General features: G+C 43.3%; 41 protein-coding genes (2 of these 41 cut by a window edge). 33 read left to right on the plus strand and 8 right to left on the minus strand.

Going from position 1 to position 57,671, the window contains the following annotated elements; genetic code table 11:
• The 4 genes from ACYQ0C_RS01850 to ACYQ0C_RS01865 form a co-directional block, all read left to right on the plus strand.
• On the plus strand, window positions 1–1,488 hold the 3' portion of the coding sequence (locus ACYQ0C_RS01850) for a glycoside hydrolase family 97 protein (RefSeq protein WP_016275346.1). Its footprint begins 540 nt before the window's first position; only the last 1,488 of its 2,028 coding nucleotides appear in the window; its start codon lies beyond the left edge, outside the window; its stop codon occupies window positions 1,486–1,488.
• An 89-nt stretch (window positions 1,489–1,577) separates the two neighbouring features.
• The gene (locus tag ACYQ0C_RS01855; protein ID WP_016275347.1) at window positions 1,578–2,876 is read left to right on the plus strand and encodes an MFS transporter; all 1,299 of its coding nucleotides are present in this window, start codon (window positions 1,578–1,580) and stop codon (window positions 2,874–2,876) included.
• 30 nt (window positions 2,877–2,906) lie between these two features.
• A complete protein-coding gene (locus tag ACYQ0C_RS01860; RefSeq protein WP_016275348.1) occupies window positions 2,907–3,908 on the plus strand; it encodes a glycoside hydrolase family 130 protein in 1,002 nt (333 codons plus the stop codon).
• A gap of 173 nt (window positions 3,909–4,081) precedes the next feature.
• Window positions 4,082–5,320, plus strand: a complete 1,239-nt coding sequence (locus tag ACYQ0C_RS01865; protein WP_016275349.1) for a Gfo/Idh/MocA family protein — start codon at window positions 4,082–4,084, stop codon at window positions 5,318–5,320.
• A 292-nt stretch (window positions 5,321–5,612) separates the two neighbouring features.
• On the opposite strand, the gene lacZ is transcribed toward ACYQ0C_RS01865, so the two are convergent.
• Window positions 5,613–8,708, minus strand: coding sequence for a beta-galactosidase, LacZ type (gene lacZ / locus ACYQ0C_RS01870; protein WP_016275350.1), 3,096 nt, complete (start codon window positions 8,706–8,708; stop codon window positions 5,613–5,615).
• A gap of 114 nt (window positions 8,709–8,822) precedes the next feature.
• Here lacZ and ACYQ0C_RS01875 point away from each other — a divergent pair, with 114 nt between their 5' ends.
• From ACYQ0C_RS01875 to ACYQ0C_RS01945, 15 genes are all read left to right on the plus strand, one after another.
• Entirely contained in the window at window positions 8,823–9,680 is an 858-nt protein-coding gene (locus ACYQ0C_RS01875; protein ID WP_025077045.1) for an ion transporter, read from the plus strand.
• 849 nt (window positions 9,681–10,529) lie between these two features.
• Window positions 10,530–11,066 (plus strand): UpxY family transcription antiterminator, encoded by a 537-nt coding sequence (locus ACYQ0C_RS01880; protein WP_016275352.1) that lies wholly within the window; start codon window positions 10,530–10,532, stop codon window positions 11,064–11,066.
• 7 nt (window positions 11,067–11,073) lie between these two features.
• Window positions 11,074–11,448 carry a hypothetical protein gene (locus ACYQ0C_RS01885; protein ID WP_016275353.1) on the plus strand — a complete coding sequence of 125 codons (375 nt, stop codon included), beginning with the start codon at window positions 11,074–11,076 and terminating at the stop codon, window positions 11,446–11,448.
• Between the two features lie 17 nt (window positions 11,449–11,465).
• Window positions 11,466–12,971, plus strand: coding sequence for a lipopolysaccharide biosynthesis protein (locus ACYQ0C_RS01890; protein WP_016275354.1), 1,506 nt, complete (start codon window positions 11,466–11,468; stop codon window positions 12,969–12,971).
• A gap of 1 nt (window position 12,972) precedes the next feature.
• A complete protein-coding gene (locus ACYQ0C_RS01895; protein ID WP_016275355.1) occupies window positions 12,973–14,019 on the plus strand; it encodes a glycosyltransferase family 2 protein in 1,047 nt (348 codons plus the stop codon).
• Window positions 14,016–15,329: an O-antigen polymerase gene (locus tag ACYQ0C_RS01900; protein WP_016275356.1), complete on the plus strand. Its 1,314-nt coding sequence runs from the start codon at window positions 14,016–14,018 to the stop codon at window positions 15,327–15,329. The genes ACYQ0C_RS01895 and ACYQ0C_RS01900 overlap by 4 nt, the downstream gene beginning before the upstream one ends.
• Window positions 15,322–16,551, plus strand: coding sequence for a CDP-glycerol glycerophosphotransferase family protein (locus tag ACYQ0C_RS01905; RefSeq protein ID WP_016275357.1), 1,230 nt, complete (start codon window positions 15,322–15,324; stop codon window positions 16,549–16,551). The genes ACYQ0C_RS01900 and ACYQ0C_RS01905 overlap by 8 nt, the downstream gene beginning before the upstream one ends.
• A gap of 12 nt (window positions 16,552–16,563) precedes the next feature.
• The gene (locus tag ACYQ0C_RS01910) at window positions 16,564–17,868 is read left to right on the plus strand and encodes a glycosyltransferase family protein (RefSeq protein WP_016275358.1); all 1,305 of its coding nucleotides are present in this window, start codon (window positions 16,564–16,566) and stop codon (window positions 17,866–17,868) included.
• A 2-nt stretch (window positions 17,869–17,870) separates the two neighbouring features.
• Entirely contained in the window at window positions 17,871–19,067 is a 1,197-nt protein-coding gene (locus tag ACYQ0C_RS01915) for a CDP-glycerol glycerophosphotransferase family protein (protein ID WP_016275359.1), read from the plus strand.
• Between the two features lie 68 nt (window positions 19,068–19,135).
• Window positions 19,136–19,858, plus strand: a complete 723-nt coding sequence (locus tag ACYQ0C_RS01920) for a phosphocholine cytidylyltransferase family protein (RefSeq protein ID WP_016275360.1) — start codon at window positions 19,136–19,138, stop codon at window positions 19,856–19,858.
• Window positions 19,858–20,658 (plus strand): HAD-IIA family hydrolase, encoded by an 801-nt coding sequence (locus ACYQ0C_RS01925; RefSeq protein WP_016275361.1) that lies wholly within the window; start codon window positions 19,858–19,860, stop codon window positions 20,656–20,658. The genes ACYQ0C_RS01920 and ACYQ0C_RS01925 overlap by 1 nt, the downstream gene beginning before the upstream one ends.
• A 1-nt stretch (window position 20,659) precedes the next feature.
• Entirely contained in the window at window positions 20,660–21,652 is a 993-nt protein-coding gene (locus ACYQ0C_RS01930; RefSeq protein ID WP_016275362.1) for an iron-containing alcohol dehydrogenase, read from the plus strand.
• Window positions 21,653–21,795: 143 nt separating this feature from the next.
• A complete protein-coding gene (locus ACYQ0C_RS01935) occupies window positions 21,796–22,344 on the plus strand; it encodes a glycosyltransferase (protein WP_016275363.1) in 549 nt (182 codons plus the stop codon).
• The gene (locus tag ACYQ0C_RS01940; protein WP_016275364.1) at window positions 22,334–22,891 is read left to right on the plus strand and encodes a glycosyltransferase; all 558 of its coding nucleotides are present in this window, start codon (window positions 22,334–22,336) and stop codon (window positions 22,889–22,891) included. The genes ACYQ0C_RS01935 and ACYQ0C_RS01940 overlap by 11 nt, the downstream gene beginning before the upstream one ends.
• Before the next feature lie 11 nt (window positions 22,892–22,902).
• A complete protein-coding gene (locus tag ACYQ0C_RS01945; protein WP_016275365.1) occupies window positions 22,903–23,775 on the plus strand; it encodes a YjbH domain-containing protein in 873 nt (290 codons plus the stop codon).
• A 144-nt stretch (window positions 23,776–23,919) separates the two neighbouring features.
• On the opposite strand, the gene ACYQ0C_RS01950 is transcribed toward ACYQ0C_RS01945, so the two are convergent.
• Window positions 23,920–24,918 carry a lytic transglycosylase domain-containing protein gene (locus tag ACYQ0C_RS01950; protein ID WP_016275366.1) on the minus strand — a complete coding sequence of 333 codons (999 nt, stop codon included), beginning with the start codon at window positions 24,916–24,918 and terminating at the stop codon, window positions 23,920–23,922.
• 7 nt (window positions 24,919–24,925) lie between these two features.
• Window positions 24,926–25,846, minus strand: coding sequence for an AraC family transcriptional regulator (locus ACYQ0C_RS01955; RefSeq protein ID WP_016275367.1), 921 nt, complete (start codon window positions 25,844–25,846; stop codon window positions 24,926–24,928).
• Window positions 25,847–25,994: 148 nt separating this feature from the next.
• On the opposite strand from ACYQ0C_RS01955, the gene ACYQ0C_RS01960 reads away from it, so the two are divergent.
• From ACYQ0C_RS01960 to ACYQ0C_RS01975, 4 genes are all read left to right on the plus strand, one after another.
• Window positions 25,995–30,155, plus strand: coding sequence for a two-component regulator propeller domain-containing protein (locus ACYQ0C_RS01960; RefSeq protein WP_025077050.1), 4,161 nt, complete (start codon window positions 25,995–25,997; stop codon window positions 30,153–30,155).
• A 141-nt stretch (window positions 30,156–30,296) separates the two neighbouring features.
• Window positions 30,297–33,368, plus strand: a complete 3,072-nt coding sequence (locus ACYQ0C_RS01965) for a SusC/RagA family TonB-linked outer membrane protein (protein WP_016275369.1) — start codon at window positions 30,297–30,299, stop codon at window positions 33,366–33,368.
• Between the two features lie 11 nt (window positions 33,369–33,379).
• Window positions 33,380–34,999: a RagB/SusD family nutrient uptake outer membrane protein gene (locus tag ACYQ0C_RS01970; RefSeq protein WP_016275370.1), complete on the plus strand. Its 1,620-nt coding sequence runs from the start codon at window positions 33,380–33,382 to the stop codon at window positions 34,997–34,999.
• A gap of 169 nt (window positions 35,000–35,168) precedes the next feature.
• Complete coding sequence (locus ACYQ0C_RS01975; protein ID WP_016275371.1) at window positions 35,169–36,683, plus strand: right-handed parallel beta-helix repeat-containing protein; 1,515 nt, start codon at window positions 35,169–35,171, stop codon at window positions 36,681–36,683.
• Between the two features lie 206 nt (window positions 36,684–36,889).
• Here ACYQ0C_RS01975 and rhaD read toward each other — a convergent pair whose 3' ends face one another.
• The 4 genes from rhaD to rhaB form a co-directional block, all read right to left on the minus strand.
• On the minus strand, window positions 36,890–37,699 hold the full coding sequence (rhaD, locus tag ACYQ0C_RS01980) for a rhamnulose-1-phosphate aldolase (RefSeq protein ID WP_016275372.1): 810 nt from the start codon (window positions 37,697–37,699) through the stop codon (window positions 36,890–36,892).
• 84 nt (window positions 37,700–37,783) lie between these two features.
• Window positions 37,784–38,803, minus strand: coding sequence for an L-rhamnose/proton symporter RhaT (gene rhaT / locus ACYQ0C_RS01985; RefSeq protein WP_016275373.1), 1,020 nt, complete (start codon window positions 38,801–38,803; stop codon window positions 37,784–37,786).
• A 92-nt stretch (window positions 38,804–38,895) separates the two neighbouring features.
• Window positions 38,896–40,152 carry an L-rhamnose isomerase gene (locus tag ACYQ0C_RS01990; RefSeq protein WP_089503691.1) on the minus strand — a complete coding sequence of 419 codons (1,257 nt, stop codon included), beginning with the start codon at window positions 40,150–40,152 and terminating at the stop codon, window positions 38,896–38,898.
• A 35-nt stretch (window positions 40,153–40,187) separates the two neighbouring features.
• On the minus strand, window positions 40,188–41,666 hold the full coding sequence (rhaB, locus tag ACYQ0C_RS01995) for a rhamnulokinase (protein WP_016275375.1): 1,479 nt from the start codon (window positions 41,664–41,666) through the stop codon (window positions 40,188–40,190).
• Between the two features lie 434 nt (window positions 41,667–42,100).
• Between rhaB and argR the strand changes: the two genes are divergently transcribed.
• From argR to ACYQ0C_RS02030, 7 genes are all read left to right on the plus strand, one after another.
• Window positions 42,101–42,577 carry an arginine repressor gene (argR, locus tag ACYQ0C_RS02000; RefSeq protein WP_016275376.1) on the plus strand — a complete coding sequence of 159 codons (477 nt, stop codon included), beginning with the start codon at window positions 42,101–42,103 and terminating at the stop codon, window positions 42,575–42,577.
• A gap of 23 nt (window positions 42,578–42,600) precedes the next feature.
• Window positions 42,601–43,158 (plus strand): GNAT family N-acetyltransferase, encoded by a 558-nt coding sequence (locus ACYQ0C_RS02005; protein ID WP_016275377.1) that lies wholly within the window; start codon window positions 42,601–42,603, stop codon window positions 43,156–43,158.
• A gap of 93 nt (window positions 43,159–43,251) precedes the next feature.
• A complete protein-coding gene (locus ACYQ0C_RS02010; protein ID WP_016275378.1) occupies window positions 43,252–44,460 on the plus strand; it encodes an argininosuccinate synthase in 1,209 nt (402 codons plus the stop codon).
• Between the two features lie 5 nt (window positions 44,461–44,465).
• The gene (gene argC, locus ACYQ0C_RS02015; RefSeq protein ID WP_016275379.1) at window positions 44,466–45,434 is read left to right on the plus strand and encodes an N-acetyl-gamma-glutamyl-phosphate reductase; all 969 of its coding nucleotides are present in this window, start codon (window positions 44,466–44,468) and stop codon (window positions 45,432–45,434) included.
• 13 nt (window positions 45,435–45,447) lie between these two features.
• Window positions 45,448–46,572: an aspartate aminotransferase family protein gene (locus tag ACYQ0C_RS02020; protein ID WP_016275380.1), complete on the plus strand. Its 1,125-nt coding sequence runs from the start codon at window positions 45,448–45,450 to the stop codon at window positions 46,570–46,572.
• Window positions 46,573–46,801: 229 nt separating this feature from the next.
• A complete protein-coding gene (gene proC, locus ACYQ0C_RS02025) occupies window positions 46,802–47,575 on the plus strand; it encodes a pyrroline-5-carboxylate reductase (RefSeq protein ID WP_016275381.1) in 774 nt (257 codons plus the stop codon).
• 184 nt (window positions 47,576–47,759) lie between these two features.
• Window positions 47,760–48,650 (plus strand): AraC family transcriptional regulator, encoded by an 891-nt coding sequence (locus tag ACYQ0C_RS02030; RefSeq protein WP_016275382.1) that lies wholly within the window; start codon window positions 47,760–47,762, stop codon window positions 48,648–48,650.
• 40 nt (window positions 48,651–48,690) lie between these two features.
• On the opposite strand, the gene ACYQ0C_RS02035 is transcribed toward ACYQ0C_RS02030, so the two are convergent.
• On the minus strand, window positions 48,691–50,319 hold the full coding sequence (locus ACYQ0C_RS02035; protein ID WP_459976804.1) for a VapE domain-containing protein: 1,629 nt from the start codon (window positions 50,317–50,319) through the stop codon (window positions 48,691–48,693).
• A 1,174-nt stretch (window positions 50,320–51,493) separates the two neighbouring features.
• Here ACYQ0C_RS02035 and ACYQ0C_RS02040 point away from each other — a divergent pair.
• The 3 genes from ACYQ0C_RS02040 to ACYQ0C_RS02050 form a co-directional block, all read left to right on the plus strand.
• Entirely contained in the window at window positions 51,494–52,990 is a 1,497-nt protein-coding gene (locus tag ACYQ0C_RS02040) for a glycoside hydrolase family 30 protein (RefSeq protein WP_016275384.1), read from the plus strand.
• Window positions 52,991–53,497: 507 nt separating this feature from the next.
• Window positions 53,498–56,518, plus strand: coding sequence for a SusC/RagA family TonB-linked outer membrane protein (locus ACYQ0C_RS02045; RefSeq protein ID WP_016275385.1), 3,021 nt, complete (start codon window positions 53,498–53,500; stop codon window positions 56,516–56,518).
• Window positions 56,519–56,537: 19 nt separating this feature from the next.
• Window positions 56,538–57,671: the 5' portion of a RagB/SusD family nutrient uptake outer membrane protein gene (locus tag ACYQ0C_RS02050; protein ID WP_016275386.1), read on the plus strand. The gene runs 648 nt beyond the window's last position; only the first 1,134 of its 1,782 coding nucleotides appear in the window; it begins with the start codon at window positions 56,538–56,540; the stop codon falls past the right edge of the window.

A 57,671-nucleotide genomic window follows, 5' to 3' on the forward strand; every position in this document is an offset into this window, starting at 1 on the left:
GTGGATAATGCCAACACCCCGATGACTTTCAAAACAGAGAACGGCATATATGCCAGCATTCACGAAGCGGCTTTGACCGACTTTCCTGAAATGACGTTGAAAAAGACCGAAGACTGTCACTTCAAATCGGAACTGGCCTCCTGGCCCGATGGGGTAAAAGCCCGCCTGGCAGGAGGTACTTTTGTTACCCCGTGGCGCAGTATTCAAATAGCCTCCCAAGCGGTAGGACTGATAAACTCCGGCTTGATATTGAATCTGAATGAACCTTGTGCGCTGGAAGGCGATTTGAGCTGGATACGCCCTATGAAATACGTGGGCATCTGGTGGGGAATGCATCTGGGAGTCGAGACGTGGACGATGGATGAACGTCATGGCGCCACCACCGCTAATGCCAAACGCTATATAGACTTTGCCGCTGCCAATAACATAGAAGCGGTGATGTTCGAGGGCTGGAATGAAGGCTGGGAAAGTTGGGGCGGCATGCAGACTTTTGACTATACCAAGCCCTATGCCGATTTCGATATGGCAGAGGTGGCGCGTTATGCCAAGGAGAAAGGGGTTGAGATAATCGGCCACCACGAAACGGGAGGCAATATCTTTAATTACGAACGCCAGCTGGACCATGCTTACCAATGGTATGCCGACCTGGAAGTGCACTGTGTGAAGACCGGTTATGCCGGAGGACTGCCGGGCGGACACAGCCATCATGGACAGTTCAATGTACGCCATTACCGCAAGGTGGTGCAGACGGCAGCCCGTTATCATACCACGGTCAATGCCCACGAACCCATCAAAGATACCGGCATCCGTCGTACTTACCCCAATATGATGACACGGGAAGGCGCCCGTGGCATGGAGTGGAACGGATGGAGTGAGGGAAATCCCCCCGAGCATCATGAATTATTGCCGTTTACCCGTTTGCTGGGCGGTCCGATGGATTATACACCGGGTACTTTCGATATTCTTTACGAGAAGACACGCAACTCTCCCCGCCGCAAGAAATGGAACGATTTGGATCAAGGAAACAGCCGGGTAAATACTACTCTGGCAAAGCAGATAGCCAACTGGGTCATCATTTATTCTCCGTTGCAGATGGCCTCGGATATGATTGAGAACTATGAAGGCCATCCCGCCTTCCGGTTCTTCCGTGATTTTGATGCGGACTGCGACTGGTCCGAAGCCTTGCAGGGCGAGCCGGGTGAATTTGTAGCCGTGGTACGGAAAGCGAAAGATAAATACTTCCTGGGAGCCACCACGAACGAAGAGCCGCGTACACTCACCATTCCGCTGGATTTTCTGGAGGAAGATAAAAAATACCGGGCCGTGATTTATGCTGACGGGGAAGATGCCGATTGGGAAACGAATCCTACTTCATACCAAATCAGTGAGAAAGAGGTGACAGATGCCGATACCTTGTCGGTAGTCATGGCAAAAGGCGGCGGACAAGCCGTGAGCTTCATTCCCTGTGGCATGCGGGAAGAGCCGTAACGGAGAAAATAAAAAAGAAACGCGAAGCACGTGCCGCTGTGGCTGTGTGAGTGAAAAGCAGCTAATAATAACCTTAAAAACCGATATAAATGAAAACAACCGAAATCTCGGCTCCGGCCAGGCGCCGTAGTCCTATTCTTTGGGTTCCCACCGCTTACTTCGGCATGGGGCTTCCTTTTGTAGTCCTCAATATGGTAGCCGTGCTGATGTATAAAGGCTTGGGAGTGAGTGATGCGAAGATAGCCTTTTGGACTTCCCTGATCATGCTTCCCTGGACACTGAAGCCCCTCTGGAGTCCGTTGCTGGAGATGTACCGTACCAAGAAATTCTTTGTCGTCCTCACCCAGATGGTGTCGGGAGTCACTTTCGGACTGATCGCCTTGTCACTTCATCTTCCTTCTTTCTTTGCCATCACCATCGCCTTGTTCGCCATTGTTGCCTTCAGCGGCGCCACGCACGATGTGGCCTGTGACGGGGTGTATATGGACGAGCTGAATGCACAGGACCAGGCTAAGTACATCGGTTGGCAAGGCGCTTTTTATAATGTGGCGAAGATTGTCGGCACAGGTTTGCTGGTCTATCTGGCGGGTTTCTTGAAAGATCGTTACGACGGTTCCGCCGAAGATGCGGTGCTCTACTCCTGGACGGTCATTATGATTGTTCTGGGGGCGGTGATGTTCGCTTTGGGACTTTATCACACCCGTATGCTTCCTTCGGGCAAGCACGCACGTTCGGTCACCTCGTTTTCGCAGAGTATGGCCGAGTTGTGGAATGTCATCCGGAACTTCTTTACCAAGAAGCATATCGTTTACTACATCTTCTTTATTATTTTATATCGTTTTGCCGAAGGGTTTGTGATGAAAATCGTACCTTTGTTCCTGAAAGCCGGTCGTGAGGTGGGCGGTTTGGGATTGACAGAACAGGAGATTGGTATTTATTACGGAACCTTCGGGGCGGCGGCTTTCGTGCTCGGTTCATTGCTGGGCGGGTATTATATTTCCGCACGTGGATTGAAGAAGACTTTGTTCTCCTTGTGTTGTGTGTTCAATCTGCCTTTTATGGCCTACACGCTGCTTGCCATTTTCCAGCCACAGAGCGCGCCCCTTATCGGCGGAGCCATCGTGCTGGAATATTTCGGATATGGCTTCGGCTTTGTGGGGCTTACCTTGTTCATGATGCAGCAAGTGGCTGCCGGCCCTCACCAGATGGCGCATTATGCTTTTGCGTCGGGCATCATGAACCTGGGTGTCATGCTGCCCGGTATGATGTCCGGATACGTCAGCGACTGGCTGGGCTATAAACTGTTTTTCATTTTTGTGCTGGTGGCTACCCTTCCGGCATTCCTGATGACCTGGTTTGTGCCCTTCACACACGAAGACAAGAGATAGAGAAAAACTATTAACCTAACAAAAGAGAATATGAGTGAATTGAAGATTGTGGGCAATCCGTTGCCCGGTATGCCGTGGGAGGAGCGTCCCGAAGGTTGTAAGAATGTGATGTGGAGATGTAGTGCGAATCCGGTCATTCCCCGTGATTTGCTGCCTACGTCCAATAGTATATTCAATAGTGCGGTAGTACCTTTCGGCGAAGGTTATGCCGGAGTGTTCCGTTGTGATGACACGAACCGCCGCATGGCACTTCATGTGGGATTCAGCAAGGATGCCGTTCATTGGGACATCCATCCGGAGAAGTTGCAGTTCCAATGTGATATTCCCGAGATAGGCGAGTGGGTGTATGGTTATGATCCGCGCGTCTGCTTCATTGACGGCCGTTACTATGTGACCTGGTGCAACGGATATAAGGGCCAGCCCACCATCGGCGTGGCATGGACCACGGATTTCAAGACGTTCCATCAGGTGGAGAACGCTTTCCTGCCTTTCAACCGCAATGGCGTGCTGTTTCCCCGCAAGATTAATGGTAAGTTTGCCATGCTGAGCCGTCCCAGTGACAACGGGCATACTCCTTTCGGAGATATTTATTATAGTGAGTCGCCCGACTTGGAGTTTTGGGGACACCATCGCCATGTCATGTCGCCCGCGCCTTTCGAGGTAAGTGCCTGGCAGTGCCTGAAGATTGGTGCCGGTCCTATCCCCATCGAGACCAGTGAGGGCTGGTTGCTGTTCTATCACGGTGTGCTTCGTTCCTGCAACGGTTATGTCTATGCCTTCGGTTCGGCATTGCTTGATCTGGACGAGCCTTGGAAGGTGAAATACCGTTCGGGACCTTATCTCATCTCTCCGCGTGAGCCTTACGAATGCATGGGCGATGTGCCTAATGTATGCTTCCCTTGTGCGGCTTTGCATGATCCGGCAACGGGACGGGTGGCTGTTTATTATGGTTGTGCCGATACGGTGACCGGTCTGGCATTCGGTTATATTCCCGAAATCATAGAATTTACCAAGAAGAATTCCATCGTTTAAGCACGGGTTGTGCTGGATTGGGAAAGAGAGGATGTGCCCTGTCGCTGTTATGTCAGTTCCGGCACATCCTCTTTGTTTTTCCGTTTTCTGTCCTTCGGCGGGGTCTTATTCGGCGAACCGTTCCCTGTCTTTCAATTTTTCTCTTTATATTTGTACGCTAAATACAGCAAGCTATGAAACGACCAAACGTACTTAATTTGACCTGTCCTCCTTTGCCGGTTGTCCGGATCGGTTTCATCGGATTAGGAAACAGGGGTATTCTTGCGCTCGAAAGATATATGCATCTGGAAGGCATTGAGGTGAAAGCGCTTTGTGATTTGCGGAAAGAGAATATAGAGCGTGCAGAGCGGATCTTGCGGGAGTCCGGCCGCCCCGAAGCCGAGAATTATTCGGAAGAGGGGATGTGGTGCAGGATGTGCGAATGTAAGGAGATAGACCTCATTTATATTTGTACGGACTGGTTGACTCATACCGAGATTGCGGTTTATGCCTTGCAGCAGGGCCGTCATGTGGCCTTGGAGGTTCCCGCCGCCATGAGTGTGGCCGATTGTTGGCGTTTGGTGGATACTGCCGAAGAGACCCGCCGTCATTGCATGATGCTGGAGAACTGTTGTTACGATGCTTTTGCCTTGACTACCTTGAACATGGTGCAGCAGGGGGTGCTGGGTGAAATCACCCATGCCGAGGGGGCATACATTCACGACTTGCGCAAGCATTATTTTGCAGATGAACAGGCGGGCGGGTATCACAATCACTGGATAAAGCTTTACAGCCAGCAGCATACGGGGAATCCTTATCCTACTCATGGCTTGGGCCCGGTCTGCCAATGGATGAACATTCACCGGGGAGACCGTATGGAATATTTGGTTTCCATGTCCTCGCGTCAGGCCGGTCTGTCTGCTTATGCCGGACAGGTGTTTGGCGCATCTTCCGAAGAAGCGGCGCAGCATTATGAGATGGGGGATGTGAATACCACGCTGATTCATACCGCAAAAGGAAGAACGATCTTGTTGCAATATGATGTGACCACTCCGCGTCCGTACAGCCGCCATCAGACGGTGTGCGGCACGAAGGGATTCATGCAGAAATATCCCGTTCCCTGCCTGATGCTGGACAAATACGGAAAAGAGCCTTTGTCCGGTGAGCGATTTGAGCAGATGATGGAGCAGTATAAACATCCTTTTACGGCTGTTATCGGAGAAGAGGCGCGGCGGAAGAATATGCCGAATGAGATGAATTATATCATGGACTATCGGCTTATTCATTGTCTGAGGAACGGTTTGCCGTTGGATCAGGATGTGTATGATGCTGCCGAATGGTCCTGCATTACGGAACTGAGCGAGCGTTCCGTGCGGCAGGGCAGTGTTCCGGTGGAGATTCCCGATTTCACACGGGGGGACTGGAAGGGATAGCCAGGCTGAGGTTATACCATGAACCTATTACCTTTATGAAGAATTTATGAAGGATTGGAATAAGAATGGTTCATTGTAATAGCTTGAGATACAATGGCTTGTTCGCGTATGAAGAATTTGAAGGAAAAAAGGAGGGAAATGTGTTTTGAAGAGATGATTAGGACAGATGTTTGTGTTATACTCGTTTTGTGAAATTTGTAAATGGCAGTAGCTATGAAGAACAGAGAGAATAGAACAGGGTGGCTGGAAACCAAATCCAGCCACCCTGTTTTCTATCGTTTAAACTTGTGTCTTATTCTATCCCGATATGATGTTTCACCGGAGTCAGGATGAAAGTAAATTCATAATCACCGTAGGGCAGCATATATTGAGGCAACGGCAGAGCACCCCAGCTGTTTACACAGCCCAATCCCATCTGAGCCTTGTCGATGATCAGGTTGGTCAGGTCCGCTTTCTGTACTTCGGGAGAGTGACGCTGGTCTTTTTGCACGCCATCATCCAGTGAACAGATGGTATAATGCAGGGCGGATGCGGAGAATGGAGCATCAGCTACTACCTTCAGGCCGTTTCCACCGGCATTCAGTTGCTTCCACCAACGGATGTCGGTCTTGGTTCCTGTTTCCTGCGGACGGATATAAGAGTAGAATTGGTCATCCACGCTTTGGCGATAAATGCCCAGGTCTGTGCTGTGATTGCGGTCACTGTAGTTTTCTATCGGACCACGACCGTAATATTCTACGGTTTCAAAGCTCTTAGGCATCTGCATCTGCATACCGAAGCGGAACATCGGAGATACTTTGGCATTCTTGTCGGCTGTCATCTTTTGGGTAACCTTGATGGCTCCTTCGTTGTTGATGACGTATGTCAGATATAATTTGGCAGAAACATTCTTCATGTCATATTCCGCATTCACTATTATCTGGTCATTTTCTGTCTTGGAATTCAAAGAAACCAGTTTCAATCCCGGGTTCTTCCAAGCCGCATATCTGTTCTGCAGGCCGGCACCCATATCATTGTCTGTCGGGGCACGCCAGAAGTTAGGAGTCAGGGCTGCGCCTTCTTTCAGCATTTCTGTTCCGTTCACTGCATATTTGCTTAAGTAACCGTTCTGTTTGTGGAACTCGGCTACGAAGTGATTGCCTTTTACGATCAGATAATGATATTGGTTGTCAATGATTTGCGGAACAACGGTAGGTACGTTGGTCGTTTCCACGTTCTTCAAGTCCATTGCCGGTGCTTTGTAGCCGTTCAGTGTCAACTGGTTCTTGGCCACGGTGAAGCCTGCGGGCAGTAAGCCTTCGCGGTTTTTCAGTTTGTAGGCAACGTTCAGCAACCATTCCTTGCAGGTGCAGGTCTTGCCGATGTTCAATGTAATCTTGGCTGTTTCCTGAGGGGCGACTTTCAAATCATCCACGCGTCCGGTGCGGATTGCTTTTCCATCTTTCAGCACTTCCCATTCCATGTAGTAGGCCGAGAGATCGCGGAAGAAGTTTTCATTGAACACATTTACTTCTCCTTTGCTTAAATCGGCGGGAGTGGTCCAGATGTTCTGATAGAAGTGACCGACTTCATACATGTGTGGGTTGGGAACACGGTCGGGGCTGATCAGACCATTGTCGCAGAAGTTATTGTCCGAAGCGTCAAAACGGTTGAAGTCTCCTCCGTAAGCGTAAATCATCACGCCGTCTTTTCCTTTCCAGCGGCAGGACTGGTCAACGAAGTCCCAGATAAATCCGCCTTGCAGGTTCGGGTATTTGCGGATGATATCCCAGTATTCCTTGAAACCACCTTGCGAGTTACCCATGGCGTGCGCATATTCACACTGGATCAGCGGTCTGGTGGCATCCGTGCGTTGGCCGTATTTTTCCATTCCTTCATAGCCGTAATACATCGGACAGAAAATGTCGGTATGGTCTTTCTGGCGTGCTTGTTCGTATTGGCAGGCACGGCTGGGATCTTCTTCTTTGATCCATTGGTAGCAGGCTTCGAAATTGGGTCCGTCACCGGCTTCATTTCCCAGTGACCAGAAGATGATGCTCGGGTGGTTGAATCCGCGCTGTACATTGCGCTGGTTACGTTCCAGATGGGCCTTCTTGTACGAGGGGTTCTTGGCCAGTGTCTTGTCGCCGTAGCCCATGCCGTGAGATTCCACGTTGGCTTCGGCCACGACATAAATACCGTATTGGTCGCACAGGTCATACCACAGATTGTCGTCCGGATAGTGGCAGGTACGTACGGCGTTCAGGTTGAACTGCTTCATGATCTGGATGTCCTGAAGCATACGTTCGGGAGATACGACATATCCTCCGTCCGGGTCCATCTCGTGGCGGTCGGCTCCCTTGAACAGAACGGCCTTGCCGTTGACCAGGATCTGGTCACCTTTCAATTCGATCTTGCGGAAACCTACTTTGACGGGAATCACTTCATCGCTGCCCTGCATGCTGGCACGCAAGGTATATAAATAAGGTGTCTCGGCACTCCACTTCTTAGGATTCTCTACGTTCATGGTCACCAGACCGGACTTGTTGGCGGTGGCGGTAGCCACTTGCTTGCCTTGTGCATCCACCAGTTCCAGATCGACTTTGCCGCTGCCTTTCAAGTCCAGATTGACAGCCAGGCTGCCGTTTTGGTAAGCTGCGTCCAGGTCGGGAGTCACACGGATATCCTGAATGCGTTTCTTGTTGCGGGCATATAGATAACAGTCGCGTCCCACACCGCTATACCGGAAGAAATCCTGGTCTTCCAGATAGGTGCCGTCGCACCAGCGGAATACCTGGAAAGCGATCAGGTTTTCCTGCCCCGGCTTCAAGTAGGGCGTCAGGTCGAACTCGGCTTCCAGTTTGCTGTCCTCGCTGTAGCCTACATACCGTCCGTTCACCCACAAGTACATGTTGGAGGTAACCGAACCGAAGTGGGCGATAATATCTTTTCCTTTCCATGAGGCGGGAACCACGATTTCGCGGCGGTAAGAGCCTACGTGGTTGTTTTCTGTCGGCACTTCGGGAGGATTGTTCTTGAACTGGTTGCGCCAGGCATAGCCCACGTTCACATAGATGGGGTCGCCATATCCGTTCAGTTCCCATACGGCGGGAACCTGCAGGTCGTCCCAGCCTTTGTCATTGAAACCGGTTTTCCAGAAATCAGTGGGTCGGGAGTCCGCGTCCTTCACCCAGTTGAACTTCCAGGTTCCGTTCAGGGTCATGTAGTTAGTTGATTGTTTTTTGTTCGCTTTCTTGGCTGCATCCGCATTTTCAAAAGCAAAGTAGTTAGTGTGCATCGGCGCACGGTTTACCGCATTTATTTCCGGATTGCGCCATTCTTGGAAGGTCTGCGCGCCTGCTGTAAGGGCGAGGGCTGTGAACAGACCTGTCATAAGTTGTTTCTTCATGCTATTATTTAATTGGTTTTGTGCAAATATAGTGAAAATAGTGACTGGTCTGAGAGGAAAAATCGGTCAAAATAGTTATAATTGCGAATGATTTGTGTTTTTAGGCCTGAAATTATGATATTTTTGAATGAAATTTGGTGTAAATGGCAGAAAGTGTTGCATGACGAGAAGCTGAAGCATAAGATATATGTGATTATCTTTGAAAGCGACACACCGATGGGAAAATTATTCGATGTGGCGTTGATAGGGTTTATTGCCTTGAGCATTCTGGTGGTCATTGCCGAAAGTATCAAAAGCTGGAATCCGGTTATCGGTCCCTATTTGCGCGTGTCGGAGTATGTCTTTACTTTCTTTTTTACGTTGGAGTATGTGTTGAGACTTTATTGTTCTCCCAAGCCGCGCAAGTATGCTCTGAGTTTTTTCGGTATAGTGGATTTGCTGGCTACCTTACCTTTATATATAGGCTGGCTTTTCGGTGCGGCACGTTATTTGCTGGTGATCCGCACGTTCCGGTTGATCCGTGTGTTCCGTATATTTAAACTGTTCAGTTTCCTGGATGAAGGTAATTTCCTGTTGCGCTCCTTGGTGTTCAGCAGCCGGAAGATCATTGTTTTTTTCTTGTTTGTCCTGATATTGGTGACTTCGATCGGCACGTTGATGTATATGATTGAGGGGCAGCGGCCGGACACTTCTTTCAATAATATCCCGAATAGCATTTATTGGGCGATAGTGACGATGACAACGGTAGGTTATGGGGATATCACTCCGGAAACTCCGTTAGGGAGATTTCTTTCGGCGGTAGTGATGTTGCTGGGCTATACCATCATTGCAGTCCCCACGGGAATTGTGTCTGCGTCCATGATTCAGGAGCATAGACGCAAAGGAACCCTGAAATGTCCGCACTGTGGTAAGGGCGGACATGAGGAGGGGGCTGCTTATTGTAAATACTGTGGAGGGAAACTGTTGGAATAGTTTTTTGTTGTAAAGAAAAGTATGTGGACTTCGTGAGCCAAGTAAGCGGTGTTACTTTGCCTGGGAACATATCTTACTTTGCCCACGAAGATATCTTACTTTTTTCAGTGTGATATGATGGTTCATGATACTCTATAGAGAATACTCTGGAGGAAAAATACTAAATACCTATCAGGCAAATAAACAATCAACATCAAAAACAAAAAAACGTGTTCTTAAATGAAAAAGCCGTGAGGCTCTCTTAAAAAAACGGGAAATAATTTTCTATTCTATTAATAATTCCCTACCTTTGTCATGTTTTCCATACCTATGTTTCCGAAAGGAGACAATAAGGAATTGGGAAATATATAGAAAAGACGTTTACTTGACGTTTTGTTCTTGACTGTTTGAAACTTCGCAATTTTTGAGCAGTAGTCAAAAAACAAAGCAATGGTAGGTGTCTGCGAGGTATGTTTATATCCTTGTTATATCTTTGCTAGCCAAAGGTATATTCAAGTTATTATACATATCGGCGTGGGCTTCTGCGTTGCTCGTTCAGACTACTGCGGGCAATGCGAAGGCCTCAAACAGCGGGACGGGTAGCGAGTACAGATTCCCGCGCTTTTTTATATATAGGTATCGCAATAAAAAATTTAACACATAAGAACCATCCGGTTCGGGAATCTGCGGAAGGTCATCGGTTGACCCGACAGGCTGCATCTATATAGTGCGGATTCCAATCCTCCATCTATTGAAATAGCTTTTCCGGTCGAACTTGATTACAAGAGTCCGATTACTCTTGTATTTTATGAAATGACTCGTAACTAATTGAAATATAGGTATATATCTGTACTTCAAAGCTCCGCACCTATGTCTTCAAGTGAACAAATGCAATGGTTTGCCATGCGCGCCACCTATCGTAGGGGGATGCAAATCAAGGAACTGCTGGATAAACAAGGAATAAGCAATTTTATCCCCATGCGTTATGAAATGCAGGAAAAGAACGGTCGCAAGAGACGTATACTTGTCCCCGTTATCCGCGACTTGATTTTCGTCCGTGCCGTTCAGTCGGAACTTCAGTGGGTAAAGGACAGGAATCCTTATCTTCAATATATGATCGATGTCCGTAACGGGCAGAAAATCATTGTGCCCGATGAACAGATGAGGCAGTTTATAGCAGTGGCAGGTACTTATGATGAGCATCTTATTTTCTTTAGCCCCGATGAAGTGAATCTGCGAAAAGGGATGAAAGTCCGCATCATCGGAGGTGACTTCAAAGGCTATGAAGGAATATTTATAAAGGTAAAGGGGGCGAGGGACCGCCGGGTGGTTATCAGTCTTCAAGGAATTATTGCCATGGCCATGGCTACCCTTTCACCTGATTTGGTAGAAGTAATCAAAGAATAACGGTATAATGACAGAAACAATTCCTTCCGGCATTCGCCTGAAGAACTTAATTCAGAATCATCACGCTGAAATTCTCGGCAGGGAGAAGAATAATGAGAAATTTATCCATCTTTATAGTATCGGCACTTATTGGGTGGCTTTCGAACAATCTGCTTACAGGCTGAATCGTATTTTTGGAACAAGCGAAATTTCTCTTTTTCGGGTTGCAAGTCTTCCGGATTATGTTGTGATGGTTTCTGTACCTTATGATGAGGTAGTTGCTTGTTTCCGCAGGTATATTGTTCGTCATGGTGGGCCTGATTATAAAGTGCTAGTTGTTTCATCGCTTCCAATAGAGTGTTATTGTAAGTGGCACATGGATACTGTGAAGTCTGTGTTATGATAAATTAAAAGGTAGGAATGAATAGTAAAACTGCAATATTAACCGGAGTGTCATGGACTGTCACTCTTAACATTGTCAATGGTATTTATGGATTTCTTTCAGTCCCTTTATTGCTCTTTCTGTATGGAAAATCTCATTATGGATTGATTGCCATTGCATTGAGCATCAATTTATATTTGAGGTTGCTCGATTTAGGATTTAATTCTACTAATGTAAAGTTCTATTCAGTGTGGATGGCGCAGGGGAAATTGGACAAAGTGAAGAAATTGTTTCAAACTTCATTAGGGTTTTACGGATTGATAGGCTTGTTAAATGCAGTGGTTCTAGTTTTCATCGCTCTTTTCTCGGATGTAATCTTTAATATATCTTCTGAGGAATCTGTTATTTTAAGACATTTGATACTGATTCTTGCAGGATGTGCTTTTATTAACTGGTACAGTTCCAGCCTTAATCAAGTGATAATGGCATCAGAACAAGTAGGCTGGGTGCAGCGGATGGCCGTAGTTCCTAAGTTGTGCCAGTTCTTGATATTGCTTTTTGTTTATGTCTTTCCGGTGCCGATAGAGGTGTATTTTTTATCTACTTGCCTTTCTGTATTTATTGTTATACCATTTTCTATTGTGAAGATAAAAGCGTTATTGGCTGGTGTTTCCTTTCTTCCATGTATTACAAATTCTATTCTGAAAGAAATATTACCTTATTGCATGAATGTCTTTTCATTTGGAATATTTCAATTTTCGATGGATATGTTGAGACCGGTATTTTTGGGAATAAGGATTTCACCGGAAGCGGTAGCTGAGTATAAAATAATAGGAAGTATTGTCACACTGGCTACCATGCTTGGTGGTTCGTTTATGAGTACCGTATTGCCATCGGTAAGTAAGGCTCGGGCAACGAATAATCAAAATGCTATCCTTCGGATAGCTTATCAAGGAACAAAGTACATCAGTGTTACTCTTTCTTTTTGTTCATTCGGGCTGATAGTAGTGGCTGATGAGTTGTTGACAGCCTATGTAGGAGCTTCTTATCTTCATTTAGTTCCTTGGCTGTCTTTGTGGCTGCTTGTTATCCTTTTTGGGCATAATCAAGGAATTTCATCTATAATTTTAGCAGGTAATGATATTCGGGCGCTTTCTTATTCATCTGCTGTGGCTACTGCATTGGGGTTGTCTGTTTGTTGGTTCTTGATACCCGTCTGGGGGATAGGAGGGACGGTTATAGGATATCTTTGCTATTGTTTGGTACAGTTCGTATTCTATTATTTTTATTATTGGAGGATAAAATTAGGTTTGGATACATTGAAAATATTTGTTCATTCTTTTTTGATACCTGTATTGGTCTCTTCGTTTGTTTGCGTCCTCATTTTGTTGATACAGAGATATGTAAGAGTTTCCATAACGCACCTCATAACGGCTGTTACCGTTAAAGGATTTATTTTCACTCTTTTGTTTGCTGTTTTGCATTATAATATTACGTGTACTGAAGAAGATAGAACATGGATTGCGAATTTATTGAAAAAATAATATGAGTGTACTATTAAGCATTATCGTACCTGTATATAACGGCGTACGGTATATAAAGAATACTATTAATAATGTTCTTGCACAAACTTTTGTTGATTATGAACTTATATTGATAAATGATGGCTCGAAAGATGATTCTTTATTTGTCATGCGCGAATTATCCGGTAAAGATAAACGTATTAAGCTGTTTACAACAGAGAATAAAGGGATTTGTGCAGCTCGTAATTTGGGAATAAGCCAGGCAAATGGGGAATTTATTGTTTTTTTAGATCAGGATGATGATTTTGATAGTGATCTTTGTAGGGATTATGTGGAAACAATCATAAAAACGGGAGCGGATATGTGTGTCTTTGGGCGTTCATATACCATAATAGAATCGAATGGAAACAAGCGGCACTTCAAGATACAACCACTTGTTGAAGGCCTGTTGACTGATAAGGAACAATTATACGGGCATATATTCAATGTGAACAATGATAAAACATTTATGACTATTTGGAATTGCATCTATAGAAAAAACATTATCAGGCAATATGGGCTTTCGTTTCCGACAGTTCTTCGGGCGGGTTATGAAGATACTGTCTTTAATATGCTTTATGCATCTAAATGTACTTCAGTCTTTTTGTGTTCCCGCATTCATTATTCTTATCAGATGCGTAAAGGAGTCAGTACCATAACCAAAGCTAATGACAATGTTTTGGATGATTTTTATTTTGTGGCAAGAATGGGCCGCGAACTAGTTGATGGATTGCCGTCTAGTTATCAAAATGCATATCGTTTCTTTGTGCTGAGGTTATTTCAGGTTCCTTATTTCCGTATCCTTACGCATAAAAAGAGAATTTCTTTCAATGAAAAAATGGAGTTGGCAAAGATGATAAGCAGAAATACATGTATACAAGATGCAGCTGCTTGTACCATGGCTCCTTATAAGGTTCGAATTTTATATAAAGTATTGCTTTCTGTCATTCGTTATGGCATTCGGCATGGATGCTTTTTTATTGTAGTGGCAGCTTTGGATATTATTCACTTCTGGAAAGAAAAGGTATGACGGGGTATGTCGTTTTGGTGTTAATAGAACTTCTTCTTTTGTGGATTGCTTATAGAACTCTGAAAGATATATTGGCTCCTGCTTTCATTAGTATATTTACCTTTTTATGTTCTACGTTGCTTTGTCTTCCTATGGTGTCTATGTGGGAAATGGTTGTTTATAAAGAAACTGTTACTGTAGTGACACTGGGACTTTTGTGTATGATCTTGGCATGCAGACTCAATATGAAACCACGGACTAGAAAATCTTATTCTCCTGTTTTGAACTATATAGATGTTCCATCAGGTAAATCCGTCCTTTTGATTATAGTTTGCGTATGGTTGACCTTCTATTATATATATGCTGTAGTGAAAGCAGGACAATCAATAGGGGCAGATGGGGGATTAGAGGCAATAACAGCGGTTAAACAAGCTGATGACGTAGAAGTGGATTTTGTGGCAAAGCAAGGTGTGAAAGTTGTATTTGCATTGTCTTATGTCCATCTTTATTTATTTGTCAACAATGTGGTGAATAAATCGTGTGTGGGTAAAGAAATGCACCATTTGATACCCTCTGTATGCCTATTCCTTTGTTGCATATTTACAGGGGTAAGAACTGATATGTTGAAACTGGTTTCCGCCGGACTTTTTATGACTATCTTATTGATGAGATATAAAAAAAACAAGTTAGGCAGGTTTATGCGACGTATTCTCATTGGAATAATAGTGGTTGCGTTTGCCGGTGGGGCCTTGAATACGTTGAATAAAGGTGAAGGAGCTTCTATTAATAATGCATATTCGATAGGACAAATAGTAGCCTATTATATAGGAAGTCCTATACAAGTCTTGAATATGAAATTGAAGGATGGAACGGAAAATTACAGGGATAAAACTATATGGGGAAGAACTACATTTAGCCGACAATATATTGAATTGGATAGGTTTGGAATATATAAAACAAAAATAGGTGATAAAAAAGGAAGTATGAATGTCATGTTGGATGAAAGGAATAATGTTGTGGCCAATGTGGATACTATTTTAGGACCGCCGCTGATAGATTTCGGTTTATGTGGAATGTTGTTATATATATTTCTTCTTTATTGGGGGATAAGTTGGTGCTATTATGACAAGGTGCAGAGAACCAGCAACCCACAGAAGAAGGCTGTCAACATAATTCTTTATTCTTTTTTTGTAGTCATTCCCGTTATGGCTTATTACGCATGTTTGCCAAATTTGATTCTGACTTTTCCTTATTTGGTAGAGGCTCTTATAATTTATATGATTTGTAAATTCTATTTTAGACAATCTTTATTTATTCAGTACCATGATTAAACTCTTGAACCGGTTGATTGCATTATTCATCAATGTTTTAGTCTTGATGCTCCGTATGGTCATTCCTAAAAATAAGAAACTGGCGGTAGCCGGCGGTTGGCGTGGAAAGCGTTTTGCCGATAATTCCAAATACTTCTTTATAGACTATTGCAGGAATTACCGGACAAGCTATGATATGTATTGGGTGACTCGTGACAATAGTATTTATGAAAGTTTGAAAAAACGAGGATATCCTGTGGTTAAAGCAAAGTCTCTGAAAAGTATATGGTTGCATTTGCGTGCGCAATACCATATCATAGACCAGTCTTATGATGATATATTGGGATATCTGTCATTGACTTCCGTGAGGATCAATATTTGGCATGGGCTTCCCATGAAACGGATCTGGAGGGCAAGTTCAACTCCTTCCACTCTTAGGTTAAGTTCTTTTTTGGGGGATACTCTGTATGATGCGATAGGCAGATTTCTCTTTCCCGGCGGATGGAGTGATTTTAATTTGTGTATTCCTTCGGATTATGCTGCAGAGCATATTTTTGATTGTTGCATCAGCAAGAGACAATTGAGTCATTCCATCAGATGTTCTTATCCCCGGGTGGATTTTCTGAAAAACAGTGCCATCTTGTCTGGTGAAGAACAGGAGGGGGAACTGGTGGCAAAGATGCATTCCATTCATTCCGCAGGAGGGAGGATACTGATCTATATGCCAACTTTTAGAGATTATCAAAATAGTTGTTTTTTGGGGAATAAGGATAAGTGTGAAATTGATAGTTTTCTTGATAGGCTGAATAAGAATAACATTTACCTCTTCATTAAACCCCATCCTGAGGATAAAGTTTTGGCATCGGTTGTTCATCCGAGTATTGTCATGATTCCGGCATTAGAGGATGTATACCCTATATTGAAATTTTCGGATGCGCTTGTTACTGATTATTCTTCTATCTTTTTTGATTATTCCACATTGGGAAAACCAATCATATTTTATGTATTCGATTATGAGTATTATAAAAGTACGGATAGGGGAATCATGCTGGACTTTGATAAATTTGATATTGGCCCCAAGGCAGATAATTTGGCAGATTTGGCTAAAGAAATATTTATAGAGATGGGTGAATCAAACTACAGTAAAAAGAGAAGCGATTTTGCAAAACTTGTTTTTCAAGACAACTATCCTTCTTTGAATGAATACCTGATACGTCTTATCTCGAATAAAGAATGTAATTGAAAACATAAGATAATGGTTAGAAAACTTAGAATACTTGTCATTACCTATTTGCCATGGCGTAATGATGTTAGTGTGGGAAATTCTTATTCTAATATTTTTAAAGGCATGGAGGATAGGATAGAATTTGCTCATATCTATTTTCGTGACGATGCTCCGGATAATGCCTTAGTGCATCGTTATTTTCATATCTCGGAGAAAGGATTGGCTCGGAGTATATGGAACAGACAATATGTAGGACGCGAGTTTTGTCTTGAGAACTCGCAGGGAGGGCGAAAAAGAGAGTTCTCTTCTAGATATAACAGACTTCGTAAATTGAGGTGGGAGCTGTTTCTCCTCGGCAGGGATATGATTGGCAGAATGGGTAAATGGAAATCGAATGGGCTTGACGCGTTTGTACTTGATTTCAAGCCGGACTTGATATTCGGGACTTTAGGATATGTGCCAGTGGTAAACCAGATGATGATTTATCTGAAAACTAAGTTTGATATTCCGTTAGTGACATATCCTTGGGACGATTATTATTCATGGAAGCGGATATCTTTCTCTCCTTTTTATTGGATTAGATATTTATCAGAAAGGCGGTTGATAAGGAGATGTGCCCAAGCCAGCGAATATCTTTATACCATTACAGAGAAGATGCGGAATGAGTATGAGGCTTTTTTTCAGAAAGAGTGCAGAATTTTATATAAGGGCTATCTGTTTGATGAAGAAAACAAGCCGGAAATTCATGCTTCAGTAAATGAGCCGATACATTTGATATTCATGGGAAATATCGGAAACGGGCGTTGGAAAGTTCTAGCTAAAATAGCACAGGCGATAACTAGAATAAATATAGAAAGCCCAAAAGCTTTTTTTATGGATGTATATACGTTGTCTCCTGTTGATGATAAGATATCTGGTTTGTTGAATATAGATGGCGTTAGTAAACTGAATAAACCTGTACCGAATGAACAGGTACTGGCTACCCAGCGGAGTGCGGATATTTTAATACATGTTGAGCCTACAAATAGAGCGGATAAATCCTTCTTCCGTTTGTCTTTTTCTACTAAACTGGTTGACTATTTCTATTGCGGCAGGTGCATTATGGCTTTTGGGGGCAATACAGCTTCAATGGATTATCTAAAAAGTAAGGATGCGGCTATAGTGGAAGAAAATATGGAGGGAATAGAGAATACATTAAGACGGGTGGCTGAAAGTCCGGCAGTCATCGGACAATATGCTGAAAAGGCCTGGAAATGCGGACGTGATAATCATGATATAAAAAAAATTCAGGAAAGATTATATAATGACTTCATTGAGGTTGCTAATCTAAAATAACAATGTCATATTTTTCAAGATTAAAAGATATTTCATTCATTCGAAAATGTCTGTTGTTTACAACCCATTTTCTTGGTTACTTGAATCGGGTTATTCCTAAGAAAGAGAAACAGATACTATTTTATGATTCAGGACGTGATTTTCTGGACGATAATACAGAAGCGCTATATTCATGGATGTGTATGCATGGATATGACAAAAGGTATAAATTAGTGGTCTGTGTGCCGAGGGAGACTACGCGTTTGCCATTTTCTCATTATGAACCTATTGGTGCATTGAAGGGTATTTGGGCATATTTGCGCTCAAAATATGTGTTTTATTCTTTTGGCGACTTCCGTATAGAGCCCTCAAAAAAACAAGTTGTCATCAACCAGTGGCACGGTACTCCTTTAAAAACCATTGGAAAACTGACAAATTATAGTGTTTATGCCAATGAACGTTTGGATTGCTTCACTTATGTATTGTCTGCATCTGATTTTTTCAAGCCGATTTTGGCAAAGGCATTTGGTTGCGATGAATCAAAGGTAATGGTTTTGGGACACACGAGGATTGACTATTTATTTTCAACAAAGGAAGCCCTAGCCTGCATTGGCATTGAGAAAGGAAATTATAAAAAGCTATTTTTGTGGATGCCTACTTTCCGTACATCAAATGATGGGCGGTTTCACGATCTTGGTTCGGGAGAAAATACTTCCTTACCAATAGCCGGTACATATGCTGAATTAGAACTTCTCAATCGGTTTCTTATTGCCAGAAAGGCTTTACTTGTAGTAAAAGTTCATCCTTTGGCGACCTTCAAGTCTAATAAGAATTTCTCCAATATTCTGGTGCTCAAGAATGAAGATACGATCTCTCGGGGGGTGCGCTTGTATGAACTGGTGAAGGAGTTTGATGCGCTTATTACAGATTATTCATCTATATTTTGCGATTATTTAGTACTGGACAGACCTATGGCTTTTACCTTGGATGATATGGAAGCGTATGGTCATAATCGTGGTTTTATACTCTCTGATTTGACTAATTATATGCCCGGTCATCACGTTAGAACGATGGATGATTTTAGGGCTTTTATTGATGACTGCATACATGACAAAGATCCATATGCAGCTGAGAGAAAGCGGGTGTTACCCTTTTTCTGTAAATATAGTGATGGGAATAATTGTAAAAGATTACTTGAAAAAGTACATATTACACTTTAAAAGGGAATGAGGCCTTTCGGATATTCATTGGCAGGAAACTAGTTTGAATCACAATAAATTAAATAAAAATGAAAGCAATTATTTTAGCAGCCGGACTGGGTACACGTTTACGTCCCATTACCGATGAAGTACCTAAATGTATGGTACCCGTAAATGGCGTATGTATCATTGATAAACAAATAAGTAATTTGCATAAACATGGTATTACGGATATAGTTGTAGTGGGCGGTTATAAGGCAGATATGCTTAAAAAGCATCTCTCTGTATTTCCGGATATTACTTTTATTGATAATATCCGTTATGCGGAAACCAATAATATGTATTCGCTTTATCTGGTTTTTCAGGCAATGGAGCAAACAGAATGCTTGTTGATGAATGCGGATGTGTATTATGATGATAATATTATTGCGGGTTTGCTTAGTCCCGTCAATAAGGGAATCAGCATGATCGCTTGCGATGATGGTGGATATATAGAGGAATCAATGAAAATAACGCTTGATGGAAAAGGCTCCATTAACCATATTAATAAAAAAATCACTGAAGAAGAATATGATGCTGTTTCCATTGATGTTTATAAATTGAATGAACATGCGGTAAAAACTCTTGCTGAAGAAGTAAAAAATGTCATTGAGATACAAGGAAATACCAATTCTTGGACAGAAGTAGCATTGGATGCTATTTTCGATGTGGCGGATTTTAAACCTTATGTAATTGAAGGGCGTTGGTTTGAAATTGATAATCATGAAGACCTTCATACAGCAGAAAAACTATTTGAAGGAGATGAAATCTGATGGGATTGAAAAATAAAAAGCTTTTTCTGCTTGATATGGATGGTACTATTTATCATGAAAATGAGTTGATAGATGGGGCTGTGGAATTTTTTGACACTCTCAACCGACAAGGGAAAAAATATGTCTTTATGACGAATAATTCTTCAAAGAGTGCAAATACTTATGTTGAAAAGCTGATGCAATTAGGCATTTGTGCTACAGCGGAAAACATAATTTCTTCTGTGAATGCAACCGTGTTATATTTGAACGAACATAAGCCGGGAGCAAAGGTTTATCTGATCGGGACTGATTCCTTCAAAGAAGAATTGATGGAGGGAGGCTTTGATGTGGTACCCATTGATTACAGAGAGCCTGACATTGATTATGTATTGCTTGGTTTCGATACTGAATTGAATTATGCGAAGATAGAAGGTGGATGTTTTTACATTAGCCGTGGCTATACCTATATTGCTACTAATTGTGACATGCGTTGCCCGATTAAGGATAATAAATATGTTCCAGATTGTGGAGCCATAGCTATGCTGATAAAAGCTGCAACAGACAGAGAACCGTTATTTTTGGGTAAGCCCCGAAAGACAATTGTTGATGTCGCTATGAAGCGGTTCAATATTCATCTTGATGAGATCGTTTGTGTGGGAGATCGTCTTTATACTGATATTGCTTTAGGAATAAATGCCGGAACAGAAACTGTTTGTGTGTTTACCGGCGAGGCTGCTTTGGATGATTTAAAGAATACACCTTTTAAACCTACGTTTTATTTTGAATCTATCCGTGGACTTTACGAAGCTATAAAAGATTGATATGTATTATAATTTTATACGTACTCCCGCGATTGTTAAGACAGGAGCAGGCATTTTAGGAGATATTGATAATTTACTTCATGTGTCTCATCTTTATTTTTCCGACAAGGTGTTGATAACACAAGAATTTTTGTACAGTGTATACAAGGACAGTCTTGAAAGAAATGTATTTTGCAAAGTCGTTTTTGTAAAAGGGGGATGTGTGGATGAGGCATCCGTCATAATGGAACAATGCAAGGAGATTGACGGGCTACTTATTGCATTCGGAGGTGGAAGTGTTCTTGATATAGTAAAATATTGCGCTGATAAGATGGATAAACCTTATATTAATATTCCTTCTGCTTTATCAAATGATGCCGTTTATTCATGTGTCGCCCGTCTTAATCAAAATGGAAAGAAAAAGAGTTTTGGAGTTCAACCGCCTATAGGATTAATTGTTGATTTCGATGTTATTCGTCAATCTCCCAAGACGTTGATTTATGCTGGTGTTGCCGATTTGGTCAGTAACTTGTCAGCTCTTCAAGATTGGAAACTTGCCTATCATGTAAATCATGAACCTATTAATGAAATGGCATTTATGCTTTCAAGGCAGAGTGTAGTACCTCTTTTTAAATATACGGAGCAGGACTTGTTTTCAGACGAGTTCCTTTTTGAGTTAACTAATGGCTTGATTGTTTCGGGGTTGTCTATGATTGTGTGTGGTACGACTCGTGTCACAAGTGGAGCGGAACATCTTATAAGCCATGCAATTGATGAATATTTCCCGGAACGTTCTTCAATACATGGTTTACAGGTTGGCTGGGCGCATGAAATTATTAATAGAAAATATCGTGAGCATGGAAATGCAGAATATGATATTAGTGAATATTTTAAAAGAATGGGGCTTGATAAGGTGATTGAGGAACATGTGAAATGGCATGAAAATGAATTTGAACAGCTTGTCCCTTATGCAATACGGGTAAGAAAGCGTTTTACCATTTTAAATTTGTTGTAGGGGGTGTCGGATGCTTGTTATTAGGGGGCATTGCTAGTCTTTCTTGGACAGAAGAAAAAAACAAGGAATCCCTTTTTTATAATGAACCTGAATTATAAATCAATACTTCGGTAAATTTTCACCAAAGTATTGTTAAAAGATCAATGAAGATTTTACATATTGGCCAAATAATTGGCGGACTGGATATTTATATCCGGAATTCGATAACATATGCCGAAGGCGGCTATGAGTATATTCTTGTTCATGGTGACAAAGACAACAATAAGCCAATAGAAAAGAATGGGGAGAGAGTGAAAGAGTATGGAATAAGCCTTTGTCGAAACTTGAATTTATGGAATGATTTTAAAGCTATTATACAAACAGTGAGAATAATAAGAAAAGAACGGCCGGATTTGCTTCATTGTCATAGTGCCAAAGGTGGGGTCGTGGGAAGGATTGCCGGTTTTTTAACTCGAACTAAAACTTTTTATACTCCTCATGCTTTTTCGTTTTTAAGTACTCAATCAAGATTAAAAAGAAAAATCTATTTGCTTATAGAACGTTCTACAAAATTGAATGCCTGGCTTTTGGCTTGTTCGGAGTCAGAACGGGTGATGGGTGTCAATTTGGTTCATTATCATGAAAACAAAGCCTTGGTATGGAATAATGCAGTTCCGGATGCCGTAAATGAATTGAGAAATAATGAAGCCTGATAAATATATTTGTTATATAGGAAGACCTTCCTATCAAAAGAATCCTCTTTTTTTTGTGGAAGTGGCAAAAGAAGTACACTTTTTTCATCCTGAGATAAAGTTTGTTTTGTTAGGGGTAGGCTATTATTCACCGGAACTTGATAGAATGAAAACGAAGATTGCTGAATATGCTTTGGAGGAAGTGATAAATCTTTTCCCTTGGCTTGACCATAAGAAAACATTGGAGTATGTCGATAATTCCCTGTTCTATTTGACGGTGGCCCGGTATGAGGGGCTGCCATTGGCGGTAATTGAAGCGATGTCTTTGGGTAAAGCCATTGTTGCGTCTGATGTAGCTGGGAATAAGGACTGTGTGCAAGATGGATATAATGGAAGACTGATTCCTTTGGAAAAGGGTGCCTTTGTAAAAGCGATATGTGAACTTGTGGAAGATAAAGTGAAAAGAGATTTGTACGGTAATAATTCACGTATTCTTTTTGAACGGAAGTTTTTAATAACGAATCGAATTCAAGAGTTGGAGGCTATTTATCAGTCTGTAAAGTTATAAATGAAACTTGCATGATTAAGAGAATATTATTAACTGTTTATATTGCTATTTTTTATTTGATGCAAGCAGATGCGCAAATCAACTATGGAACCACTGGCTTGATGAACATGCCCACCGCCGACATGCAGCGTGATAAAACATTTATGTTTGGCGGCAACTGGCTAAATCATCATACTACAGTGCCTCGTTGGTGGTATGATACATGGAATTACTATATAAATATGACATTTTTTTCATGGTTGGAAGTCGGATATTTATGTACCGGACATAAAGCTGTACCCATTGATTATGGAAATAGTTCGGGCTATTGGGTACCATCTACGTATGGTAAGTTTGTAAATCAAGATCGTTCGTTTCATATCCGTTTTAGAATTTGGAAAGAAGGGTGGTGGAAATCGTGGACACCACAAATCGTGATTGGCGGAAATGATGCTATTGGTGGCTCGTGGGATGGAGGCTCTTTGAGCAAACCTTCGGAAAGTATTTATAGCAATGGCTTTTTGAATCGTTATTATCTTGCTTTAACGAAACATATTGCTTGGCAAAATTGGGGAACTTTGGGAATACATCTCTCTTGGATATATGGGAAGCGTTTTGATAATGATTTAAATGATTTTGCAGTCGGGGCAGACTTTCATTTCAAAGTGCCGGATAATGATTTTTTTGCTGCTAAATTGTTGAATAGCATACAGCTAATGGCGGAGATGATACCTGGATATACTGATGTGACTGATAATCTGTATTTTGATCCGGCAGGACCGAAATATCAAGTAAACGTGGGAGTGACGTATTCGGTTTGGAGAGAACGTATTAATCTGACAGCAGAATTGAATCGTTGCAAATATCTGTCGGGAGGAATTTGTTTCAGAATCCATTTGAAATGAAAAGAGAACATGGTGATGTTGGGTCATAGATAAACAGAAAAGGACCGTATCCTTACTCAAAAGTAGAGTGGATACGGTTCTTTTTATGGCTGAGGAAAGACGTCAAGTCTCAGATTAAAAGCTCATTCTCTCTAAAGTTGAGTTTTATTCCACTACCCATCTCCTGTCATGCGGCACCGTTTTTTTCGGATCATAAGTCATTCCTTCCTTAGTCGGGATTTTCAGTACGTAGGTTCTTCCGCTATGATTGGACAAGGATGTTTCCCGCAACCAAGGGTTCATATTCTTTAATAGAGCCAACGTAATTCCTTTGCTGCGTGCGAAGCGCGCCAGGTCGGCGATCCCTTTCGTCACGGTGATTTCGGTGTAGGGAATGGGAGGATACAAATCTGATGCCCGAAGCCGGAAGCCGAAAGCGGTGGGATCATTGAACATCTGTTTGGCGGCAAGAATACGGTATACATACCGGGCTGTCTCTTCTACCAGTTGCAGATCCAATGAGTCGTCCACATCCTGCTTGGCCAGCTGGCTGGCAATGCGTGCCTGGCCGGCATTGTAAGAGGCGGCTACAGCCACCCAATCCTTATATTTGGCATACGCGTCTTTCAGATAGCGGCAGGCGGCACGGGTCGCTTTTTCAATGTGATAACGCTCGTCCACATTACTGTTCACTTCCAGCCCGTAATCCCGTCCCGTGCCTTGCATGAATTGCCATAGTCCGGCAGCTCCGGCAGAGGAGCGTGCGGTGGGATTCATATTGCTTTCTATTACCATCAGGTATTTGAAATCATCGGGGATTCCGTTTTCTTTCAGTATAGGTTCTACGATAGGGAAATAACGGTTGGCTTTTTTCAGCATTTGCAAGGAAGTGCTGTGCATATAGGTGAATGCCAACAGTTCACGATCCATACGTTCGTGGCGGTCAAAGCGGCTCAAGTCAATAGTTTTGCCACAGAACTCAATGCTGGCAGGAACTTCGGGACTGCTGTATTTCAATGCCGTAATACCTGGATCTTCTCGTATGATAGTGGTATCTTCCTGTTCCGTCTTGGGGGTAGCGCAACTGTTGCTCACTAAGGCGGGCGATGCGACTACAATGCAAAAGGCTGCCATGGCAGCCAGATTGATGGTTATTTTTCTCATTTTTCCTTTATTCGTTTTCATTTTCTTTTTCTTTTCCGCCCCGCCCGAAGTTACGATATTCGGTAGGGGTGAAATTGGTGCGCTTTTTAAATACCGAGAAAAAGTGTTCGGTAGAGGTATAATTCAATTCATAACAGATCTCTTTCACTGACATGGAACTTTCAATCAACAGTTGCTTCGCTTTACGTAGTTTCAACTCTTGGAAATACTTGGCGGGCGCATAACCTGTGTATTCCTTGAACACTTTGCGGAACCAGGAATAACTGATTCCCAGTTTCATGGCCAGTTCTTCCGGATCTATATCCTTGTACACATTCTCGTGCATGATAATTTTGGCACTTTCTATTTTTTGTGCCGCATTGTCCACTTCATAGCGTTTGTTCTGTGAGATGGCGAGTACGGCTCCCATAATGTGTAAAACAATGCCGGACAAATATTGTTGCGCCGCTGTCTTGTCGGCTTCCGCCACTTCCAGTGCGCGGGCGAAAAGACTGGCCAGTTCTTCATTGATGCCGATATCCAGAATCTGGCTTTCTTTTGAGATGAAGCTGTTCTTTACCAGATTGTCTATGATCGGTCCCTCGAAACCGATGTAATATTCGTTCCATCCTGTCTTTTGCAGCGGCGCGTAGGTATGCCATTGTCCGGGAAACAGGAAAAGTATCTGTCCTTTGGATATGTCGGTAGGCGGAGTTGTGTCGCTGGCGAAAGTTCCTCGTCCTTTAGTGATATATACCAGCTGATATTCATGCAGCACACGTCCTTTCTGGGCCGTGAAATAATAGGCTTCCGGATGGTTGCGTGGCGGATAAACGCTTCCGGCCTTGATGGCCTGGAATCCGACGGTGGTCACCGACAAGCCGAAACGCTTGTCGCGTTCATTGACAATTAGATATTTAAAATCAGCGCCTTGGTCGTTGTAATGCATGTTTCTCTGTTTTTAAAATTAGGTCACACTTATCGGCAAATATACAATTTTTTATCTTAACTGCCTCTAACCTTCTTATGCTAAGTGTTTCCGGAAGCATAATTTTGCTGTCTATGTATGCATACGAGGGAAATTTGGAACAAATCTTATGGAATATTTGCGTAAAATGCTTTTTTTTGCGAATATTGCATCAAATCTTAAAGTTGAATCTATGCATTTTGCACACCGTTACTGTGAATATATTCTTGGAGTAATATATCTTTTTTGTTTTCCTGTTTTGCTTTTGGCTGATAATAAGGTTGATACTTATCATTTTAAATCTATTTCCACTTCGGTGAACTTTCCTACCAATGAGGTCAGGAAATTATTTCAGGATAGCCAAGGGTATATATGGATCTCGACTTACAATGGTCTTTTGCGCTATGATGGTTATTCTATCGTTGTATATAAACCCGATGGAGTGAATCATGGGCGTTCCATTGACAGTTTTGTGAATATGGTGACCGAAGACAAGGATAATAATTTGTGGATAGGTACGCACAATGGATTGTACGTGTTGCATAAAGAAACGGATAAGATAGAGAAAATAATCAGCCCTTTGTTACAGGTAAGCAATGTGGAAAGTCTTCTTTATGCAAGTAACGGGGACTTATGGGTGGGAAGCAACAAAGGCTTGTTTCGTAGGAAAGCCGGCAGCCGTACTTTTGATTGTGAAAAAAATATGGATATAAAGTCTATTGTCGAAGATCGGAAAGGACAAATATGGATTGGCGCTTGGGATCAGGGGTTGCTGCGCTATAATCCTCAGGAGGAGTCGTATTATACTTATGACGGGATTAACCCTGGTAATTCGGCACATGTCATATTTCAAGATGAAACCGGGAATATTTGGATCGGTACCTGGCGGTATGGACTGGTGAAACTTATTAATCCATACGATCCGGAACATTTTTCGTTTAAAACATTCCAGAACATCAAAGGGAATCCCCGCTCTTTGCTGGATAATATCATCTATACCATCGCTCAGGACAGGAATTCCGGAAAACTCTGGATTGGTTCGCGCAGTGGGGTCAGTATCTTGGAAGATGAATCGGGAGACGGGACTTTTACCAATATTATTCCGGGCAACCTTCAGGGGGATTTACCTTTTAATGAGGTGAACTCTCTGCTGTGCGGTAAAGACGGGCTGATGTGGCTGGGAATGCTGGGGGGAGGTGTTTGTACTGTAAATACAAATAAGTTCCGGTTTAATTATGATCCTTTGGAGGCATTGCGCGAACATTGCCCCACCAGTTCGGTCCGTAGTGTGTATCAGGAGGAGAATGGAAATCTGTGGATGGGAATCATGGGATTCGGCTTGGTCTTTTATGATATGGAACAACAAACCATTGTCCCTTATCGCTCTCATCCTGTATTGAAGAATATGGGATATACATCGACAGTGAATGATATTATTTATCGTAAGAGGACGGATGAATTGTGCTTTGCCACTTGGGATGACGGTGTGTGGTTCTATGATGTCAAAGCCGGAAAAGTGCACGTGTTGAATACGGATACCAATCCGGAACTGAGTGATATCTGCATTTATTCTTTATTGGAGGATTCGAAAGGGAATCTCTGGTTGGGTACTCGTTCGGGAGTGTTCATGTTGGATACGGAACATAAACTCCATTCTTTAAATGAACTGGTGACTTTGACAAATCAGGCGCTGCCCCAGATCTCAATTTTTAAAATGGCGGAGGACCGGGATGGCTTTATCTGGATAGCGACTAGCAATGAGGGGGTATGGCGGGTGGATACATCCGGAGAAATATATAAAGTCAAGTTTTATACGCCTTCGGACGGTGCGTTGTCTACTATCGGGGCCATGAGTGTTTGTGTGGATGGGTACAACAGGGTATGGGTGGGTTCGAATGGCAACGGACTCGATTTGTATGACCGGAAGAATGACCGTTTTGTCTCGATCTTGAATGATTATTTCCGGAATGGAGATGTTGTTCTCAGTATGCTGGAGGATGATGAGCATACGTTGTGGCTTACTACCAATGCGGAAATGTATCACATTGATATACCTTTGGACGGTTCTGCACCGAAAATACATACCTATACAGTAGATGATGGTTTGCAAGACCATATATTTAATCGGAATTCTTGTTTCAAAGGGGCGGGTGGCAAACTTTTTTTCGGGGGATTCCGTGGACTGAACAGTTTCTATCCCGATAAGATTGTCCAGGACACTGCTTATTCTCCGGTAGTGATTACAGATATAAAGATACATAATGTTTCGGTGCGCATGTTGCCTCTTCCTGCCAAAGAGGGTATTACCGCAAACAAGGCCATTGATTTTATTGATGAAATTGTATTAGGATATCAAGAGAATAATTTCAGCCTTGATTTTTCGATTTTAAACTATATCAATCCCAAGTTGAACCGCTACTTGTATCGGTTGAAAGGATATGATAAGGAATGGTTGTCCGTTGAGGCGGGACGTAGGTTTGCTTATTATAACAATCTTCCGGCAGGTACTTATACCTTTTGTGTAAAGGGAGCCAACCAGAACGGAATTTGGTCTCCGGATATGAAATGCCTGCGTATAACTATTCTTCCACCGCCTTGGTTGTCGTGGTGGGCCTACTGTTTGTATGGTTTATTGGTCATTTCACTGGTATGGTATACTTATCGGATTGTTAGAAACCGTATTCGGATGAGGCAAGCCATAGAGATGGGTAAGATAGAACGGCAGAAAATGGAGGAGATCAATCATGCCAAATTACAGTTCTTTACCAATATCACTCATGAGTTGCTGACTCCGCTTTCTATTATCTCGGCTTCGGTGGACGAACTGAAGCAAGAAATACCTGCCGGTTCGCAGGTTTGCTCTGTGATTGCCGATAACACAGTGCGGCTAATTCGGCTGATTCAGCAAATACTGGAGTTTAGAAAAGTGGAGAACGGCAAATTGCGGCTGAAAGTTTCGCATGGAAATGTCAGTCTGTTTTTAAAGAAATCGGTATCGGCATTCGCTCCTCTGGTCAAGAAGCAGAAGCTGTCCATACAGTTTGATCTGTTTGAGGAATATTCGGGATATTTTGATGTGGACAAACTGGATAAAGTGTTGTACAATCTGCTTTCCAATGCCGCTAAATACACTCCCGAAGGAGGAACCATTGTAGTGTCACAGACTTATGATGCGGAGAGGGAACGTTTTAAATTGAGTGTGAATAATCCCGGCGAGTTGATTTCAAAAGAGAAGTTGGATCACATGTTCGAGCGGTTCTATGAAGGGGAGTATCGTAAATTCCATACCATAGGAACAGGCATCGGTTTGTCGCTGACTAAAGACTTGGTATTATTGCATCACGGAACGATACAAGTGTTTAGTGACAAGGAAGAGGGAAATACTTTTGTCGTTGAAATTCCTATAGGACGTGAGGCTTTTGACGAGAACGAGATAGATGAGAATACCGAGAATGTGGCTTATGCTATTCTGTCGGCAGATGAAATGGAGTATACATCGGAGGCCGATGTTCCGGAAGAGGAACCGGCTGCATCGACTATTCTGCTGGTGGAGGACAACGAGGAACTGTTGGCTTTAATGGTTCGGCTGTTGCATGGCAAATACCATATTCTGAAAGCTGTTAATGGAATGGAGGCTTTGGATATCCTGGCAAAGGAGGAGGTGGACTTGATTGTTTCCGATGTCATGATGCCCGAAATGGACGGCATGGAATTGTGCCGCAAGGTGAAGACTCAATTTGAAACCTGCCATATTCCATTGATTTTGTTGACTGCCAAGACTAGTGATGAAGACCGCGTGGAAGGATATGAGTCGGGAGCCGACGGTTATATCTGCAAACCGCTCCGCCTCTCTGTCTTGTTCGCCAAGATAGACAACTTGTTGAAACGGCGTAAACGTATGGGAGTGGATTTCCGCAAGCAGTTGGTCTTTGAGGCAAAAGAATTAAACTACACCTCGATGGACGAAGCTTTCATTCAGAAAGCGGTGAACTGTGTGAATGCCCATCTGGGTGATTGTGATTTTGAACATGCACAATTTATAACGGAGATGGGTATGGCGCGCACCACATTGGCGGATAAACTGAAACTGCTGACCGGACTTACTCCTTCTGCATTTATCGGTAATGTCCGTTTGCAGGCGGCTTGCCGGTTGATAGACGAGAAAAAGAAAATACGTATAGCCGATCTGGCGTATGCCGTAGGGTTCAATGATCCTAAATATTTCAGTTCCTGTTTTAAGAAAAAGTTCGGACTTTCTCCTACAGAGTATATGATGAGGTATGATGGCTGATTATTACCGGAAATAGGCTCTATAGGGAATAAACACCCCTTTTTCGGTAATAATTCTCCCTGTTTCTTTTCTGTTCCTCCTACTTTTGCTGGCAAATAAAACGAATTATCTTTATTTGTTAGACCTTTAAAGAAAAGTATTATGAACATGAAAACTCTGACAGGAACCAGCGCATTCCGGGTATTGAGCCTATTGCTGTGTTTCTGCTTCTTCATCCCTGCGATGAATGCGAGCGCTTCCAGTCTGCAAGCAGACAAGTTTAAAGTTTCCGGTATTGTAAAAGATGCCACAGGCGAGTCGGTTATCGGTGCCAGTGTGGTCGAAAAAGGAACCACCAATGGAACGGTTACTGATCTGGATGGAAATTTCAATCTCTTGGTGACTTCTAATTCTACTATCGTTATTTCTTTTATCGGGTATTCCGATCAGGAATTTCGTATTTCGAAAGACAATACGGTACTGAATGTCAATCTGAAGGAAGATACGGAAATGATTGACGAAGTGGTAGTGGTCGGCTATGGCGTACAGAAGAAGGAAAACCTGACGGGTTCTGTAGCTGCTGTAAATTTCAAGGATGTGGCTTCTATGCCGGTAGCGAATACTGCCAATATGCTTCAGGGACGTTTGCCGGGTGTGATGTTGACTAACAATGGTGCCCAGGCGGGGCATGACAGTCCTGAAATCCGCATCCGTGGTGTGGGAACTTTTGAACACAATGATCCGATGGTTCTGATAGATGGAGTGGAAAGCTCGGTGAGCCAGATCGCGGAGATCCCTGCTGACGATATTGAAAGTGTTTCTGTATTGAAGGATGCGGCTTCGGCTTCTATCTATGGTGTACGTGCCGCTAACGGTGTTATTCTGGTGACTACCAAGCGGGGTGGTGAGCAGAAACCTGCTATTACGTATTCCGGTAGTATCGCTTTGCAGGAAGCTACCGTGTTGCCCGATTATGTGAACTCTTATGAATGGGCGAAGATGTATAATGAATGCTGGCCTTCCAAGGCATATACGGATGATATGTTGCAAAAATTACAGAACGGATCAGATCCTGATCACTTCGCTAATACCAACTGGGCGAAGGAAATGTTTCGTACGGCAGCCATGCACCAACACCATTTGTCTGTGAACGGTGGTAGTAAAGCGGTACATTACATGATTTCCACTCAATATTTCCGGCAGGATGGTATCTTGCGCGAAACAGCCAATCAACGTTTCAATTTCCGTTCCAATCTGGATGCACAACTGGGTATTGTAAAATTGGGCTTGAATCTTTCGGGAAGCCGTCAGAATATTGATGAGCCTACCACCAGCGTTACCGGTGAAGGTTTGATGCGTTACCTCACTTGGTTTACCCGTCCTACTGTTCCGGTGCATTACTCCAATGGACATTACGGATTCCTGGATGGAAATCCCAACATTTCCCAATCCGTGTTCAAAAACCCGATTGAAGCTTTGAATATGGGATACAAGGATAACAAGCATTATCGTTTTGATGGTAAGTTCTTTGGTGAGATTGATCTTATGAAAGGATTGAAATTCCGTTCAAGCCTGGCTTATAAATACTATATGAATGATGTGACTACTTTCAATCCGAAGAATAACATAAGATATGATGCGGAAGGAAATGCGCTGACCACAGTCGGCACCAATAAACTGACAGACTATCATTATCTGGAAACAACTTATATCAATGAGAATATCCTGACCTATGACTTCTCTGTAGGAAACCATTCGTTCAATCTGCTGGCTGGTCATTCTATCCAGGCTACCCGTTGGGACAAGAATGAGGCGTCCAAGCAAGGATTTGCTACCGATAATATTTATGAGATGGATGGAGGCACGATGAATGACCATGTATCCGGATCAGCGGAGGAAAGTTCCTTGCAGTCATTCTTCGGACGTCTGAATTATAATTACGGAGGTCGTTATCTGCTGGAAATGAATGTCCGTCATGATGGTTCGTCACGTATGCCCAAAGCACATCGTTATGCCACTTTCCCGTCATTCTCGGGTGCATGGATCATGACGAATGAAAAATTTATGGAAAATGTGAAGTTCCTCCACTCGTTGAAATTGCGTGGCAGCTGGGGTAAATTGGGAAACCAGGAAATAGGTAATTATGCTTATGCTGCTACATTGGCGGCTAGTGGCAGTTACTATTTCGGCGATAACAAGCAGATTGGTATGAAGACCACCAAGATTCCTAATGAAAACATTAAATGGGAAACCACCACAATTACGGACTTTGGTTTTGATGCTGCGTTCTGGGGTGGAAAGATTAATGTTACTTTCGACTGGTATGAGAAAAACACCTCGGATATCTTGATGAAACTGGCTATGCCGGGTATCTTCCTGGGTTCATTGAGCGCTCCTTATCAGAATGCGGGAAAAGTCCGTAACCGTGGTTGGGAATTGGCGGCTAACTATTTCGATCAGAAAGGTGACTGGGCATGGCAGGCAGGCTTCTCACTTTCAGGTGTGAAGAATGAGATTACCGATATGAAAGGGGTGGAAGATATCGGTAATAATACGATTAATCGTGAAGGCGAAGCTATCGGTTCTTATTATGGATTGAAAGCTGTCGGTATCTATCGTACTCAGGCGGATCTGGATCGTGTGAATGTGAACGGACAGAAGATCCTGCAAAATAATCAGGAGCCGCAATTGGGTGATATCATGTATGAGGATATAGATAATAATGGCAACATCAATGATGCCGACCGTACTATTATCGGAAATCCGTTCCCTAAATTGCAGTATTCTTTTAACTTGGGATTCTCTTATAAAGATTTTGATGTTAATACATTCTGGCAGGGTATTGCAGGGGTCTATCGTTATAATTGGGATGAGACCACTATTTCCAATGGTGGAAACAAGACTAGCCGCTGGCTGGACAGATGGTCTGAAAGTAACCCGAATGGAAGTATGCCTCGTTTGGGAGGTACCATTAATAATAACTATTCTTCATTTTGGTTGACAAAAGGCGATTATTTGCGTCTGAAGAATTTGGAAATCGGATATACTTTCAGACAAAGAGAGTTTTTGACCAAGCTGGGTGTTCAGAGTGTCAGACTTTATTTGGCAGGAACTAATTTGCTAACTTTCACTCCCTTGGATGATTATGATCCAGAAAAGTTGAGCACAGATTCCCGTAATGATGTGCATCCCAATACAAGAACTTATTCATTTGGTGTTAACGTTAAATTTTAAAAGCAACAACTATGAAATCAATTAATAAATTTATAGGGCTGGCTCTATTGTCAGGGGCTTTGCTGACTTCTTGCTCTGACAGTTTTTTGCAGAGGAACTCATTGACAGAATCTTCGTCCAATACATTCTGGCAGACGCCGGAGGATGCACTGATGGCGCTGGCGTCTTGTTATGACGCTTTGCAGAGCAATCAACTTTATAATTCCGACCAATATTCACTGGGCCCGTTGTACATGGATTGTATATCGGATAATGGCGGTCATTTCAACTGGAGCGGCTGGATGGAAGGTTATGACATGGCTATGGGGATTCATACTCCCAGCTCTTCTATTATTGGTAGTTACTGGAAAGATTGCTATGAGGTGATCAGTCGTTGCAATGTGTTGATAGCCAATATTGACAGAGTGGATATGGATGTCTCGCAAAAAGCTGTTTATCTGGCTGAGGCAAAGACTCTACGTGCATTGATGTATATAAACCTAACCATGACGTATCAAGATGTTCCTTTCCTGACCGCCCCTCTGACCATTGACGAGGCTGAATGTGAGAAGACAGACCGTGCTACTATTGTGGCTCATATTATGACTGATTTGCAAGATGCGGCTGAAGTACTTCCTGTCAAAGCTTCTTCACGGGGACATATCACCAAAGGAGCAGCTCTTTCCTTACTGGGGCGTGTGGCTTTGTATAATGAGAAATGGGATGAGGCGATTACTGCCTATAAGCAGGTACAGGGCTTGGGATATTCACTTGATCCGAGTTATGCCAAACTGTTTACTCAAAGTGGAGAGACTTCTCCTGAAATCATTTTTGCGGTCCGTTATGAAGGGCCGGGTATGAGTGAAGGCGCTGCTTTTAATGCGCATTGGAATACTCCGCTGGAAGCGATGAACGGTACGATTGATTTGGCGGATGCTTATTATTGTAAAGACGGTAAACCGACTGCTGATACCAAGATTGCCGAATTAAACGGTGAGGGTGGCTTGGATGTCAGCAAGCCTAATCCGGCTCATTTTGAAAATCGTGATCCGCGTTTGTATAGTACTTTGTTTGTTCCCGGTATGCTTTGGAACGGTAAAGGGGGGATAGATAGTTCGGCTTCCAATCCGTATGCTAATATATATGGTGGAGCTGCTGCTGCTCTCTCTACCGTATATGTTTATAAATATTTCGATTCTACGGATACTTCTAACTCTTGGGATAACGGACAAGACTTTTATGTGGTGCGTTATGCCGAAGTTTTGTTATCTTTGGCTGAAGCGATGGTACAGAAAGGCGGCTATGTTTATAGTGATGTTACTGCTTTAGTTAATGAAGTGCGACAACGTGCGGATGTGAATATGCCTACTGTAGAGGAGGTAGAAGGTACTGTGCTTTCTAAAGACGAGTTGCTGGGGGTCATCAAGCATGAACGTCGTGTGGAATTGGCTTTTGAAGGTTTGCGCTTGTTCGACCTTTATCGTTGGAAAGAACTGGATAAGGCGGTTGCTAATATTGAGAATGAACGTACTACATACAGTCTGGCGTATGAGGCGCGCAAGTTCAACGGTGAAAGAGATTATGTATGGCCTTTGCCGACTGCCGAACTGGATACTAACAAGAAACTGGTTCAGCACAACTTGTGGAAGTAATGTAGGGTGCGGGTTTTCATCACAGGTTACACGGATTGTTACAAAGGAGTATGAATTAGATAAGTTTTAAATCAAAAAAAACGGTGTAGATCTGTGTAAACTGTGCTGAATCCTGATAGTCCTGACAACTTCTGAAATAAATTGATAACCTTTTAAAAACGGAAGAGAAATGAGAAAAACAATGATCCTTCTTTTATTTTCCTTCCTGTTGGCAGCATGTTCCGATAGCCCTGTGTGCTATTATCTGGATGCTGCCGGCGGCGATGATAATAATAGCGGGCTGGCACCCGATGAAGCATGGAAAAGTCTGGAAAAACTACATGGAGTGAAATTGCTGCCGGGCAATAAAGTTTTGTTGAAGCGTGGTGAGGTTTTTAATGGCGAACTTGAAATCACCGGGCAGGGTGTACCCGAAGACCGTATTTATATAGATGCCTATGGTGATGATGAACGGAAACCTTGCATTGTGGGATATGATACCTCCTTGTATGCAGCCCGTATCTGTAATTCGGACTATATAACGATGCAGAATTTGGAAATCGTGAATACAGGCAGACAGCCTCTACCTTATCGTTCGGGCTTGAAGATAGAGTGTATGGACTATGGCGTATCACAGAACATTGTTGTCAAGAATGTGACTGTGCGGGATGTCAATGGTTCGTTGGTAAAGGAAAAAGGCGGAGGATGCGGCATTTATATAGTAAATGGCGGTAAAGAGAAAATTTCAACATTCAATAGGTTAACCATAGAGAACTGCCATATTTTGAGATGTGCCCGTAACGCCATGATTTGGGCCGCTTATAGCGACCGGCAGAACTGGCATCCCAACAAGCATACCGTGATACGGGGAAATCTGATCGAGAAAGTGCCAGGTGATGGTATTGTACCTATCGGTTGTGACAGTACTTTGATAGAATACAATGTAATGCGTGATTGTCCCGATGTACTTCCTGAGACAGAGGCGGCGGCAGGTATTTGGCCTTGGAGCTGTGACAACACTTTGGTACAGTTCAATGAGGTAAGTGATCATAAGGCTCCGTGGGATGCACAGGGATTTGACTCGGACTGGAATTGTACGGGAACTGTTATCCAATATAATTATAGTCATGATAACTATGGTGGCTTGGTACTGGTTTGCAATGACGGTACGGCCGACGCATCTTTTAATGTGGGTAACTTGGGTACTATTGTCCGTTACAATGTGAGCATAGGCGATGGAGTACGTCCCAAACCTACCCGTGCGGGTATGTTTTCACCGGCTGTTCATCTGGCAGGTCCTGTAAAGGACAGTCACATCACCCGTAACATTATTCATGCGAATCGTAAACCGGCGGCTGATATTGACCGTACGATGATTACTTTGGATTCATGGGGCGGATATCCGGACAGTACATTTATTGGCGGGAATATTTTTTATACTTCTGAATCCAGCAGATTCCAACTGACGGAGTCCACTCATAATTTCTTTGAAGGCAATTATTTCCTTGGCCGGTTCGAGAAGTTGCCTGAAGATGGTAAAGCCTGCCAACTGACTGATATTTATCAGCAGGAAGTGCTGGCGAAGGACGAGAACGGTTATCAGGGATTGGCTTTGTTGATGGATACGGTGGAAGTGGCTGGAGCAAAAGGAATTTTTGTCAATAAGGAGGCTATTGAGAATTTCTTTAGCCGGTTAGAGAAATAGGCAAATAATAGCTGTGATTTTATGAAAGTTCAAAGACCGTGTTGCAAGGGTCTTTGAACTTTCTTTATTTTACATAGATCGTTTGTCTTATTCCCTTGTCATTTGTTATTTGCTTCCTGATATCCTGATAGTAAAAAAGATGATTTGCCCCATCCTGGTTCAAATCATCTTTTAAATCTCCCCGTCGGGGGAAGACTATAAAAATATTATTTGGGTAGATTAAAAGCTACACTCATTTCTTTCATCTGTTCCTGGCTCATGCCGTCAGGCTCAAATCCCATATTCTTGGCGGCAATGTAAATCAATGCGGATTTGTTTAAGACATCAATTTGGTCGAATGCGGCCATTACGTCACGGTCTACAGCGAAGATTCCGTGTTTTTCCCACATTACTACATCATAGTCAGCCAATTCCTTGATGGTTGCATCAGCTAGTTCTACAGAGCTAGGCAATTGGTAAGGGATCATACCCAGACCACGTGGGCAGAATGCCTTTGTTTCGGGAATCATGCTCCATAACAGATTAGTTGCCACATCTTTTTCCATGAACTTCTTGTTGTGAGACAAAGCGATCAGTTCAATGGGATGTGTATGTACGGATGCTTTATAAGGAGAGCCTGTACTGATCAGGTAATTGTGTACACTCAGGTGGGAAGGTACTTCCGAAGTAGGTTGAACCGGTTTGTCGGCAATGATGACATAACTTGCGCAGTCGTCCAGAATACGGATGACGGAGCCGTTGTCCATAGGCCAGCGTGCCAGATCACGCATACGCATATTGGTTCCTTTGCAATAAAAATAACAGCCTTTCAAGTGGGGCAGTGTTACACCGATTTGTTTTACTTCGCTGATAGCGGGCATCCGGCGGATTTCATCGTCTACATATTCGGTGATATTGACGGTGATATTACCTCCGTTGCGTTCTGCCCATCCTTTTTGCCACAGATATCCGGCTACTTCGGCTACTTTATTCACCTCTTTGGCCAATTCGGGGCGGTTGTCTAAGATTGATTTCATATCTTTTTTTATTTGATTGTTCATAGAGTCCTGCTATTCATTTTTTACACTGAATGACAGCATGCTACAAATATAGTAATTCTTTTAGAATAAATTAGGGAATACAAGAGAAAAGATAAGAACGACCAGTCCGGTTACCAAAACTGTGATAGTCTGAGTGGATACGCCTTTCCATTCTTTTAACAAGATTCCCCATACGTTACTGAAAGTAACATTCAAAGCCATCAATATACACCATGAGAAGGCTAGCAGCACGGGGCTTCCGGTCAGGAAACTTTTACCCATTTCCAGCCCGAAGAATTGCATATACCATAGTACTCCTGCCAAGGCGCAGAATATCAGGTTATTTCCCCATACATTGCCTTTGGCATAATCGCTCAGGGTCTTGTTGGCTACATTTTGTTGCAGACAGTAAACGGCATTGGTCAAAAAGCCTCCCAATGTTACCAGGAAGATGACAGGAAGTCCTGCATAAAGACCTTCTACGCCTCCTGCCAGCGCAGCTTCCTTGATGGGCGTTCCGGCATCGAGTCCCAAAGCGAAACAGGCGCTCATCACACCTGCCAGCAAGGCTACCAACAGTCCTTTGGTCAGAGCGAAGTCTTTCACTGCCGCACGTTTTTCTTCCTCGCTCATGTTCTTGGCGCGAAGACTGCCGGCATATCCGATAATAGCAATGCCCGACAAGGTGATACATACTCCCAGTAAAAGAATAAGTCCGTTCCCTTCGAACAGGTTTGTTCCGGCAAAGATGGCGGGGAAGAGCGTTCCGAATCCGGCACAAGTACCCAGTGCGATACTTTGCCCTAAGGCTACTCCCAGATAGCGCATGGAAAGGCCGAAGGTGAGGCCGCCCACTCCCCATAATATACCATAAAAGATGCTCATCAGAGCACCTCCCGCTCCCCAAAGGTCAAACAGACTGCCTCCTTGGGGGATACCTAGCAACGCACCTGATAGTGGGAACACTAGCCAGGCGAATACACCTTGTATCAGCCAGAAACTTTCCCAACTCCATTCTTTTACCTTTTTAATAGGTACGTATGAACTGGATTGGCAGAAACTTCCTATGGCGATAATGATTAATCCGATAATGATTTCCATTGTTTATACTCTTTAAAACCACAAATACGTTCTCTGTGGGGCAGGCTTTTGGAGCTGCTCCTACAGAGGACGATTTTGCGGTTGGGGGTTGATTAGCGTTTAGAAGTAACTTCTGCTTCGTATTTCTCTACTTCTGCAATGAATTCTTCGCCTACGGGTACATTGTTCTTCAAGCAGAACATATCCCATACTGCATTCCAAGGCAAAGCTTTTTCTTCTTCGAGCAGAGCCAGACGTTGGAAACCTTGTCCGTTTGCTTCGTATTCGCGCAGTTTGGCAATCGGTTCCAACAAAGCACGTACCATACATTTCTGAGCCGCACGGCTGCCGATGACGTATGCACCGATACGGTTGATGGAAGCATCGAAATAGTCAAGCCCGTAGTGTACACGGTCCAAAGCGTTGCAACGAACGATTTCGCTGAACAATTCCATTGTGGGGTCGTCCATGATAGTTACGTGGTCTGAATCCCAACGTACGGGGCGGCTTACGTGCAGCATCAATTCGGGAACATACAGCAACAAAGAAGAAACTTTGTCAGCAACACTTTCTGTCGGGTGGAAATGACCGGTATCCAAGGTGATCATCTTGTTGTTCTTGGCGCCATAGCCGATATAGAAGTCATTGGAACCTACTGTATAGCTTTCCAGTCCGATACCGAATACTTTTGATTCGATACAGTCTTTCATATTCTTATACTCTGTTGCGAAAATCTGATCCAGAGAGTCTTTCAACAAAGCACGGTATTTCATGCGGTTTACGGTGATGTCTTTGCTGCCATCGTGTACCCACAGGTTCATGATACAAGGATCGCCTTGGGCTTTACCCATTTCTTCGGCTACGGCACGGCAACGTTTGGTATGTTCAATCCAGAAATTGCGGATACCTTCATCAGGATTTGCCAAAGACAGGTCACCACTTTTGGGATGTGAGAATGAAGTAGAGTTGAAATCCAGTTTCATGTTGTTTTCCTTACCCCATTCAATCCAGCTCTTGAAATGTTCGGGTTCTACTTCGTCACGATCTACTACTTTCCCTTGAAAATCGCCATAGATTTCGTGCAGATTCAAACGGTGGGTACCCGGTATGTATGAAGCGGCTTTCAGAATGTCTGCACGCAGTTCGTCGATGTTGCGGGCTTTGCCGGGATAGTTGCCTGTAGCCTGGATACCACCGGTCAATGAACCAGCCTGAACTTCAAAACCGGTAACATCGTCTGCTTGCCAGCAATGCAGTGACAGGTGGAAGTTCTGCATGGTTTCCATCACTTTTTCTGTGTCGACACCTACAGCGGCATAACGCTCTTTTGCAATCTCATACGCTTTATTAATCAATTCTTCTTTCATGATATTATTTGTTTAATGAATAAATTTCAAGGTGAATATTAAATGTCTTCTCTATAATGAGCTAAATACGTTTTATATGCTTCTTCCCATTCTTCGGCTTGCTGGGGTTCGAAGGAAACGGTTTCTATGGAAGTGCTGATCAGTTGGCGCATGGCCGCAATGTCGCTGACCAGTCCGTTGGCTTTTGCCTGCAACATAATGTTTCCGATGGCTGTTCCTTCACTGGGACCTGCTACAACAGGTACGCCTACTGCATTACAAGTGAACTGGTTCAACAGATTGTTTCGTGAGCCGCCACCGATAATGTGCAGCTTTTCGATGGGGAACGGGGCCATTTGCTGCAAATAGCCGAATATTTGTTTGTAGCGCAGGGCAAGGCTGTCGAAAATGCAACGGGTGATTTCGCCGTAACTCTGTGGCACAGGTTGGTTGGTTTCCTTACAATAATGCCCGATGGCTTGAATCATGGATGTCGGATTGGCGAAACAGGGAGCGTCGGGATTGATCACACTGCGGAAAGCGGGAACTGCCAGAGCGGCATCTATCAGTTCTGTATAAGAATAGTTGTTGGTTGCCTCCCATTCCTTGCGGCAGCGTTCCAACAGCCACATGCCGCAGATGTTTTTCAGGAACCGGGTCGTTCCTTCCACTCCTCCCTCGTTTGTGAAGTTCTGTTCGAAACTTTCCTTGTTTATAATGGCATCTTTCACTTCAATTCCCATCAGACTCCACGTGCCTGAGCTCAGATAAGCGAATCTTTCATCTTGCGCTGGTACGGCTGCTACGGCTGATCCTGTGTCATGACCGGCAACGGCAATGACTGGAATAGCCCCCAGACCTGTGATCTTTTGCACTTCTTCTGTCAGCACTCCGATAGGTTCTCCCGGGAAAACGAAACGGCCGAATTGCTCTTCCTTGATCCCTGCTATATCCAGCAGTTCCTTTTCAAAGCGTTTGGTACGCGGATTCAACATTTGAGAGGTGGAAGCGATGGTATATTCTGTTACCATCTTGCCTGTAAGCATATAGCTTAAAGCATCCGGCATGAACAGTATTTTATCTGCCGCTTCCAAGGCCGAGCAATGATTGCGGTGAAGAGTTGACAGTTGGAACAGAGAATTGAAATTCATAATCTGAATTCCGGTAATGTCATATACCCGTTCACGGGAAATATGGGTGAAATATTCTTCGGGCGCGCCTACAGTGTGTGGGTCACGATAGCAGTAAGGATTGCGAAGCAATTCTCCGTCTTTGCCCACTAATACAAAATCCACTCCCCAAGTATCGATACCGATGGACCGGATAGGTAAATTGTCTTTTGCTACGACTTTCAGCCCTCTGATGATTTCATTGTATAGGGCGTAAATATCCCAATAACAATGTCCTCCGGTTTCTATAATATGGTTGGGGAAACGAGTCAGTTCTTTCAACTCCATTTTGCCTTCTCCCAGACAACCTAAGATGGTACGTCCGCTGGTGGCTCCCAGATCTACCGCAAAGAAATAAGTGTGTTCCATGCCTTTAATTTTGATTTTAAGGAATTAATAGTGCTACAAAAATAGATTATTCTCCCGAAAGTCGCCCTTGTTTTTTTGATATTATAACTGTTGGATTTGGTTGTACCTGTCGTAAAACATAATATTGTCACTTTTTTAGGAAGGTTCTTGGCGAAATGACGGAATATCAAGGCCTTCGCCATATATAGCGGGATAAGGTTAGGAGTAATTATGGGGAAAATTACACAGCATGTTGTTTTTTTGTTGGCTGGTTGTGGCTGTAAGCGTCAGTGCTTGGGCTGCAAGAGAAGATATGTCATTCGTGACTTTTGCTGACCCTTATAGACCGGATTTTTGCTAAAAACTTGCATAAAAGCGTAAAAATATTCCTCTTTTTGTATCTATATTCCCAAATATTCCGTAATTTTGCCTCCGAATCAGAATAATTATGCAGTATGAAGAGCAAGAATAGCAGACTTGATGCCATTAAGATTATTATTTCGAGCAAAGAAATAGGTAGTCAGGAAGAGTTGTTGCAGGAATTGTCGAAAGAAGGATTCCAATTGACACAAGCTACTTTGTCACGTGATTTGAAACAGTTGAAAGTGGCGAAGGCAGCCAGTATGAACGGGAATTATGTATATGTATTACCCAATAATACCATGTACAAACGCATGACCGAGCAACATTCGGCCGGTGAGATGTTGATGCATAATGGATTTATTTCCATTGAATTCTCGGCTAATCTGGCAGTCATCAAGACTCGTCCCGGATATGCGAGCAGCCTGGCATACGATATTGACAGCCGGAACTTTGACGAAATATTGGGAACTATCGCCGGAGATGACACCATCATGCTTGTGGTTCGTGAAGGCTGCACAAGAGCAGGGGTGAAAAATGCACTTGCGTTGATTATACCGAATATACAGTAAAATAATATAGATTAAAGAAGGAAATGGATGTTAAACAAGTGGATGTGATGGTGGCGGATGCCTCACATGAAGTTTACGTTGATAAAATTTTAGATACCATCAGGGAAGCAGCTAAGGTACGCGGAACGGGCATCGCAGAACGCACGCATGAATATGTAGCGACGAAGATGAAAGAAGGAAAGGCGATTATCGCTTTATGTGGAGAGGATTTTGCAGGTTTTACCTACATTGAGTCATGGGGGAACAAACAATATGTAGCGACCTCGGGTTTGATTGTACATCCCAATTATAGGGGCTTGGGACTCGCTAAGCGTATAAAGGCGGCTTCGTTCCGCTTGGCGCGTTTGCGATGGCCTAAGGCAAAGATATTCAGTCTGACCAGTGGGGCGGCAGTCATGAAAATGAATACGGAATTGGGATATGTTCCCGTAACTTTTAATGAGCTGACTGACGATGAATCTTTCTGGAAAGGTTGTGAAGGATGTACCAATCACGATATATTAGTGGCAAAGAATCGTAAGTTTTGTATTTGTACAGCCATGCTTTACGATCCGGCTTTGCACGAGGAGGACACTATTTAATAAATTAAAAATTAAGAATTAAAAATGAAAGGATGGTTGCGCGTTCATGCGTTTGTTTTTCAATTTTTAATTCTCAATTAAAACAATATCATTATGGAAGAAAAGAAGAAAAAAGTTGTAGTGGCGTTCAGTGGGGGGCTTGATACCTCTTTCACTGTAATGTATCTGGCTAAGGAAAAAGGGTATGAAGTGTATGCAGCTTGTGCAAACACCGGTGGCTTCAGTGCGGAACAACTGAAGCAGAATGAAGAGAACGCTTACAAACTGGGTGCTGTGAAATATGTGACACTGGATGTAACTCGGGAATACTATGAAAAGAGCTTGAAATATATGGTATTCGGTAACGTGCTCCGTAACGGTACTTATCCTATTTCTGTCAGTTCCGAACGTATCTTCCAAGGATTGGCTATAGCACGTTATGCGAATGAGATAGGTGCGGACGCTATCGCACACGGATCGACCGGTGCCGGTAATGACCAGATCCGTTTCGATATGACTTTCCTGGTACTGGCTCCTGGGGTTGAAATCATTACGCTGACCCGTGACATGGCATTAAGCCGTCAGCAGGAAATCGATTATTTGAACGAACATGGTTTTGCGGCTGACTTTACAAAATTGAAATATTCTTATAATGTAGGCCTTTGGGGAACTTCTATCTGTGGCGGGGAAATATTGGACTCTGCGCAAGGTTTGCCCGAAAGCGCTTATTTGAAACAAGTGACTAAGAAGGGAAGCGAGCAGCTTCGTCTTACCTTTGAAAAAGGTGAGCTGAAAGCTGTTAATGACGAGAAGTTTGACGATCCTATCAAGGCTATTCAGAAAGTGGAGGAGATCGGCGCACCTTACGGTATCGGGCGTGACATGCACGTGGGAGATACCATTATCGGTATCAAAGGCCGCGTGGGGTTCGAGGCTGCCGCTCCGATGCTGATTATCGGCGCTCATCGTTTCCTTGAAAAATATACGTTGAGCAAATGGCAGCAATATTGGAAAGACCAGGTTGCCAACTGGTATGGAATGTTCCTGCATGAAAGCCAGTATCTGGAACCGGTAATGCGCGATATTGAGGCCATGTTACAGGAGTCCCAGCGTAATGTGAACGGTACGGCTATCTTGGAACTCCGTCCGCTTTCATTCTCTACCGTGGGTGTTGAATCGAAAGATGATCTGGTGAAGACCAAATTCGGTGAATACGGTGAAATGCAGAAGGGCTGGACGGCGGAGGATGCCAAAGGCTTTATCAAAGTGACTTCTACACCTTTGCGTGTTTATTATAATAACCACAAGGACGAAGAAATTTAATAAGTATGATTAAAGTAGGAATTATCGGTGGGGCAGGTTATACGGCAGGCGAATTGATCCGTCTGCTGATCAATCACCCCGATGTAGACATAAAGTTTATAAATAGCAGCAGTAACGCCGGCAATAAGATTACCGACGTACATGAGGGGCTCTATGGTGAAACGGATTTGGTTTTTACCGACGAACTTCCTTTGGATGAGATTGATGTATTGTTCTTCTGTACGGCTCATGGGGATACGAAGAAGTTCATGGATAGCCACAACGTACCCGAAGATTTGAAAATCATCGACCTCAGCATGGATTACCGCATCAAGAGTGACGACCATGACTTCATTTATGGTCTGCCGGAACTGAACCGCCGTGCTATCTGCCATAGCAAGCACGTGGCCAATCCGGGATGTTTTGCTACTTGTATCCAGCTGGGTCTGTTGCCGCTGGCCAAACATCTGTTACTGAACGGGGATGTGATGGTAAATGCCATCACCGGAAGCACAGGGGCAGGGGTGAAACCGGGTGCTACCAGCCATTTCAGCTGGCGTAATAATAATATGAGCATCTATAAACCGTTTTCTCATCAGCATGTTCCCGAAATCAAGCAGTCATTGAAGCAGTTGCAGAACAGCTTCGATGCTGAAATAGATTTCATCCCTTACCGGGGCGATTTCCCGCGTGGTATCTTTGCTACTTTGGTTATCAAGTGCAAAGTGGAACTGGAAGAATTGGTGAAGATGTATCAAGATTACTATGCCGAGGATTCTTTTGTTCATATTGTAGATAAAAATATAGACTTGAAGCAGGTGGTGAACACCAACAAGTGTCTGATTCATCTGGAGAAACATGGCGATAAGCTGCTGGTGATCTCTTGTATTGACAACTTGTTGAAAGGTGCGAGCGGACAAGCGGTTCATAACATGAATCTCATGTTCAATCTGGAAGAGACTGTAGGGCTGAAGCTGAAACCGTCTGCTTTTTAATGAAAAAGAGATTATGAAATTATTCGATGTATATCCTCTTTTTGACATAAACATTGTCAAAGGGAAAGGTTGCCATGTATGGGATGATCAAGGTACGGAATACCTTGATCTGTATGGCGGCCATGCAGTTATCTCTATCGGTCACGCGCATCCGTACTATGTGGAGATGATAAGCAACCAGGTAGCACAGTTGGGATTTTATTCCAATTCGGTGATTAACAAGTTGCAGCAGGAAGTGGCAGACCGTTTGGGGAAACTTTCGGGCTACGATGATTATCAATTGTTCTTGATAAACAGTGGAGCCGAGGCAAATGAAAATGCGTTGAAACTGGCCTCTTTCTATAATGGCCGTAAGCGTGTGCTTTCTTTTTGTAAAGCATTTCATGGTCGTACTTCGCTGGCGGTGGAGGTAACCAATAATCCGAAAATAATAGCTCCGATTAATGATAACGGTCATGTGACTTATCTGCCTTTGAACGATATAGAAGCGGCTAAGGCGGAACTGGCGAAAGGAGATGTTTGTGCGGTGATAATCGAAGGTATTCAGGGAGTAGGAGGCATTCAAGTTCCGGAAGTGAAATTCTTGAAGGAACTGAGCAAGGCTTGTGAAGAAGCGGATGCTGTCCTGGTTCTGGATGAAATACAATCCGGTTACGGACGTAGCGGTAAGTTCTTCGCTCACCAACACGCAGGCATCCGCCCCGATATGATTACGGTAGCCAAAGGAATTGGCAATGGTTTCCCGATGGCCGGCGTTCTGATCAGCCCGAAATTCAAGCCGGTATATGGACAATTGGGGACAACTTTTGGTGGAAACCATCTGGCTTGTGCGGCTGCCATTGCAGTGCTTGATGTCATGAAAGGTGAGAATCTGGTAGAGAACGCTGCCCGGGTGGGCGCTCATCTGCTGAAAGAATTAAAGCAGTTCCCGCAAATAAAAGAGGTGCGTGGCGAAGGTTTGATGATTGGTATGGAGTTTGAGGAGCCGGTCAAGGAATTGCGTCGTCGCCTGCTGTTCGAACAGAAAGTATTTACCGGAGTCAGTGGTACTAATGTCATTCGTCTGCTTCCCCCTTTGTGCCTTACTATGGCAGAGGCTGATGAATTTATCGGACGCTTTCGTAAAGTGTTGGTATAAGCCGGAGATTCCGGAAGAATAATAATCAGCGAAAGAAAATAAAGCCTCGTCAGGAAACATTCCGGTTCCGGCGGGGTTTTATTTTGTATTCTTCCTCTCGGGCGGAAAACTCACATTCATCCCCTATTCGGCTCATCCTCTTCAAAGTCGTTTTATTTTTAGCTTTTCATCGTGCGTTCTTCTCTTTTTTCTTTTATCTTTGTAGCCATAGACTTAATCTTTTAATAATATGAAAGTAGCAATTATAGGTGCGGGAAATATGGGAGGAGCCATTGCCCGCGGCCTTGCCCAAGGCACAATTATTCCGGCGAGTGATGTAACAGTAGCCGATCCGTTCAGCGGAAGTCTGGAAACTTTGCAGGCGGATTATCCGGAGATTAATGTAACAACGGAAAATCCGAAAGCGATAAAGGATGCCGATATCGTTATTCTGGCAGTGAAACCATGGCTGATAGATCAGGTATTGAGTGTGATTCATCTGACTCCCCGGCAGGTATTGGTTTCTATCGCAGGGGGTGTAACCTTCGAACAGCTGGTGAAGAGTGTAGGCCCGGAACAGACCATATTCCGTCTGATACCCAACACCGCTATTTCTCAGTTGGAAAGTATGACCTTGATATCCAGTCGTAATGCCAGTAAGGAACAGGAACAACTGATGCTGGATATCTTTAATGAATTGGGCCTGGCTATGCTTATTCCCGAAAGTCAGATGGCTGCTACTACGGCTTTGACCTCATGCGGTATAGCATACGTGTTGAAATATATTCAGGCGGCTATGCAGGCGGGTATCGAATTGGGCATTTATCCGAAGAATGCGCAGAAAATGGTGGCCCAGTCGGTAAAAGGAGCTGCTTCACTGATCTTGAACAACGATACTCATCCCAGTGTGGAGATAGACAAGGTATGCACTCCCGGTGGCATGACTATCAAGGGCATTAATGAATTGGAACACGAAGGATTTGATTCAGCGATTATTAAAGCGATGAAAGCTTGTCTGAAATAGAGACGAATTTGTTAAAATGGCGTGGATAACACGATTCTTCTTTTTTTTAGGCATTGTGTTATCTACGTTCTATAGAAGCCCTTTTTACAGGTTTAATATAAAAATATTTTCACTTCTTTGCTTCTGGTTTCATTTTTCATGTTATCTTTGTTATAAAAGATAAGATCTAAATTAAAAGAGAACTATGATAAACACAGAATTGTTTAAAGAAGTGTCACCTCTGTCGGCCAAGGACTGCTTTATCTTGATAGAGCGTCAGAAATCGAATTTTAATTTCCCTATACATATACATCCCGAGTGCGAACTGAATTATATTGAAAATGCCAAAGGTGCGCAGCGCATTGTTGGCGATTCAATAGAGGAAATAGATGAAGAAGAGTTGGTACTTGTGACGAACCCGAAATTGGAGCATGCCTGGATGGATCATCATAAAACATCGCAGAATATTCATGAAATAACGATTCAGTTTCATTCGGATCTGCTGACTGAGGCATTTCTGAACAAGAACCAGATGATTAGTATTCAGCAGCTTTTCCGTCGTGCGGAGAAAGGGGTGGTGTTCAGTCGGGAGACAATAGCGAAAGTCCGTCCGTTGCTAAAGATTTTAACCTGCGAGAATGATAGTTTCTACTCCTTGATAAAGCTGCTTGTTATTCTTCATGAATTATCATTGGATAAAGGAATGCGCGAACTGTCAACGGGTCAGTTTGCCGCCAATATCGTTTCCAAGGAGCATAATGATACGAGGCTTAATAAGGTGGTAGATTACCTCAACCAGCATTTCTCGGAAGTGATCCGTCTTTCGGACGTGGCCGAAATGATGAATATGAGTGAGGCGTCTTTCTGTCGTTTTATCAAACAGCATACTTCTAAAAGTTTTATTGACTTTCTTACAGACATCCGTCTGGGAGCCGCTTCACGTGCTCTGATTGATTCCTCCTTGTCGATAGCAGAAATAGGATACGACTGCGGTTTTAATAATCTGTCCAATTTCAACCGTATCTTTAAGAAGAAAAAAGGGCTTACTCCCAGAGAATTCCGTGACAATTACCGTAAAAACAAGACTATTATTTAAAGGAGACAGAATCGTACGGTTATTGATTATAAACGAATGTTTAACATGCCACCACGCGGTACACATTCCCCTTGGCGGTATGCACCCGTTCGCCCAGCTGGGGCAGGATACGGCTCAGACTGTAGGCGGTCATGCCCCTCATGACCGAAGGATGGGCGGCTTTCATGCGCTCGAACAACTGGGTGGCGGAAAGGGTCAGCACTTCCTGCGGATGGTCCTCTTCGGTGGCAAAACGGAAGCAGAGGCGGAATACTTCCTCTTCGGGTATGTGTTTGTAGAACAGGGCGTTGTGCTGCTGCATGGCTTGTTCCTCTTCCTTGTTGAACCAGCTTCGCTCACCGGACAGAAGCTCCGCCTTGAGCTGGGCGTACAGCTGCTTGTGCTCTACGGGCGTGGCGCAGTCTATGGCGTGTTCCAGGCTGACACAGAGGAAGCGTCGTGAGCCGGTACGGTCCACCAGCAGGTCCTCCCGGTTGCTGGTGCCGATGAACGAGGCGATGCGGGGAAGTGCCGATGCACTGCGTTTGTAGGCCTTGCGGATGTTCAGTGCGGAGGCCTGCATCAGGTTCTTCAGCAAGGGCATTTTGGATGCGCCTAGTTTGTCAAACTCATCCAGGTTGATCAGGCCGTAGGCGGCCAGTCTGGCTTCGGCGGATGCCGGGGAGCTGAGGTCGTAACTTTCCGTGTAGTAGGCTTTCAGCGTATCGGGCATCAGCAGGCGGCAGAACGTACTTTTCCCCAGTCCCTGACGGCTGCTCACCAGCAGGGGGGCCACACTGTTGGCGCGGTTATTATCCGGATTAAGCTGCATCCATTGGGCGGAGAGCCCCAGCATCCAGCGGTGGAAACCGTTCACCCATACCGGGTCTTCGGACACCCGGCGGGCGAGTGCGGATACCCGGTCCGTTCCGTCCCATTCGGGGAGGTGCTCAAAGTAGGCGGTGAAGGGATGGTATTCGCTGATGCGGCGCGAGCGCACAAAGCGTTGGATGTCCCTGTCCCAGCAGTCTATGCCTGTTTCGATGGCTTCCATACTGAGCGAGTTCATCCATCGCTCGTCCACCTTGGTGTAGCGCAGGTGGGTGTCGGGAATGTCGTTTGCTATGTCTGTTATGTTTTCTATGTTTGCCACCTCGGTTTCCTCGGTAAGGACATTGAAGCGGAAACGGTAGCGGGAGGTGAGGAAAGCGGTCACCTCCTGCATCAGGGTACGTGATTTCGCCTTCCTGCCGGTATCTTCCGAGGGTGCTTGTTCCGTTTTCTTTTGAACGTCTTTCGTATGGGTGGAATGTTCCTTTGCTTTTTCGGTTGAGGCTGCCGGGCGTTTGTGGGAAACGTCCACATTTTCCGGCAGGTTGTCCTTGCCGTTTTCAGCGAGGAGCACCTGTGATCCGGTCACTTCTCTCACTCCGTCTTCGCCTGACACGATGTAGTGGTAACTGCCCGTGGGTGCCTTCCCGTCGGTGCGCGGAGTCCAGTTCAGTACCAGAGCCAGCTGCCCCTCGCGGATATCCAGTGCCAGACGCACACCGGGGATAGTGCGGCAAAGCGGCATCACTCCGTTGAGGGCGGATACGAGATCACGGCGCAATGTTCCCTCGGTGGGAACAGGGCTTGACAGGAATTTGCTTCCGAAGAAGACTGTTTTGAGAGTGGCGAATACATTCATAGGTTACTTTTTTTAGTTTGGCAAACTACAAATATACAACATAAAAAGGCGTTTGTCAAGAGGGGCGGGTAATAGGGTATGGAACTTGGTGCAGGATTCGATGAAACTTGGGGCAAGATCCGATGGGACTTGGTGCAAGATTTAATGGAACTTGGGGCAAAAATTCAATGGATACAGGGCACAATACATACGTATGTGTAGGCCGATGCTTGCGTATGTGTGCCCCGATGCTTATGTACGTGTGGGCTTACACGTTACTAACATGCGGGCTGACACGTTACTAATGTCGGGGCTTATACGTTACTAATGTTATTGTTGAATACGCCTTTATGTTTTTAAAATACACCTTGAGCTTTAAAAAATACGCCTTCAACTTTTAAGAAAACATCTTCAGGCTTTTAAAAAACAACTATACGTTTTTAAAACACGCCAGCTTGTTCAGTGCACAGACTTAGCCTGTTCAACGTACAGACTTAGCCTGTCCAGCTTACAGACCTGGTCTGTTCCGTGTATTACTCCCCCACTAATCCGATACGCTCCCTTTTCCCCTCATCCTGTCATCTTATGTAATATGCACAGAAAATCAGCCGGTTAAAGCTGAAACCACTTCCCCTCACTTCCATTTCAGCCCGTATCGTTTTGTCCCTTCACAAAAAATATGAAAGAACGGGCTGAAAGGAGGCTGACAAGACAATGACAGGATGTCCCTTCATAACCGGAACGCCTACGGGCAGGGTGTTTCAGCGATAGCTGAAAGGAGGAAAGAAACAACCGGCTTTTATCGTTGAGCCATTTAGGTTCACCTGTAAAATCATGGAGAGGACTTTCGCTCTTAAAGGATCATTTTGTTCTCCGGACTACTTCCGGAAGTGTTCTTGAGTCATCATTCTTTCTCATCAAGAAGTTTAGAGCGTTCATGACTTCATGCTCTTATTATGCCCTCACTACATCTTGAAGCATATATTACATTGAATTCCTGTTATTTTAAATGCTCTCTTTCTTGTTTTTTCATAAATGAGGTGTCTCTTATTCGGCGGGAAATCCATACCATTTTGATGTTTTTGATAAGATTTCATTGGTTTCTGATTGGATACTGTTTGTTGTATTATATAAAAGTGCTCATCTTTGCTATTACTTAATAAACCTATTTTCTAATCCATAAAAAACTAATTGTATGAAGAAAATGATCTCGATGCTTGCTGTTACTGTTTCAGCAGCGTGCTTATTGTCCTGTACAGATGCTACAGAACTCTCTCCGGTGGAGCAGGGTGCTGTGAACTCACGGAGTGTTTCGGGTGCTGATGTGGTTCTTCAATGGAACACGGAAGAGCAGACTATTGATGGATTTGGTGTGGCACAAGCCGGCTGGTCTGATTATTTGTATGCACATCGCAAACGTGATGAAATAATGGATACGATGTTTGGGCAGAATGGTCTTCGCCTTAGCATTCTGAGAGGAGAAGTATTTCCTCATTATGATGAGGCTACCTTTAATATGGATGAAAATATAGATTTGCCGTTAGACGATCCTTTCTTTGATATTGATTTTAACACAGACGCCCATCGGACGGAAGAGGCTGTTGCTCAGCGTAACGGGCAATTGTGGATTATGAAGAAGGCAAAACAGCAGTATGGGGTAGATAAATTGATTTTTTCTACTTGGTCTGCTCCGGCTTATATGAAGAGTAATGGAAGTACATCAAAAGGTTCTTTGAGCCGTAGTCATTATCAAGCCTTTGCTGATTATCTGTCTGCATTTTGTGACGCTTATACTAAGGCCGGTCTCCCCGTTTATGCCATTTCTCCTGCCAATGAGCCTGAATATGCAGCCGAGTGGAACTCCTGCCTTTGGTTGCCCGGTACCACCACTCTGGGGCCGTTTATTGTAAATAATTTGGGTCCGAAGTTGGCTCAGACTCATCCTGAGACAAAGATTATTTTTGGTGAGAATGCACAATGGTCGGCTATATTGGGCTTTGTAATGGGTAGCAAAAATTACGTTCGTGATATTTTGAACCTGAACACCCGGATTACTAACTTCCCGGTTATTGCTGCCGGACACGGATATATTGATCCTGTCACGAAAAAAGACCCGGCTATCGAGCCTTTTGATAAGGCCGAATCGAAAGGGATTCCTGTATGGTTGACCGAAATCAGTGACCCTTCGGAAAGTTACGATGCTACAATGACGAGCGGTTTGAAATGGGCGAAGAAATTCCACCGTTTTTTGTGTGAAGCTAATGCCGGAGCTATTGTATGGTGGGCGGGCGCTTTGCCTGACGGCTGGACTACGGAAGGTTTGATAAATATAGATAAGAATCGTGTGGACTATGAAGTGACGAAACGATGCGAAGTTTTTGGAAACTTCTCTCGTTACATTCCCGTGGGCAGCAAACGTATCTCGGCACAATACAATTCAGAATTGGGGTATATGGTGTCAGGGTATAAATATGATAAGTCGTATACAACTGTAGCCATCAATCCTTCGGACAGTGAAGTTGTCATTTCGCTGGCTCTCGAAGGAGCGCAGGTTTCCGGTGTTTTACAGGGTTATGTCACCGATGACACCCGTAAATGGGAGGCGGTGGAGGCTGCCTGGTCTGCCGATGGTGTCTATACATTGACCTTGCCTGCCCGTAGCGTGGTTTCCTATATCGGAACCGTGCAATAAGGAGGCGCAAAGAGGAGGCACTTCTGCCATCAATGGTTGAAGTAGCAGAAGAAAAAAGGATGTTTTTTGTAGAAGGATGCAAAGAACATCCTTTTTGGCTTAAAAAAGTAATTTTTGGTGTTTGCTGGAAATACGCCCGGTTCGGAGTGGGATAGCGTTCACTTTTAGTTGAAAGTGCGTCCAGTTTTGCTAGACGGTCGGAGCAGTACGCTTCATCATCCTTTTTCTTGTGGCCTTACCTGCTATTTGATCAGGATGAAGAAGCTAATGAAATACATCAATGCCAATCCGGGGGACTTTGGTGTGTGTGAGAATCATATATTCTTAGTGGCTTGCTTTCATGGCAAATATTTCTTCATTTCTTTCTGATTGATAAGATTTCATTGTTTAATGCTTGAATTGTATTTGTTCTTGCTTGATTGAATTGCCATCTTTGCATCGTTGATCTTATGATATTGAATTAATAATTGAAACAATATTTTTTAATTAAATCTAATACATTAATTTATGAAACAAATTGCATTTACATGGTTGCTGTGCATATTTAGTATATGTGTATATGCTCAGCAAATCACTGTTACTGGAACAGTGAAGGATGCGGATGATAATCCGTTGATTGGTGCGGCTGTTGTAGTTGTAGGAACTACGGATGGTGTGATTACCGATTTTGATGGTAAATATACCATTAAGGCTAATTCCGGTCAGTCTCTGAAGTTTACTTATGTGGGCTATCAGGAACAAGTTGTTAAGGTTGATGGCCGCAGTGTGATTAATGTGACATTGTCGGAAGGCGAATTGTTGGATGAAGTGGTGGTTATCGGTTACGGTACAGTGAAGAAAAGTCACTTGACAGGTGCTGTTTCTTCTGTGTCGGGTAAGGATTTACAGGCTAATGTGGCACGTAATGCTTCCTCGGCATTACAAGGACGAGTTGCTGGTGTGACAGTATCAAGTCAAAGTGGTCAGCCTGGAGATGGATTGAATATTAATATTCGTGGTATTAGTTCATTGAGCTCTACTACACCATTATATATTATTGATGGCGTGTATGGTGATATTAATATGGTAGATCCGTCTGATATCCAATCTATTGAAATTTTGAAGGATGCTTCTTCTGCCGCAATTTATGGTTCGCGCGCAGCTAATGGAGTTGTATTGATTACAACTAAAGGTGGACGTTTGGAAACTCCGACTCGTGTAACGGTTGATGCTTATACAGGTGTTCAGTCTGTTGCAAAATATATTGATGTAATGGATGGTAACCAGTTGAGAGATTTTGCAAACATGACAGGTCTTACCAGTGCTCCTGAATTGCTGAATTGGAATGGTGGAGCTGGAACAGACTGGCAAAAAGAGTTATACCGCACTGCACAGGTTAGCAAAGTGGCTCTGAATGTATCAGGAGGTAATAAGACTTCTACGTATAATCTTTCAGGTAGTTATTTGAAACAAGATGGTATTGTAAAGACTACCGGTTATGAAGCTTGGAATGTCCGTGCGAAAAACACGTTCTCTTTGTTTAATAACCATGTACGTTTGGGATCCACTTTGATGATGAAATTTTGGAATAAGGATTATGATGATGTGTCTTATAATGCCGCATTAACAGCTGTTCCTCAATGGAATGTGTATGATGCAAGTGGAAATTGGGCAGAAGCTCCTAACTGGTCTCGTGGTGATAGTCCGGTAGGTTGGGTGGAAGCTTATGACCGCCAAAAGCATGGAATTGATATTTTGTTGAATGGATATGCTGAAGTTGATTTGTTCTTGAAAGGTTTGAAGTATAAGTTTAATGTAGGTATTAACAAATATACTCGTCGTGATTACAATTACGTTGTTCCTTATGTTTTTAGTTCTACATCAAAAAATAATTCAACTCAATTAGATGAAAGCACTTCATGGGAAAATGATTGGTTGGTTGAAAACACAATCAATTATGACAATACGTTTGGCAAACATACGATTTCTGCTTTGGTTGGTTACTCTGCGCAACGTAACAATCAGCGTGGTTTTGGTGCAGGACGTAAAGATTTGCCCTTAGGATTAACTGTTATTGGTGCAGGTTCGTCTGACAAGGGATTGACTAATAGTGGTAGTGCTTGGGCCAATACGATGGTATCTGTTTTTGGCCGGGCTATGTATTCATTCGATGATCGCTATATGGCAAGTGTGTCTGTACGTCGGGATGGTTCTTCTAAGTTTGCGGACGGACATCGTTGGGGTACTTTCCCTTCGGCATCTATCGGATGGAATGTGATGAATGAGGATTTCTTTGAGAACTTGAAGAAAACCGTTAATGAATTAAAACTTCGTGCTAGTTATGGTGTGCTGGGAAATTTGAATGGTATTGGAAATTATGCTACCCAGTCTATTGTAACAGCAGGCCTGAATAGTGTTCAAGGTGACTCTTGGTGGATGGGAGCTATTACAGGATCTGATTGGGTGTCTCCTGCTAATGTAACTTGGGAAAAAACAAAGACCACTAATATTGGTTTGGATATGGGCTTCTTGAATAACAAATTGACTGTTAGTGCTGATTATTTTATTCAAAAGACAGAAGATATGTTGTTGGGAATGCCTCAACCTGATAGCTTTGGTTTGGGGGGATCTCCGACTGTAAATGCTGGTACGGTAGAGAATAAAGGATTTGAACTTTCTATCAACCACCGTAATAATGTGGGCGAATTCTACTATCATGTAGGTGTGAATGCTTCATTCATAAAGAATAGATTGACAAAGGTTAATGGCTTACGTGATGAGTGGACAGGTTTTAATCCTCATGACAAAGGGGCTATTACTTATGCAAAAGCAGGTCATGCTATCGGTTTCTTTAATTTGATTAAGACGGATGGCATTTTCCAAAGTGAAGAAGAAGTAAAAGCGTACGTGGGCAAAGATGGTCAAATGATACAGCCTGATGCTGAGCCGGGAGATTTAAGATATGTGGATTTTAATGGAGATGGTAAGATTGATAATCTTGATCGTCAAGATTGTGGAAGTGCATTCCCCAAAATGACATTAGGGCTGAATTTAGGTGCTCAATGGAAAAATATAGATTTGAATTTGTTCTTTGATGGTAATTTTGGTAATAAGATTTATAATTCTCAGTATTTTACAACTGTTTATAATGAGGTAGCTGCGAATCAATATGCTGAACGTCTGAATAGTTGGAGCGAAAATAACAAGAATACAGATATTCCTCGTTATGTAAAAGGTTCAACTGGCACAAACTTGGCTTATACGGAACGCTGGTTGGAAAATGGTTCTTTCCTTCGTTTGAAAACATTGGAATTGGGGTATACTCTTCCCAAAGCATGGACAACTAAAGCAGGTTTGCAAAATCTACGTATTTATACAGCTATGGAGAACTTGTTTACTATTACTGATTATAAAGGATATACTCCTGATTTAGGTACGAATGATGGTACAGGTTCATCAAGTGGTAGTGGTGTGATGAGTCGTGGTTGTGATGATGGACGTTATCCTTCTGCGCGTACTATTACTTTTGGTTTGCAAGTTAATTTCTAATCTAAAATCGTAAAAAGATATGAAAACGAAAATAAAAAAATATATAACGGCTTTATTGCTTACTCCGTTTTTATTCTCTTCATGTAGTGAGGATTTTTTAAATGAAGTGGATCCCAATAGGGAAACTCCCGGAACTTTCTGGGTGAATGAACAAAATGTAAATAAAGGTTTAGCCGCTGTCTATAATCATGTCCGTCGTATGAGCTGGGGGTATTATGGAGGTTATGAAGGCATTTTACACTATCAGATGCGTGCTGATGATATGTATCCTACTCGCAGTGAAGAAACAAATATTTGGGAGACTCTTTCATTTACTAATACTCCTAATACAGGTAATGGATGCTGGGGGTACTTGTATAAAGGCATTCAAGCTGCTAATGAGTTCTTGGAAAAAGCACCTAATGCTTCAATGGATCAGGCAAAGTTGAACCAAATGCTGGGTGAAGCTTATTTTTTAAGAGGCTATTGGCATTTTCGCGTCCGCACAGATTTTAATGAAGGTGTACTTCGAAATCAATCCCAAGATGCTGATCCGGATATGCATGGATTGTCATCTCCTGACGAATTATTGGATCAGGTGATTGCTGATATGAAAGAAGCTAAAGCTCGATTGCCAAAGACTCGTCCGTCTGAAGAAGCTGGGCGTATAACTCAAGGAGCTGCTATTGCCATCTTGGGTAAAGCTTATATCTGGAAGGGCGATTATGCAGCTGCAAAAGCTGAATTTGAAACGATAATGAGTGGTTACGGTTATGACTTAACAGAGAAATATGAAGATAATTTTCGTGATGATACAGAATTTAATAAAGAGTCTATCTGGGAAATTAATTTTGAAGCATTTGGGGATGAAAAAGATGCCTGGGGAAGTAGTACTGGAGATAATGCCTTTATGGGAAGTGTGATAGGTCATTATTTTGGTCCTTGTTTTAAAGCTTGGAAAGATCCTAATAAAAGTGATGATGAGCAATGGTATCCAAAAGGTTTTGGTGGTGGTTGGTATAAAATGCAGCCTTCTCCATATTTGATTAGACAATATGTGGCTGAGCCTCGTCCTACGGGTTCTGACACGAAGTGGGATAAACGTCTATATACTACTGCTTTCTTTAAATATTCTGATTATGGTGATGTTATAGAAGATGAGAAAGCCTTTGGC

Source organism: Phocaeicola sartorii JCM 17136 = DSM 21941 (assembly GCF_054653615.1).

Coding starts and splice junctions, on each gene's coding strand:
- ACYQ0C_RS01855 (WP_016275347.1), top strand. CDS start 1,578: ATGAAAACAACCGAAATCTCGGCTCCGGCCAGGCGCCGTAGTCCTATT.
- ACYQ0C_RS01860 (WP_016275348.1), top strand. CDS start 2,907: ATGAGTGAATTGAAGATTGTGGGCAATCCGTTGCCCGGTATGCCGTGG.
- ACYQ0C_RS01865 (WP_016275349.1), top strand. CDS start 4,082: ATGAAACGACCAAACGTACTTAATTTGACCTGTCCTCCTTTGCCGGTT.
- lacZ (WP_016275350.1), bottom strand. CDS start 8,708: ATGAAGAAACAACTTATGACAGGTCTGTTCACAGCCCTCGCCCTTACA.
- ACYQ0C_RS01875 (WP_025077045.1), top strand. CDS start 8,823: ATGATATTTTTGAATGAAATTTGGTGTAAATGGCAGAAAGTGTTGCAT.
- ACYQ0C_RS01880 (WP_016275352.1), top strand. CDS start 10,530: ATGTCTTCAAGTGAACAAATGCAATGGTTTGCCATGCGCGCCACCTAT.
- ACYQ0C_RS01885 (WP_016275353.1), top strand. CDS start 11,074: ATGACAGAAACAATTCCTTCCGGCATTCGCCTGAAGAACTTAATTCAG.
- ACYQ0C_RS01890 (WP_016275354.1), top strand. CDS start 11,466: ATGAATAGTAAAACTGCAATATTAACCGGAGTGTCATGGACTGTCACT.
- ACYQ0C_RS01895 (WP_016275355.1), top strand. CDS start 12,973: ATGAGTGTACTATTAAGCATTATCGTACCTGTATATAACGGCGTACGG.
- ACYQ0C_RS01900 (WP_016275356.1), top strand. CDS start 14,016: ATGACGGGGTATGTCGTTTTGGTGTTAATAGAACTTCTTCTTTTGTGG.
- ACYQ0C_RS01905 (WP_016275357.1), top strand. CDS start 15,322: ATGATTAAACTCTTGAACCGGTTGATTGCATTATTCATCAATGTTTTA.
- ACYQ0C_RS01910 (WP_016275358.1), top strand. CDS start 16,564: ATGGTTAGAAAACTTAGAATACTTGTCATTACCTATTTGCCATGGCGT.
- ACYQ0C_RS01915 (WP_016275359.1), top strand. CDS start 17,871: ATGTCATATTTTTCAAGATTAAAAGATATTTCATTCATTCGAAAATGT.
- ACYQ0C_RS01920 (WP_016275360.1), top strand. CDS start 19,136: ATGAAAGCAATTATTTTAGCAGCCGGACTGGGTACACGTTTACGTCCC.
- ACYQ0C_RS01925 (WP_016275361.1), top strand. CDS start 19,858: ATGGGATTGAAAAATAAAAAGCTTTTTCTGCTTGATATGGATGGTACT.
- ACYQ0C_RS01930 (WP_016275362.1), top strand. CDS start 20,660: ATGTATTATAATTTTATACGTACTCCCGCGATTGTTAAGACAGGAGCA.
- ACYQ0C_RS01935 (WP_016275363.1), top strand. CDS start 21,796: ATGAAGATTTTACATATTGGCCAAATAATTGGCGGACTGGATATTTAT.
- ACYQ0C_RS01940 (WP_016275364.1), top strand. CDS start 22,334: ATGAAGCCTGATAAATATATTTGTTATATAGGAAGACCTTCCTATCAA.
- ACYQ0C_RS01945 (WP_016275365.1), top strand. CDS start 22,903: ATGATTAAGAGAATATTATTAACTGTTTATATTGCTATTTTTTATTTG.
- ACYQ0C_RS01950 (WP_016275366.1), bottom strand. CDS start 24,918: ATGAGAAAAATAACCATCAATCTGGCTGCCATGGCAGCCTTTTGCATT.
- ACYQ0C_RS01955 (WP_016275367.1), bottom strand. CDS start 25,846: ATGCATTACAACGACCAAGGCGCTGATTTTAAATATCTAATTGTCAAT.
- ACYQ0C_RS01960 (WP_025077050.1), top strand. CDS start 25,995: ATGGAATATTTGCGTAAAATGCTTTTTTTTGCGAATATTGCATCAAAT.
- ACYQ0C_RS01965 (WP_016275369.1), top strand. CDS start 30,297: ATGAACATGAAAACTCTGACAGGAACCAGCGCATTCCGGGTATTGAGC.
- ACYQ0C_RS01970 (WP_016275370.1), top strand. CDS start 33,380: ATGAAATCAATTAATAAATTTATAGGGCTGGCTCTATTGTCAGGGGCT.
- ACYQ0C_RS01975 (WP_016275371.1), top strand. CDS start 35,169: ATGAGAAAAACAATGATCCTTCTTTTATTTTCCTTCCTGTTGGCAGCA.
- rhaD (WP_016275372.1), bottom strand. CDS start 37,699: ATGAAATCAATCTTAGACAACCGCCCCGAATTGGCCAAAGAGGTGAAT.
- rhaT (WP_016275373.1), bottom strand. CDS start 38,803: ATGGAAATCATTATCGGATTAATCATTATCGCCATAGGAAGTTTCTGC.
- rhaB (WP_016275375.1), bottom strand. CDS start 41,666: ATGGAACACACTTATTTCTTTGCGGTAGATCTGGGAGCCACCAGCGGA.
- argR (WP_016275376.1), top strand. CDS start 42,101: ATGAAGAGCAAGAATAGCAGACTTGATGCCATTAAGATTATTATTTCG.
- ACYQ0C_RS02005 (WP_016275377.1), top strand. CDS start 42,601: ATGGATGTTAAACAAGTGGATGTGATGGTGGCGGATGCCTCACATGAA.
- ACYQ0C_RS02010 (WP_016275378.1), top strand. CDS start 43,252: ATGGAAGAAAAGAAGAAAAAAGTTGTAGTGGCGTTCAGTGGGGGGCTT.
- argC (WP_016275379.1), top strand. CDS start 44,466: ATGATTAAAGTAGGAATTATCGGTGGGGCAGGTTATACGGCAGGCGAA.
- ACYQ0C_RS02020 (WP_016275380.1), top strand. CDS start 45,448: ATGAAATTATTCGATGTATATCCTCTTTTTGACATAAACATTGTCAAA.
- proC (WP_016275381.1), top strand. CDS start 46,802: ATGAAAGTAGCAATTATAGGTGCGGGAAATATGGGAGGAGCCATTGCC.
- ACYQ0C_RS02030 (WP_016275382.1), top strand. CDS start 47,760: ATGATAAACACAGAATTGTTTAAAGAAGTGTCACCTCTGTCGGCCAAG.
- ACYQ0C_RS02035 (WP_459976804.1), bottom strand. CDS start 50,319: ATGAATGTATTCGCCACTCTCAAAACAGTCTTCTTCGGAAGCAAATTC.
- ACYQ0C_RS02040 (WP_016275384.1), top strand. CDS start 51,494: ATGAAGAAAATGATCTCGATGCTTGCTGTTACTGTTTCAGCAGCGTGC.
- ACYQ0C_RS02045 (WP_016275385.1), top strand. CDS start 53,498: ATGAAACAAATTGCATTTACATGGTTGCTGTGCATATTTAGTATATGT.